Genomic DNA, 44,094 nt, shown 5'->3' on the forward strand with positions numbered 1-44,094 from the left:
AACCCCTGACTCCATCATATGACTCTATGGTATGACTCCATGATTCAGGCAATGCAAATGGTGTCAGTCACCATAAGCAGAATGCACAAAAAAAGCCGCTCTTATGTGTTCGCGGCGGCTCAGTCGTTATCACCGGGCATGACTGAATTATGGTTAATTGCCCGGTATCCCCTGGTGTTGTGCTGGTTCTGTCTGACCGCACAGATTAGTTATGCACTATATAGTGCCTATATGCAACCACTTTATTCTTGTTTGCAGCCGTTTACACTATCTGCCATCTCATACAAACTGACTGGCAGGTTTATGGCTGAGCCTTATCTGAAAAACCGGACCCGCTTCACCTCATCACTGGATAATCCCCTGGTGCCACGCTTCAGTGAGCTGGCACGGGTTACCCGCATTCCCAAAAGTCGTCTGCTGGATGAGGCGATTACGGACCTGCTCATCAAACACGGAATGACCGTCCCCGACGACAATAAACAAACTGAAACAGACTGACTTCTTCCTCAGTAATACCGCCACAATCATTTCTGCTCCCGTCGTCAGAATACGCTGACGACGGGTGTTTTATCTTTTTAAAACCGGCTGATACCGGTTAATCAGGCTCCACTTTTTATTCCTGCTGAAGTTAATTCCAGCCTTTTCCTTCCCCTGTTTCATTATTATCCTGACGGAGTGAATATAATGAACCCGCAACTCATGCATAAACTGAATGTCATCGCAGATGGCTTTTCATTATTCCTGCTATGGCTGCAAAACAACCCATTCATTCTTTCCCTTCTTGCCGGACTGACACTGCCGTTTATCTTTCATCTGCCACGAGAGGAAAGACAGAATGCCCCCTTCTGGCTTAAATTAACGGCAAGTCTGTCCATCTTTGTGTTTATCTTTGGTACACTGTCTCCACTCACATTGCAGGGACTGAGTTATTTTTTCAGCATACTGGATAACACGGTTATTTTTGATATACCGCTCTGGATACTGACCATACTATTTACGGCTGCGGGATTATGTTTTCACATCACCGCCCGCCGTATGGTTGCCGGAGAAATTGATACGCTGAAACACCGTCTGATAAAAAAGAGTAAACTGGAAAGAAATACCCGTACGGATGTGCGTGACGTAAGGGACATGTTGCCTGACAGCGTGGAATATGATCCGCTGGAATACATTGACCTCAGCCGTGGCGTGTTTATCGGTCTGGATAATGACGACCAGCCGCAATATATCTCCGTCAGGGAATTTCAGTCCCAGCACGCTGATATTATCGGCACCACTGGCTCCGGCAAAGGCATTGGAGCAACGATACTGTTGTATCAGGCCATTCTGCTAAATGAAGCCGTTTTTGTCGAAGATCCGAAAAATGATGAATGGGCACCACACGTATTAAGAAAAGCCTGCGAACAGGCCGGAAAGCCATTTTATATTGTTGACCTGAATAACCTCAGTTTTCAGCTCGACCTGCTGGCAGACATTTCACATGAACAGCTTGAAGAACTGTTCAATGCCGGATTCAGCCTGTCCAAAAAAGGCGAAGGAGCAGACTTCTACCGCATCGCTGACCGCCGGGCAGCCAGAAAAACCTCTGCCATTTATGAATCAGGAATGACACTTCGTGAGTTGTTTGACAGCGATTTTGTCAAATCCCTTCAGGAAACCACCCCCGCCTTTTACGGCGAACTGGAGGAAATTGCGCTGGTGAATGCCATCAATGCCCGCAATGGCCTCTCACTGAAGCGGATTTTCGATGAAGGCGGATGCTGCTACATCATCGGCTCCATGCGCAACCAGAAAATCATCTCCGCCCAGCGGATGATTTTAACCCGTCTCATCCAGATCGCCGAAACCCGTGACCGGATTGGCAGTAAACCGCGCCCGGTGGCAATACTGCTTGATGAACTCAAGTATCACCTTTCACGCCCGGCGCTGGAGGGGCTCGGGGCCGCCAGGGATAAACAGGTTCATATCATTATGGCGCATCAGTCCATCAAGGATTTATATGACTGCCCGGCTGACCTGGAAGGTGACGCCGTGGCCGGTTCAGTGATTGAAAACTGCAAGTTCATGCTGGTGTATTGTCTGCGTGACCCGGACACCGCTGAATGGGTGGCGCGAATGACCGGCTCCATTCTCGTCGATGACGAAATGCGCAAGGTCAGAACCGATATGTCACTGACTGAGACAGTGGAAACGGACCGGATGATCCGCCAGGCAGAACGTTACTTCATTGATAGTAATATGCTGCTGAACCTGCCGCCATTTGTGGGTTTTGTGTTCACACAAAACCAGCTCGCAAGAGCGACAAAGATGGCGCATATCCGTGTGCAAAAACAGTATCTCCGCCTGATGAATTTTGACACGCCACTCTCAGTCCAGCCCGAAAATGAGGATTCAGCCCCTTCAGCCAGCCTGTAAGCCAGACTTTATGGAGACGATATGCTGATACACAATCCATCCGAAAGAAAAAAGATCGCAGATGCCAGAATGCTGACGTTACTGAACTTTCTGAAAGACGAAACCTGGTCGGATTTCAGCACGTTGAGAAGAAAACTGGGATTCAGCGATTCTGCTCACAGCCCACTGTACAAATTACTTAACAAGGCAATTCAGGACGGACTCATCATCAAACATGTCATCCCTGAGACAACGAGAAAAACCGCACTATGGGGGATCACCATGCAGGGATTATCCCGAGTGGTGACACAGGATGACCCGGTATTCCCGGCATACTTTGAACCCAGTAAGCTCAGCTACCAGACGCTGCACCATCATCTCTTTAATCAACGGATACGTCTCGCGCTTGAGGATAAAGGTGGCAACAACTGGTGCAACGGTGACCGTAAAGCGTTTGCGGTACGTTTTCCCGGTGTCAGACATCGTCCCGATGGTGTCATCACACTCAGCAACGGAGCCATCGTCGCCGTGGAGGCTGAACGAACCCTGAAAACCCGCGCCCGTTATATCAACATCATCAGCAGCCATCTGTCCGCTATCGATGCGGGATACTGGCATTACGCCGTATACGCGACCCCGAACGAAACAACCAGGGAATCACTGAAGAGGCTGTTTGACGGTATCAGAACAGTAGAACGAAAGAACATCCCTGTACCATTTTCAGGACGGAACCGGGAACGTTTTTTGCTGCGAACTGTTGACGAACTGGAACGCAGTACACCAGAAAATAGCTAACCCCCGCCTTCATGTCCTCGTGCCCGCCAACTTCCTCCCCTGCGCTCTGCTGATTTCCTGCCTGCGAAGTCTGGCCTGGCAGCGCGTGGGGCATTGTCCCCCCCCTCTCCCTGATCAGTTCCCGGCTATACCGCAGTGTGTTTTTTTTAAGTCCGTGCCGTCGCCTCCATGCGCTCCGCGCATAAAACCAACAGAGTATAGTATCCTTTACGCAATCACAGGGGATTCTCATTGCCGTTTTCGTATTACGGTCTTATTCATACCAATTGAACATGTGATCAATTAAGATAATGCAGTGTAATATAAGCTGTAACCACTTCAGAACACAGTACAATTCGTGGTGCGATGCAATCTCACCATACATAAAGAGCACGAAAATCAGGAACCTCTGGTATCTGTGGCAGGCACTGACCTTCGAACCGTTCAGTGTTATGATTTGCCACTAAATTATCACCGCCCCTTGATGAGCCAGATAACAGGAAATTTGACCATGACAAGTACTCAGCAACGTGCCGCTCTACAACGCCAGATCTGGCAAATCGCCAATGAGGTGCGGGGAGCTGTGGATGGATGGGATTTTAAACAATACGTTCTGGGTTCCCTGTTTTACCGCTTTATCAGCGAAAACTTTGCCAGTTACATTGAAGCTGGCGATGACGATGTAAAATATGCAACGCTTCCCGATACGGTCATTACATCTGAACTCAGAGATGATGCGATCAGAACTAAAGGTTACTTCATTTACCCGAACGATCTGTTTGTAAATGTTGTGAATAATGCCGAAGAAAACGAGAACCTGAACACTGATTTAGCAGATATATTCGCCGCAATTGAAGCATCGGCCAGTGGATATCCTTCAGAGCAGGATATCAAGGGACTGTTTGCTGATTTTGATACAACCAGTAATCGCCTTGGTAATACGGTTAAGGAAAAAAATGCACGTTTAACCGCCGTACTAAAAGGCGTGGCAGCGCTTGACCTTGGCGATTTTGAAGGCAACCATATAGACCTGTTTGGTGATGCCTATGAATTTCTTATCTCCAACTATGCCGCCAATGCCGGTAAATCAGGTGGTGAGTTTTTCACTCCACAGTACGTGTCAAAACTGATTGCGCAACTGGCGATGCATAACCAGACCAGTGTCAATAAAATATATGATCCGGCCTGTGGTTCCGGCTCCTTGTTGTTGCAGGCCAAAAAGCATTTTGACGCCCATATCATCGAAGACGGTTTTTTTGGGCAGGAGATCAACCATACCACCTATAACCTTGCTCGTATGAACATGTTTTTACATAACATTAACTACGACAAGTTCAATATCCAGTTGGGTAATACCCTCACTGAGCCATATTTTATTGATGACAAACCCTTCGACGCTATCGTATCTAATCCACCTTATTCGGTGAAATGGAAAGGTTCAGATGATCCCACATTGATTAACGATGACCGTTTTGCTCCGGCAGGCGTTTTAGCACCGAAGTCCAAAGCCGATTTTGCTTTTGTGCTGCATGCGCTGAGTTATCTCTCAGGAAAGGGTCGCGCGGCTATCGTCTGTTTTCCAGGAATTTTTTACAGGAGTGGAGCAGAACAGAAGATTCGCCAGTATCTGGTAAAAAACAACTTTGTTGAAACTGTAATTTCACTGGCCCCGAATCTGTTTTATGGCACCACTATTGCTGTCAATATTCTGGTGCTCTCAAAACATAAAACCGATACCAGCATTCAGTTCATTGACGCCAGCGGATTGTTTAAAAAAGAAACCAATAACAACATTCTGACCGACAGGCATATTAAAGACATCATGCAAGTATTCGACAACAAAGCTGATGTTGAACACTTTGCGAAAAATGTTCCATTCGAACACATTGAAACCAATGACTACAACCTGTCTGTCAGCAGTTATATTGAAGCGAAAGATACCCGTGAAATTGTCAATATCGCTGAACTAAATGCTGAGCTTAAAATTACTGTCAGAAAAATTGACCAGTTGCGCAAAGATATTGATGCAATTGTCGCAGAAATTGAAGGAAATGAGGTTCAGTTATGAGTGTGGCAGGTTATCTGGAAAAGCTGTTGAATGGGGCTGAGATTGAATGGATGGCTCTTGAAAATGTTGTTGAGCTTAAACGAGGTAGAAGACTGGTCAAAAGCCAGCTTGAATCAGAGGGGAAGTTCGCTGTTTATCAAAACAGTATGACACCTTTGGGTTATTACCATCAGAGTAACACAAACCCTGATACGACTTTTATAATTTGCGCTGGTGCCGCAGGAGAAATTGGTTACAGTTCTAGTCCATTTTGGGCTGCTGATGACGTCTACTATGTCGCTTCAGTTGATCTATTAAACAATAAATTTTTATATCATTACTTACTATCACAAAAAAACAAAATTTTATCTCAGGTCCGTAGAGCCAGTATTCCACGCTTATCGAAAACAGCGCTGGATAAATTATATGTTCCTGTACCCTGCCCGAATAACTCAGAAAAATCCTTTGCCATCCAGTCTGAAATCGTACGTATTCTGGACGCATTTACCGCCCTTACAGCAGAGCTTACAGCAGAGCTTAATGCACGCCAAAAACAATACAACTATTATCGTGATTTATTGTTGACTTTTGACGGGCAGTCGGGCAGTCGGGCAGTCGGGCAGGTAGAGGTTAAATGGAAAATGCTGAGAGAAATAGGCGAATTTATCCGTGGAAAACGTTTTACCAAAGCGGACTATGCTGATAACGGCGTAAGTGTTATACATTATGGTGACATTTACACTAAATATGGTATTTCAACCACCCAAGCCCTCAACCGAGTCAGGGCTGATATGGCATCCTCACTACGTTATGCCCAACCTGGGGACATTATAATAACCGATGTGGGAGAAACAGTTGAAGATGTTGGTAAAGCTGTTGCGTGGCTTGGGAACAACAAAGTTGCGATCCACGATCACTGCTATGCATTCCGCCACACAATGAATCCAAAGTTTGTCTCTTATTACATGCAGACAACCTCATTCATTGCAGAGAAAGCAAAATATATAGCCCGAACCAAAGTCAAAACACTCTTGGTTAATAATTATTCAAAAATAGCCATCCCCGTCCCACCAGTCGAAGAACAAGACCGAATTGTCACTATACTGGACAAGTTCGATGCTCTGACGAACTCGATTACAGTAGGCTTACCACGCGAAATTGAGCTTCGGCAAAAACAGTATGAGTACTATCGCGATATGCTCCTGAGTTTCCCACAACCAGAGCAAGACGTAACCACTGGAGCATAAAATGGCAAGGACACTGGAAGATATCGCTCAGCAACTTAGTACGCCAGGAATAGTAAGAAAAACGGTTCCTGAGAGAACACGTGTGATTGAAGAAAACAGACCAGTACCAAAGGTACAACTTATCTATGCCTTTAACGGTACGGGGAAAACACGCCTGTCACGTGTTTTTAAGCAACTGATCGCACCCAAAAACGGTCATGATGGTGAGGACGAATTATTATCACGAAACAAAATTCTCTATTTCAGCGCATTTACTGAAGACCTTTTTTACTGGGATAACGACCTGGCCGGTGATGCTGAACCGAAACTAAAAATCCAGCCCAATTCATTTACAAACTGGTTACTGACATTTCTCAAAGACCAGGGACTTGATGGCAATATTGTAAGGCACTTCCAGCACTATGCAGGAGATAAGCTGACACCTCATTTCAGTCTGGACTTCAGTGAAGTCACTTTTTCTCTTGAGCGTGGAGATGATGAGCATTCAGGTAACCTGAAAATATCTCGTGGCGAAGAAAGTAACTTTATCTGGAGTATTTTTTACACATTACTGGATCTGGTCGTGACGGTTCTCAATACCGCAGATCCCGAAGAACGTGATGACCGCCAGTTTGATGGACTGGAATACATATTTATTGATGATCCCGTCAGTTCTCTGGATGAGAATCATTTGATTGAACTGGCTGTCAGTCTGGCCGGATTAATCAAGTCCAGTCAGTCCGCACTGAAATTTATCATTACCACCCACAGCCCGTTGTTCTATAATGTGCTCTACAATGAACTGAACAGCAAAACCTGTTATCTCCTTGAACGATTCGACGATGGTACCTTTTCCCTGACCGAAAAGAATGGAGACTCCAATAAAAGTTTTTCCTATCACCTGCACCTTAAAGACATTATTGAGCAGGCCATTGCCAGCAATCAGATCCAGAAATATCATTTTACCCTGTTACGTAATCTTTACGAGAAAACTGCAAGTTTTCTGGGGTATCCAAAATGGTCAGAGCTCCTTCCTGACGATAAGCAGGCATATTTAAACCGAATTATTCAGTTTACCAGTCATTCAACGCTGTCAAATGAAGCTGTTAACGTACCCAGCGAACCAGAAAAGAGAACCGTCGCACTGTTACTGAATCATCTGATCACGCATTACAGTTTCTGGCAACAGGAAGAACAGAATGGTTGATTATACAAACCCCATCGCAGAATCGAACCGCTTCATCGTACTCGACAGATACACAAGCGACTGGCAGCCTTCTGAACGCTACCAGAGCGAAAATGACCTTGAGAACGAATTTATTCAGGATTTAAAAGACCAGGGCTATGAATACCTGCCGGAGCTGAATAACCCACAGGCTTTGCTGGTCAATGTGCGTAATCAGTTACAGACCCTTAACAACATCACTTTTACAGACAGCGAATGGAAACGATTTGTTGACACCTGGCTGGATAAGGCTGGTGACAACATTACCGATAAAACCCGCAAGATTCACGATGACTGGATACATGATTTTGTCTTTGATGATGGCCGCATACAGAATATCTATCTGCTGGATAAGAAAAATATTATCCGCAATAAAGTACAGGTGATCAGGCAGTTCGAACAGACCGGAAACCATGCCAACCGTTATGATGTCACTATCCTGGTAAACGGGCTGCCATTAGTGCAGGTTGAACTGAAAAAACGCGGTGTGGCGATCCGGGAAGCCTTTAACCAGGTGCATCGCTACAGCAAAGAAAGTTTCAACAGTGAGCATTCCCTGTTCCGGTACCTGCAACTTTTTGTTATTTCCAATGGCACCGACACCCGTTATTTCGCTAACACAACGCGGCGCAATAAAAACAGTTTTGATTTCACCATGAACTGGGCGAAATCCGATAATGGGCTGATCAAAGATCTGAAAGACTTTACGGCAACCTTCTTCCAGAAGCATACCCTGCTAAGCGTACTGCTTCGGTATTCAGTATTCGATGTCAGTGACACTCTTCTGGTGATGCGTCCGTATCAGATTGCCGCTACCGAGCGCATTCTCTGGAAGATCAACTGTTCGTATGAGGCGAAAAACTGGAGCACCCCCGAAAGTGGCGGTTTTATCTGGCATACCACCGGCTCAGGCAAGACCCTGACCAGTTTTAAAGCAGCACGCCTTGCAACCGCGTTGCCGTTTATTGACAAGGTCTTTTTTGTTGTGGACAGAAAAGACCTCGACTACCAGACCATGAAGGAATACCAGCGTTTCTCCCCCGACAGCGTAAACGGCTCTGAAAGCACTGCCGGGCTCCGTCGGAATCTGGACAAGGATGACAATAAAATTATTGTCACCACGATCCAGAAACTGAACAATCTAATAAAAAACGACAATGACCTGCCGGTCTATCACCAGCAGGTGGTCTTTATTTTTGATGAATGCCACCGCAGCCAGTTTGGTGAAGCGCAAAAAAACCTGAAGAAAAAGTTTAAAAAATTCTATCAGTTTGGCTTTACAGGCACCCCCATCTTCGCACAGAACGCAAGCGGAGCAGAAACTACGGCCAGCGTGTTCGGACGTGAACTGCATTCCTATGTCATTACCGACGCCATCCGCGATGAAAAAGTACTCAAGTTCAGGGTGGATTACAATGACGTTCGCCCCCGCTTTAAAGCCATTGAAACGGAACAAAATGAGAACGTGCTTAACGCAGCAGAAAACCGGGAAGCCCTTCTTCACCCGGAGCGTATCCGGGAAATCTCACAATATATTCTGAACAGCTTCCGGCAAAAGACTCATCGACTTCAGGCTGGTGGCGAAGGTTTTAACGCCATGTTTGCAGTCAGCAGCGTGGAAGCCGCACGACTCTATTACGATACACTGAATAAATTACAGACTGACAGCGACAGACCGCTAAAAATCGCAACCATATTTTCCTTTGCAGCAAATGAAGAGCAGGACGCCGTAGGTGACATCCCGGATGAGAGTTTTGATGTCTCGTCCATGAATCACAGCGCCAAAGAGTTTTTAAATGCGGCGATTGCCCGTTACAACGCATTCTTTCAGACAAACTTCAGCGTGGAGGGTAACGGTTTTCAGAACTACTATCGTGACCTGGCAAAACGGGTTAAAGCTGGCGAAATTGATTTACTGATTGTGGTGGGAATGTTCCTTACAGGGTTTGATGCTCCCACGCTCAACACCCTGTATGTTGATAAAAACCTGCGCTACCACGGACTAATCCAGGCTTACTCGCGTACCAACCGTATTTATAACGCCACCAAAACATTCGGTAATATTGTTACGTTCCGGGATCTGGAACAAGCGACAGTTGACGCTATTACCCTGTTCGGGGATAAAAATACGAAAAATGTGGTTCTGGAAAAGAGTTACAGAGAGTACATGGAGGGCTTTACTGATGAAGAGACCGGGGAGGTAAGACGCGGTTTTATGGACGTTGTGACTGAACTGGAACAACGTTTTCCATCTCCTGATAGTATTGTCTCTGAAAAAGACAAAAAAGCGTTCGTGAAGTTATTTGGTGAATACCTGCGTGTGGAGAACATACTGCAAAACTACGATGAGTTTGCCGGGCTTAAAGCCCTTCAGAACGTGGATCTGAATGATCCTGTCGCAGTTGAAGTTTTCAAAGAGCGCTACTATCTCAACGATGCAGATCTGGCTGAACTGCAAAGTATCAGACTCATTCCCGAGCGGAAAATCCAGGATTACCGTTCAACTTATAACGATATCCGCGACTGGCTGCGCCGTGAAAGAAAGTCTGATGAAAAAGACAAATCCACTATTGACTGGAGTGATGTCGTATTTGAAGTCGATCTGCTTAAGTCTCAGGAAATTAATCTGGATTACATTCTCGAACTCATTTTTGAGCATAACAAAAAAAATAACGGTAAGGCAGAACTGATTGATGAGGTACGCAGGCTTATTCGCGCCAGTCTCGGCAACCGGGCCAAAGAAAGCCTGATCGTAGATTTTATAAACAAGACGGACCTTGACAAAATCAGCGATAAAACAGGCGTTATCGAGGCATTTTTTGAATTTGCACAGGTTGAGCAGCAGCGTGAAGCCCTTGAACTGATTCGTGACGAGAGTCTGAACGAGTCCGAGGCAAAACGTTATATAATAACATCACTAAAACGGGAATATGCCAGCAACAACGGGACAGAACTGAATGCCATTTTGCCCAGAATGAGTCCTTTGAACCCACAATACCTGACCAAAAAACAGAATGTTTTTCAGAAAATTGCTGCATTTGTTGAAAAGTTTAAAGGTGTTGGCGGACATATATAATTCTTAAATCTCACCGATGCTTCCATCCATTTTGCGCATAAAATGGACGGAAGCAGCATTTTCCTTGCGGCATCTGGCGCATCAAATCTGATGCGCCAGATGCCGGAGTTTTACTGCGGTAACTTATATGCCTGGCGGGCTAACAGTTTCCACGCCCCCGCACTGTCTTTTTTCATAACCAGCATCACACCAATTTTCACTTCACCCGGCTTACCGCTGTCGTTAGTTTTTGCCTCCAGAATATGGCGGACAATCGCAACATCCCCATCAACCTGAACAGTCTGATCGCTCAGGTTCAGCGTCTGAAATCTTGATTTGCCCGTCACAATCGCGTCAACAAATTCAGCGTTATTTTCAATTCGCCCGCTTGAATGCCCATAGCTCAGGGAAGGCAGACCGACTTTTTCCAGACTGGCCTTTTCACCACTTAGCATGGCAAGACGCATATTTTCCACAGCATCAGTCACCGCGTTGACATCCGTACTTTGCGCCAGGCAGGTGCTGCTTAACAGTAATAATGCCGTGCAGAATAATTTTTTCATGTTTATCTCCTGTTTACGTATTCCAGATCCCTAATGCAGTGGTAGCAACATCATCCCACCGGGATACGGTTACTGCCCACCACCATAAAACAAAACATGAGATTATTAAAAATAAAACATCATTTCATGCATTGATATCACATACCGAAAAGATTATTTAAGAAATAAAACACGGGGAGTAAATGTCCCCGTGTCATCGTTTTTTAGCCGGAAGATCCCCTGCAACATTGCAGAGGACAGGAATTCAGAGCGCCATCAGATAACGATGGGCTTTTGATGCTGTACTGGCCGCCTGAAAAATGTAGCGTTTGTCATCGCGCAGTTTTTTCAGCCATGATGCAATGTAGCTTTCGTGCTGTACGTCGCCAGTGATACCCATATCAGCCATCAGAAACGCGCTTCCTAACTCCGCCACTAATTCTTCCGCCGCGTATCCTTCAGAACCAAAGCGACCTGTCATATCACGATTGAGGCGGGTTTTGTGACCGCTCCAGTGGACCAGCTCATGCAGACCCGTCGCATAAAAGTCTTCCGCTCTGCTGAACAAATGACGTTCCGGCAGAAAAATCTCATCCGTGGCGGGTCTGAAAAATGCCTGCTGACCGCGTTCAGTGATTTTTGCGCCGCTGCGTTTAAAAAGTTCTTCTGCCTGCGGTAACGGGGCAAAGATGTTCCCTGCTGGCTGTACAGGCTGCACGTCGCTGCCATCCAGGGGTAAACCGTCAATCTGTTGTGCGTTAAAAACGATGAAATGTCTGAGCATCGGAATGCGATCAATTTCGCCGTCATCCCGTTCTTTCTCCAGCGTTTTATAACAGATTGCCATTGTACCGCGTTCACCTTTGCGGACCTGAGCACCAATTGACTTAGCCTGGTTATATGTCATCCAGCGCGAATCCTGAAAACCCTGCTGCGCCGCACTGCTCCAGAGTAACATGATGTTAATGCCGCTGTAGGCTTCATATGTAGTGTAATTTGAGGGGATACCGGACACCAGACCGTTACGCTTCCACGGGCATTTCCACGGCTTAACACCGGATTCCAGCGCTTTAATGATGCTGTCGGTGACCGTCTGGTAAATATCAGTTTTGTTTTGTGAAAATTTCGTTTTTGAGGAGCCTGACAGGTCCAGCGGGGATACGCTGGTCGCCGCTGCGGTGTCAGAAGTGCTTGTTTGGGTATACTGGTTCATCGTCATGGGATTTTCTCCGTCAGTTGAGAGTTTTCGTCTTCGTATCGCCTGACGGTTCGCTAAACCGGAGTCGTTCTGGTTTGCAGGGGCGCGGAACGCGTGCCATTTACCCTTGCAAACTAGGTTGTGACGGGGAACGATGACCGGAAGCTGATACGAAAGAGAAAACACACGGGGAGAAAATAACGACGGGGCATACCCGGACTTAGCACTTCGACAATAGCAGTGGTGAAACCGCCTTTATATATGTGGTAAAAGCGGCCTGTTAAAAAGAAGAAAACAAATGGTATGGGCTATTAACATTGTGCAATATGGACCAGGCACGCCCTTTTTATACTGGCGGCCACTCACGGTATGTGCTGACCAGCGCCAGTATCCATACAATATCCTCGACCTCATCAATTTCATAAACCATGCGATAATGATGATGCGGATACAGTTCACGAGTCCCCATAATCTGCCCCGCAACCCCCATTTCTGGCTGAGTTGTCAGACTGCGGGCCGCCTCACTAAAATGTAAATCCAGATCAACAGCAGCAACCGGATTATTCGCGACAATATAATCCCATATATCAATACGATCCTGCTCTGCCTCGGGTGTCCATTTGACAATCACGATCCTGAATGTCCTTTAGCGTACTGAGCACGGCGCAGGGCAAACGCGGCCTCAATCTCATGATTTGTACGCCCACGGCCAGCCTGAACTGACTGACGAGCCACTTCAACTTTACGCTGGAGATACGCATCATGATCGCGAAGTTTTTTGCGCTGCTCAATATAACCCCGCATCAGTTCACGAATAACCTGAGCGGCAGGTCGATCCTCAGCCGCCGCCTCTGCCATAAACGAATCCCGCAGTTCAGGCTCCAGCTTCATAGTGAAAACTGCTTTCGTTGCCATATACCCCTCCTGTAAAAAGCTATACAAAGTATATACCAAAGCATTACCTCAGTGATCATGATTTCTTGTAAACGATTCGATCCCCTGATAAAAATTAAGGGAATCGAATCCGGGAGAATAAGAGAGGACATATACGACAGGGTTTTGATTTACAAGATAAAATAGGGGTCAGACTACGGGTCTTGACAACTATATGCCGACGTGTTTACTATTAAAAACAGTACAATAGAAAACTGAACGTTCCCGAGTCCGGGCACCACTTCTTCAGAGCCTGTTCGTTAAGAGATGAGATCCTTAACGGGCAAGACAGTAGTCCCCAGACGGCATGATGATGGTACTTGTGTTACCGCATCAGTTGAACACGGGACTTAAATCCAGAGGATGTTGTCACCATCCTCTGGATTTCTCACGTCCACAATTTACTTCACGAACGTATTTACCCTCAGATCTTCCCTGTGTCAATCTTTTGTAAAGCAAACATCCCTTTTTTTTCCATTTTTAATTTCATCAACTTAGATTTAACTTAAGATTAGTCTTATGCCGCATCCAGCTCCTCCAGCATGTCCCTGACCTTATCCAGGTCACTTTCAACATACTCCAGCGTGACCGCCGGTGTTGAATGACCCAGCAGGTCCTGTGCCATCTTCAGGTTACGATCCGGCAAACGCATTAGGTTAGTCGCGATGGTGTGTCGGAACCTGTGCGGACTGACTGTAAAACCGCATTCTCGTGAAAGCCGTCTGAAAAATGCACGCAACGGCGGATAATCCATGTTGCTACTGATTTCATTCTTCCGGCCATCAAAGCGAGAAAGATTAAACAACTGGTCCTGCATCTTCGCGCCACGCTCAAGGGAAAGGTTATAGAGCCTTTCAAGTCTGGGTCGTAGGTTTTCAGTAATCGGAACCCGGTGTTCCTTATGGTTCTTGGAACCCTCAGGCCGGAGATTAATCCATCGGTGCTCAAAATTTACATCCTCCAGGCGAATGTGCAGCAGCTGGTTCTGGCGCATTCCTGTTCTCCGCAATGCATCCAGTACCGTTAACCAGAACCATGCTGGCCGTAAGGCGCTTTTTCTTAACTCCATCATACCAGTCCGTTCATCCTCTTCCCTCGCCTGCATGTGCAGATAAATTTTATTCATCTGTACATCAGTCAGTGTTTTTTTGCGTTTGACATCGGGTCGGGTAATTACCCCGTTGAAAGGATTTTCCCTCATCGTTACAAGCCCATTAACGATGGCGTGATTAAATATAGCGCGCATATGAGTCACTTTATTATTCCATGTCGTTCTGCTCAGTCCTTCCTCATGGATAATTTTTCGGCGCCACGTTAAAACCAGCGTTTTATCAACCTGCTCAGGTGAAATACCTTCACCGCTAAAGGAAATGAATGATCTGACTACCTTCCTGTAGCTCCACTCCGTTGCCGGGCGTAAAGATTTACTGAAAAAATAATCATCCAGCACTTCTTCAAATGCATTGTTCATACTCACCTCGTATATTGTTATTCTGACTTAAGCAATAGTATTAATTTCTTCGTACAAGCCATACACTGTCCGGTGGACAGGTTCCTTTTCTGTAAATAATGTCAGCGCTCAGCATATATCCTGACATTTTGGTGTAACGACCGCTTTTGTCCGGCGTATCGTATTTATGGTAATGCCAGAGGCCTTTACCATTTCGTGAATAATGAACATTCAGAGCTTCAAAGCTTTTTTGCAACTCCGATTTATCCAGTAACTCATTTGTATTCAGCAATAAATATTTAAAAAAACACTCAGGTGAAACAATGAATACAAACTGAGCCAGAATATGTGCAAAACTCTCACCCTCATTGACACTAACCGTACCGTCAAGGATTGAGGATTTCAGCCAGTCCAGAAACTTATCTCCTGGAGTGCCAGATTCCATCCCGACCCGCGAAGGCTCTTCAGAAGAAGTAGTTTCAACCTTCGCCTCAACATCAGGAGCACCAGAGCCCGACATCTGGTCAAGCACGCTCAGAAACTCTGCTGTTGATACCGACTCATCCGTGACTGTTTCATCACCTGTTCGGTCATCGGATGCCTGCGTATCATGATTATCAAATGCCGAAAACAACGTAACCTGACCGGTAACATCCTTAGCAACATAATCACCTGTCTGGTTAGCATCGTAACCTATTGATGCAATGTTAATTGGCACTGGAACCGGTGACATATTTTTGTGACTGGACGTTTGATGCATATCGTCGTCTATTAAATTTGGGATATTGTTTGTCCCGGACTCGCCTTCCTCTTTCGCCCCTGTGGTGATCACATTATCGCTTTTAGGGGGACTTGCTGTGCCAGAAACTGTTCCTAATTTAAAAGAAACGCTGGCAAGTGCATCGCTGATGATGCTGTTGAGAATTCCAGACTGAGCTTTTTGTCCGCTGAGGTATAAAAATAGTGCGCCGGAAATCGCCGGCCACCGTTGAAGCCAGATAGCCGCAGCATCCGGGATGAGTTTACTGGCAATGAACATTCCGTTCATTGAACCCGTTATCCCCTGCCGGGGACGAACCCGCCAGTTTGCACCTGGTATTTCCATCCCCGGACACCAGGCTTTTCCGTTCTCCAGGCTCCCCTCAATCTGCGACAACCAGTCAAGATGATGAAAAAGACCAGCCCAGAACACTACACATATCCAGGCAGGCCCTTGCTCTGCCTGCTCCTCAGGCGTCGCTCCCGGAGGTAACATCATACCGCGAACCAGCCTCACGGCACTTGCGGCCACGGATAAACTGAGGTCAGTAAAGCCCCCTGGAGTGGAGAACGGCCCCGCCCAGGCTGCCGGTACTTCCTGAACGCGAGCGGCCATTTGCTCCAATGGTTTTAGCCAGAATTCATCAAAGGCAGACTGTGACAGGGGGCAATTTTCCCGCAACATCCGGACGAACTTCTGTCGCTCCGCCGTTTCCAGTAACAACTGACCAGACCGTACGTTCCGGAACCCTCCCGCTTGTACCAACTGCACGGATGGCCTTACTGTGTGTTCCGTTGTTCTGACTGCCAGCCCAAGGCCTGTTAACCATTTCAGTCCACACATAAGCCCACCATAATCTGACTCTGAATTAACGCTACGCTATGGAGACTGTTGTATTTTGCAAGCCAAAAGCCTTAGTTCCTGATTAAACAAAACGAACTTGCATTAATCCTTAAATGCTGATTCACAGTTTTCAGGTGAAGAGAATTCGTCAGCATGATTCCTTAAATGCCATCTGAAATTTAAGGGAAGCGACAGGAATGCAAAGATTAGTGGTCTCAGGAATTATATTCTGCTGGGGTCTTGTGAGTTACGGGCTCATCGCTTTAATTACGGGATATCAGGAAGGGATGGTGTATATCTGGGGACTTGTTTTGATATCCCCTTTTTCTCTACGGGCAGTAAACTGGATGCAGCGCAGACTCATCAACCAGCCCTGCATCCTGAGCCACCATAAGCACAGATCAAGGATATTCGTGCATCTGTCGCCAGGCCAGCCAACCGTCAGTATTTCATCCGAACGTGTAACCTGGTTCTGGAATGGAGTGCTAACCAGTATAGAGGAAGCCCTCAGTAGTAGAGAAAACACCATCGTGATTGCCTCCCATCTCCTGACCTCTTATCGAATTAAACGTATCAGAAGACATCTTCAGATTCAGGCCGGACATTACCGAAGCCATGTCATACATGTCCCCTTCACACCCGCTGCGCGTGCAGTTATGCAACTGGAAATTCTCCTTGCGCAGTGGTGCTGGCGTGTACCGTCCAGAACGTTATGGTCCGTTCTTGTCATACGAAAAACTTTCAATCCGAAAAAATAATTTTCCCTGTTTTGAATTTTTACCTGTGTCACACTGGCTACATCAATGTAGTCGATCTGAACGATCGATTTTCATCGTAATACAGAGGAGATAAACGCTGTATCACTATCACTGCACAAACAAGCCCCCCCCGGGGCCATATAAAAAAATAATGGCATATAACCGGTTCCGGAGCACCCGCATCCCATTCAAACCATTATAACAAACCACTGTTTCAGTATAAAATATTTTCTGGCCCCCTATAATGGCAGGCAGACAGCCAACAGATGGAAAGTAAGTGTCACATACAGAATGTATTGCCACACCATCTGGCATGTGTGGTTTTATCCCTTGTTAAGGGTTGCCGATTCTGTTACCTCGATATTCAGAAAATTATCTATTATTGAAGGGATTTTATCCGTGAATGCCAGTCGATGCTTGTTTGCCATGTCGTATATTCATCCTCCAAATCAAAAAGATTTACTCCTGACGGCAGGATATATATATCGGACACTTTCTGGTAAAAGGGCCACTCCATCACCAGCACGATTTGAATATCATCAGATGCAGCCACTTCTTTTGGGGTTAAAGTATGCGACGTAAGGAGGAAGTATGTCTGTGTTGACAACATTTTTCCACGGTTTAGTGAAAGTTGAAGAAGCTGACTATTTTCAATTAGTTCCAGCGAATTTTTTAAACCGACAAAATAGTCTGGATACATTCACCAGACCCTTATTGTTATTGGCCGCGCTCCACGCACTGTATCCGCTGGCTCGCTACAAGTCCTGGCCTTCCTCGATTTTCTGATCAGTGAACTGGCGTATATCGTAGAATCCCCCCTTACTCTACCGAAGCCACCAGCCGGTTGCGGCCTGCCCGTTTGGCCTGATACATCAGTTCGTCGGCCCTTTTCATCACCTCAGCCACCAGCTCACCATCGTGTGGCCAGCTGGCTACTCCCAGCGAAATAGTGATATGCCCCACCGTTTCAATTTGGGTCTGCTCCACCAGCACACGTAGTCGTTCCCCCACCAACGCGGCATCGGCAGTAGCGATATCCGGCAACAGCAGAGTGAACTCTTCACCGCCCTCCCGACAGGCTAAATCCACGTCCCGGCAACACAGTTGCATCAGTTGAGCTAGGGTTCGCAACGTGATGTTCCCCACGTCGTGGCCGAAGGTGTCGTTCACCTGTTTGAAATGGTCGATATCCATCGAAATCACCGCGAACGGCCGCCGCGTTTCCACCATCTGCACCAACGCTGCATCCATCGCTCTGCGGTTCAGCAGCCCGGTCAGCGGGTCAGTATACGCCTGGCTGCTCAGCCAGTTCATCTTCTCCCGTATTAGGTTAATACCGTTCAGTAACGCCTGCTTGATATGCGCCGCTTCGATATACCAAGAGCGCACCGCCTGTACCCGCTCCACGCTGTCAGTACTGTCGATAACCGCCGCACTGTCCGCCAGTTGACGCAGTGGCCGCACAATCTCATTCGCCAGCCACCACAGGATCAGCAGCCCGATCAGCCCCAACGGCAACGCCCCCATCAACATCTGTCGCATCAACCCGCCCAGCGCAGCCAGCGTCTTCTCCTTCGGTTGCTGGGCCACTACACCCCAGCCCGATGACGGCACCCTGGCATAGCCGGCCAGCATACGCACATCGTGCGAGTTCACCACCTCCATCGCACCGCGGTTGCCCTGCACCACCGCTTTCACCACTGCACTTCTTTCTTTATTGCCGATCCGCGAGGTATCGGAATGGGACAGCATCTGACCGTCCCGATCCACCACGTAGACCTGGGTATCGTCCTGGTGGAAATGATTGCTGACCAGCGCCGACAGCATGTTCTTTTTCTGCAGGTAGTTCGCCCCACTGATAAACCCCAGATAGGTTCCCCGGTTGTCGGTAATCGGCTGGGAAACATACACCAGCAGACTGTCGGAACTCAGTTTATAGACGTTGCTCACCGCAGGTTTACGCTCCTGCACCCCTTGCTGGCTATCAGGGGCGATCAGCACCTGCCCCACCAAATCGTGCTCCGGCGGGAAGGATGACAGTATCCGGCCTTCGGCATCGACCACACTGATGGTGTCAAAGTCAGAATCCTGTTGTTGAAGGCGCTTCGACTCATCGTCTAGCACCTTCTGGTTATGGAAATCGTTGCCCAGAATCGACGCGCCGTAAGCCAGTCGTTCCTGCGCTACGTTCAGATACTGTTCGATAGAGGAGGCCACCCGCTCGGCATACGCCTGATTCTGCTCCAGCGCATGGTCGATCAACACCTGCCGCTGCACGCGGTAAGCGGAGTAGAAACTGTTGCACAGTGTGATGAGAGTGATCAGCAGTGCAAATGACACTATCAACAACCGCAGATTGAGTGTCGGTAACCACTTATTATTCATAGATTATTATCCTGAATGCGCCGGAACAGACACCTTATTCCATTAGTGAACTACCTGTGATGGCTGCGATTTAGCGAAGCAGTAACCTTGCAACACATGACAGTTCAGCTCGCGTAACCGTTGCCACTGAGCATCGTTTTCTCTACCTTCGGCCACCATCGTCATCACCAGGTTGCGCCCGATGCCGATCGCCACCGCCACCGCCACCGCCACCCGAGTCTCAAACTGCTTCTCCGCCGCGTTTTTATCAATAAAACTGTTGTCGATTTTCACCCCGGTGACCGGAAGGTTGGTGAGGTTAGACAGACCGGGAAAACCGGGGGCGAAGTCGTCCACCGTCAGTCTCTTCCATCATGCGAATTTCGTACACTCGCTCAATCATTTCGTCCGGCGGTTCCATCATGGCGCTTTCGATAATCTCAACGGTCAGACCGTGCCCCGGCAGTTGGTTCTCCCACAGCACATCGGCAACCAAGTCCGCCAGGTTACTCTGGCGGAAAAATTGAACGGCGACATATTAGACGACTGGCAGGTCAACCGCACTCGTGAACAGCCCATTGTCATGGCGTGTCATGCTGCCCGGGGAATAATATCCGGGTTATTCTGTCAATACAGCTCTCGCTGTACGTTTACAAAAAGCGGCAACACCGTACTAAAGAAGCAGTTTCTGTACATATAAAAATTAATGACACATATCGGCTCCGGAATGCCTGCATCCCGTTAAAAGAGTTATAGCAAACCACCGTTCAGTATAAAACATTTTCTGGTTCCCTATTAAAAGGGAGGCATACGAACAGCCAGCAATAATGCAGACAGATGGAGATTAAACCGCAGTATCGGCTGGAGAATTACAGGAACTATCCCGCCCCTCATCATCCGACTCTACGCGAAAAAACGAACAACTACACGCCCCGGCAGGATGTTCGGGTAATTTTTCGCAAAATATGTTGCACTGTAACGAATGTCAAAACGTAGTGATCGACTCAGCACATCTTTCCGTATACCAGAAACTATATGAAAACCTGAAAAATTACAGCGTAGTATTAAAAACCCTTCATCTCAGAAGCGAATAGCGCAGAATGGACTGACACTGCGTTATATGGGTAGGCCGCAAGAATTGTTGATGAAATTAATCGCTGGGTAATATCTGAGAAAGTAAATCCAGGAGAATTAGTGTCCCTTGGACCGGTTAACCTGACTAATTCTTCTATCGCCGTAGAATTTAACCCCAATCCCGTAAGTTTTGAATTCAACAAATAGTGTCGTTATTCATCATTTGGCCGGGAAAATGTTAAAACTTCAGCAGCACGACGCTGGACAGCCGGATCGAGTGCTTTCAACCAGTTAGTACACATAAGAACTGCCGCTGGTAGTTTCTGATTGGCGATCCGGTCTATTCCGCGAATAAATAAAAGCGGTTACACCAGCACGATCCTCATGATGCATCTGAGCATTTTCCCGGGATTGAGCCAATGCATCAACTTCATCAATCAACAGCAAAACCGCACCACGAGCTTTTCCATTCATTTTTTTAATTTATCTGCGGCCTAAATGGTATAATCAAATGCAGCTGAGCCATTTCGCCAACTCTACCCTGCTCACGGGTAGCAAGGTTCAAAGGATACAACGTAATATCTATATCTTCCTGCCAGGCAACAGCATCACCAATGGTTTCCACCAGCTCCGTTTTACCTGAGCCCACATCCCCAGCCAATACAACTAAAGGCGGTCGTCTGAGTAGTGTATCAACAGTTGAGCATCTGGATGATATTTGTTTTCCCATTCCTGAATCCCATAAGGATTTACAAGTAAGCCTAATATTTTTGATAATCAATTTTTGTGCTCATCAAGACCAACTAAACGAGCCAGACGCTCCTGAGGCTCAAAGTCAGAGAAGTTAATGCGTCGCTCAAACAACGCATCAAGTGATGGTTTTACGTTCATACAAAATTCCTTACTCTAGTGCGAGTGAGGAAGTAACCACTGGCCGAATAAGTCTTATCGTTTTCGAGGTAGCCATTAATCCCCAGAAACTGGGTACTAACCCATTTAAACGGTAGATATTTCAAGGTATTATCTTTTTCTGATTGGGTAGTATTCAGATATTTCGAGCTATAAGTCATAAAACTATAGAATGATGCACCCGATACATCTTTTCCTGGACGGATTTTTCCGGGGTCGTCATCTGTACCTGAACCAAGCAAGTCACCTGCGGTATATCGAAGAGTCGGCTCGATCCTGTTATTATTTTCTGAAAACCGCAAGACACCTCTCCCAAATATTTCTGCTCCCGCTTTTCGCAGAAGCTGAGGGCATTCTGAAGAGCAATAATGCTGCAACTGACAAAGTCTTCAAAAACCTGATGTCGATGGTGATAACGAGAAGTCTGGTTAAAAGCGAAATAAACGCCTTTTCATGGTTTATAAGATTTTTCATGCATGTCTCCTTTAGCGGGAAACACACCCCTGACGGGAAACACTGTTTCCCGTCAGGGTGAAAAAAAGCCACAACAAGTGTTGTGGCCAGTATGTTGAACCGGTTAGCCCGGGTTATCCTGGTTTAGTGTCAGGCCCGAATGCTCCCGTATTGTGCCGCTGGCACCACATATGGCGTTACCGCTGTGGTTTCCGTAGAGACAAGGTACATTCTTGCTGTTTCACCGTTGCTCAGTTGCTGCATTTCTTCCGGCCAGGGGCCACTGTCAACGTGATCACCGCGGTCAAAACAGTTATATCCGGAAAATCCTTCATCCTCTGATTTCCAGTAATGACGGATCTCACAGTCAAACAGCTCTGACATCTCACCCATAATCTCTCCAGATGGCGGGTACCAGGGGGTATCAAACGTCAGTAATATCGTGCCCAGTGATTCACGGCTCCAGTTGGCTTTATGACCAGCCGGGAATTCCACACCATACAGCTGCGTGTAAAGATCTGCAGTTGTGTTAAGCCCCCGGAACAAGCCACTGTTACCGTTCAACTCAGTTGCAAGACGTGACGGCATTATCATCAGCATATCGCAGGGACAACTCGCGGCCGGCATTATACTGAGCCACTCCCAACGCTCCTGCGGATCGAACTGTTCCCCGAAGCTGGCAACACCAAACCAGTCAGCATAGTGAACAGCCATCAACTGGGACATTATCTGGCGCGATGAAACTGGAATCCTCTCCCATTTAAGTGTCTCCAGGCCGGACTGAACCCAGATCTTCTCCATACGTGCAATAGTAGCGCTGTCGAGCCACGCATCCTTTTCCATTAATTCCATGAAATGCTGGAACGCCTGGTTTGCCGAAGTAGAAGCCCCCGTACCGGCAGCCGTAAGCATCGGATAAGCAGTAAACTCTGTCGCTTTTGTTGGCTTAAGTATCCCGGCACATCCAGCAAGAAACAGCTTTATGGCCTGCTGTATGGCATGTCGATAACGCGGAGTTTCTGTGCCGGCAATCCAGGACTGCATCACATCAATACAAACAGATTTCGCAGTGATTTCCAGACGGTTTTTGCACCATGAAAACATAGTTATTACTCCTCTTTAGGTTAGACAGAGGGCATCTCCCTGAGGAGATACCCTCAGGGGATGCTGATGACCAGGGCCATCAAGTTTCTTGTTAAGCAGCCTGGTCCTGTTCCGGTTGTCGGTTCAGTGACTGCAGTAAAAATTCCGATGCTTCCCGGGCAAACCGGCAGGCGCGGAAAATCGCTTTTTTGTCTTCACGAAGGGCTTTCAGCCAGCCGGCCAGGTAGCTTTCATGCTGTACGTCACCGGTGATACCCAGTTGCGCACAGAGAAATGCACTACCGGTTTCCGCTATCAGCTCTTCGAAACAGTACACAGGATCACCAAACTGCCGTGATGACGAAGTAATACCTTCCCGGTTCAGGCGGCTGCCGTGGCCAGTGGCATGCACCAGCTCGTGCAACAGCGTGGACCAGTAATCCGCCTCCGTCCGGAACTGTGAAGCCGTCGGCATCACGATGCGGTCGGCACCCGGCCGGTAAAAAGCGCGGTCCTGTCGGCGATGGTCACAGCCGACACCGGTGGCGCTTAGTATCTGCTGCACCTGTTGCAGTTGCGTCGTGCTGAGTCCAGTCGGCTGTTCTGCAGGAGATGAGTCAGCAGCTTCCTCTCTGACAGACTCAGGCAGCCCTTCACACTGGACAACGTTGAACAGCTGCAGTTGCTTCAGCATCGCCAGTTGCTCCATGACCGGTTCACCGTCCCGGAACAGCAGGTTATCGCTGCTGTCACGGGCCTGTTTCTCAAACGGTTTGTAGATGATAGCCATCGAACAGGTCTCGCCCTTACGGACCTGACCACCCACGGCCTTTGCCTGCTGATAGGTCAGCCAGCGATCGGACGGAAATCCCCGCTCTTCAGCAGACATCCACAGCAAGGGTATATTCACTCCGCTGTAATGGCGGCCGGTTGTGGCATTCACCGGTAACGCGCTGCCATGTACATTCTGTGCAGAACGCCACGGCCGACGCCACGGTGGAACCCCTTTTTCCAGGGCGGCAATGATTTTGTCGGTGACCTGCTGGTAAAGATCGGCTTTCTGAGCCGGCGCGGCCTTACGGCCGCGAATGGATTTGTTCATAAGGATGCAACCTGTAAAAAAGGGCGCATCCTCCCCGGGGCGGAAGAATGCGCCACCGGGAGTGGAAAAAAGTCAGAGATAGTCAGTAATACAACCTAGCGGCGGGTTCCCGCGTAACGGAAAGAGCCATCAGACATCACCTCGCTGACGCTGCTGCGTACGCTGCGAACCGCACTCTCAAACATCGTGCGATCAGCCGGTTTTGCCCGTTTACAGTCGAGACGGATTACCCTGTCAAGCACAGACAGCGCCTGCGAGCGCCAGCTCAGACGTTCCGCATTCCCTACACAGGCAGGTAAATGCCGGAGGGACTGATCGTAGAGCCAGCGAATATTGCTGCGATATTCCTCCACCAGGACATACACCTTTTCTGGCGGACGGGTCTCCTTACGAATTGTCATACCAGTCCCCAGTGGACCGGCCGATGGCATCATAAAAAGATCGTGGTGTTCGTTCAGAACGGCGTCGAATTTGCTCTGCTCCATAAAGGTCTGAAAAGCGTATTCCTTCTCGAGAATTAACAGGTCTGCATTTTCCGACCAGTTTGCATCTTTCGAGGGATTACAGCCTTCCGCCCATGCCCTGAGCCATTCGCCGGGGTTTCGGTCATCCGGAACCCGGATGTATATACCAAGGTTCTTTTCAAGCAGCAGTGGCCTTTGCATACCGCCCTGCTGTGATAAAAGAGGGCGTAATTCGGTTGAGGTAAAGCGAATCATCAGGACTCCTTAAATTAATAAGGAGGAGACCTCCCCTGAAGGGAAGCTCCCTCCGGGAAGTGTTAATCAGTCAGAACTGATTCAGTCGAAACGGTAACGCAGCCAGGCCATCTGCTGCGCCATCTGCCGTCCCGCCCGTAAAGCCTTACGTGCGGAGGCAAACTGACCGGCGCTGGCCAGTTGCTGATACTGCCAGTCACGCGAACTGTAGCCCGTTCTGCGTGAAATGATGGCGGTAAAACCCCCTTCAGACTGAACGACCTCGGCGCGGAAACTGCTGTGACCGCTACGGTTGGTGAACCATTCGGCCTGCTGCTGCCGCATTGCTTCTGAAATGCGGCTGAGGACGCGCGTGGTATGGGTGATAAACAACAGTATTATACTGCTCATGGTTTTCTCCTTAGTTAATGCGGAGAAAACCATCACCGCAGATGCAGGGAGGTTGTCCCCGCATGGGTTGGTACATCAGTTATAAGCTGGCTTCATTCAGAAAACACAACCACCTCCGTAGAGAAAGTCCCCATAGGGTTCAGTGCTTCACGTCAGAAATCAGCATCGCTGCGTTCCATAGACAGAAAGGCCTCTTCGTCTTTGACTGCGCTTTTGTAGAAATATGTCCAGGCTTCTTTATCAATACCTTCTGCCATGCGGCAGAGGTCGTTAAAGAATGCCTCCCATGATCCCGGTATAAGTTTTCGAACATACAGTTCAGCCAGTTCCCGGGCAACAGAAGCCATATCCCAGACGTAATACGGAAAGCCGTCTTCATCTGTCCCGGTATTTAGGTCAAGGCGGCGAAGCGCTGCGATACTCAGCAGCTCGCCTTCCGCTTTAGCCAGTGCAACTTTGTGAGCATTACGCTCGCTGGCACGGATGTGAAAATCTTCGGTGAGAATTAACTCGTTCATAAAGGATTCCTTAAAGAGTTGTGGAATCCTGTCCCTGACTGGGACAGAAGTCCCGTTAGGGTGAGAAAATCTTCGACTAATAAGGCCGTCAGGCGATGTCTGAGAAATGGGCGCTCTGATAAAACATTTCGCGCAATTGCTCTGTAGCTTCGTCCAGCTCTTTTTCCTCGCGAGACCTGGTAACGCCCTGAAGAAAAGCTGTACTCCAGTGAAAACTGTGAACATCTGTCCCCAGAAGCGTAAGCTCGCTCACTGCTTCTTCGACAAAGGTATGTTTGATGAAGCCATGCTCAGTTGCAAAACCAACTGTATGCGCGACATGTCTCAGAAAAGTCAGGTAATCAGGAAGGCCGTCAGCAGGAACCTGAGGATCTGCGTCGACCATGAGTTTGTTATCCAGACGAACGTTAAGCTGAGTTTTTACGTAATCCACAATGATTTTTGCAGAAGCGGGTGAGTCACAACTCAGTAACGCGAGCGGATTGATCATTCTGGTGTAATGCATGGGTACGATTCCTTATGAAAAAAGGGAACCGTCCCAAAGGGAAAGCATCCCTCAGGGTGAGAATCAGGCCAAAAATGCCGGATGAGTAAATCAGGTGTTTGGTAGTGTGAAGTGAAGTAGAAAAGGACCTTAACCTGTAATCAGGTTCCTGTTTGCAAAGGTTAAACAGGTTTGAACCGCCCGAAAGCGCCATCTCTCAGGTTATGATGGCATTGGCATGTGATTACCCGAAGGCGCCTGTCTCAAATCACTCAGGCATTGGCAGTTGTCAGAGACAACGTTAGCAAATTAAGCGTACACAATTCCCGCACCTCAGGCAATAGTGTCAACGCAAAGATCTTCCCACATTGTGGTTTGAACCAGGACGATGAAGCCCTTAACGGGAAAGTCACTACTGCTGAGAATATCCTGAGAAAATGTGTCATGTTTAAATTGACCAGAAAAAAGAATCATATTTTTACATTTCATGAGCGTTTTCTTTTTCTCTCAGTGATTTCCTGAAAGTTTCAAACAGTGCGCCACGGATGAAATACAGACAGGCATCAGTACGGGTAAATTTGTCGCCGTAATGCGCATGAACCTCCTGTGAACAGGCCACCTCGTAATGCCCCCTATCGATAATACGTGAAATCCTTTCCTTCCATCCCAAAAACACACGACCAATAACCAAATCCTCACCAGAAACAAAAATGCTTTTACTCATTACCCTCTACCTTATTATAAACACGAGCCACGTAATGTCCCCTGCCATCGCCATGTCCCAAATCCATTGATGCCAGAGCCTGTGCCTCTTCTTTAGTGAAACCTCTTTTCATATGATAATTTATGACATCAACAGAGTAGGCATAACGTAAACTATGAGGCGCATATTTTCCTGTTAATCCGGACTCACGGACAACATTGCGATAACGTTCAATAGCCGTATGTAATGATGGCTTATCAATCAACTTTCCATTATTTTCATTCAAGTATTTAAGGGACGCATTGATTGCAGCCAGGGTTGACTCACGATCTAATACCGTTGTATCTCGTGGTCGTCCTCCTTTTGTCCCAAATACAACACGTATTTTTTCGTCACCATTGAGTAAAGCTTTTTTCCAGGTACGCAACGATTTAGCAGACTGTACTGTTTCTTCTGTTCTTAACCCGAGTAATCTGGATAATCTCATTGCACATGCAACGCCATCATCCTTTTGTTCTACACTCGTCAATACCTGCCGAAAATAAGCATCGGGAATAGCAACCTTAGTTCCATCCCGGCTCGTTTCCGAAATACCCAGAGCCTGATTGCTCAGTTTTTCATGAGAAGGATTTGCCATGAATGTTTTCCCCGCAACACGTAACAAAGCCCGGATAGCTGCCATTTCGTTCTGAAGTGTGCGTCTGGAAATATCTTCAGAAAGGCGGCTCTTCATATACAACTCGATATGCCCCGTCTTGATATTTTTAATATCCCTGATTTGAACATTAAGTTTTAATAAACGTTCGGCAAACCTGTCCGCAATTTTCATTCGGTCAGAAACGGTTTTAAAACTTCCCCCTGCCTGCCTGGCAAGTGTTTTAAGATTTTTATTCAGTTTTGCCATAAACAACCCTCCATTTAAACAGGTGTCAGTGCTTTTCCGTCTGCGTGAACGGAAAAGCACTGACACCGGCTGCGCCACAGCTACAGACGATGAATTTCACCCCGACGGCACGGTTTATGGTTGCGCTTCCTGCGTCTCGACAGATATCTGTGCATCGGGGCGGCGAAATGTTGAGTTATTGCGAAGCTCCCCAGGTCTCTGACCTGTTCGCGGTTTACACCGGGCTGAAATTAATCAGTCTGCTTCCACACACCAGTAAGTTGACTGGTGTCGCCATCGATATCGTGTCGATTTTCTCCTTTCAAAATGAAGTCCTTACCCGTTTTTACGGAAAAGACGTTTGGTTGATAAATGAACAAGCAGTGAATGAAGTACGTTTTTAAGGCCCTTAAAACCTTTAAGTACGTGTTGGTCAGTTGGTAAAAAAGTTGTCGAAATGGCAGTGCGTCAGCTCTGCCAGTTATGCGCTGCGCGCGTCACTTGGTACTCGTTTCACTCGTGCACAAGTGACGCCGCGCTCATCTGCTCTCAATGCAGTCGTGGAAGATGCCCAAATGTTCCAGATGGTCATACCCACGCCGCAAAGTTCGCAACGGCCTGCAGCGTCATAAAGAGTGAAAACGATAAGAAAATTGCGCCCAGGCAGCGGCTGCAAGACGTATCTGAAAAACAGATACAGAAGTGAAAGGGACCTTCATCGCCAGGTTCAAACTGTATGCGATCTTCGTTTTCAAAGGGTAAACGAAGTTACCACCCGAAGGCGCCACCTCTCAGGTCACGGTGGCATTGGCATGGCGATCACCCGAAGGCGCCTTTCTCAGATCACCGAGGCATTGGCAAGTTGCATACAACGCAACGGTACAACGGGTAAGATATTAGATCGGAGCGTGATCCTTTATCAAGTTTTTATCTGTGATATGGAAAACGAGTCTGCAGGTAATCCTCCAAAAATTGAAGAGTGCCTTTAATGATTATATGTAATCAATAGTCACCTTTATGAAGAATTCTCGTTCGTGAATTATCATAAACCCCGTCAATACAAGGAACAGATACAAGGCCACCGAATCTGAGTAAACATATAAACCTGGCAAGCCAGTTTAAATACTTAATTGAACTTATCTCTATATTGTAATTATTTGCATATTACCTATCATCTCCTGACAGATTTTTTATCAGGAAGAAAATTATTTTTTTGTATTCCACTAAATAGTTACTTTATCTATAGCATTCAGTGCGGGCTTACATACCCGCTCCCGGGATTCGGTCGACAGAGCCTCTAATTGCACTCTGCTTTCTTTGTATTACATTTTCAGCACGTCCACCTGTTCTTTTACAGTCTTGCTCAACTCATTTGCATCAATAGATGAAACAACAGACATTAATAAAACCACTAATAATTTGTTTCATAGCTTCTTTTAAAATAGCGTGTTAAGTCAGAACACATTAATTCGACAAATAAAGTTATATTCCTTAGTTTGCCATTAAAAAAAGGCCCGACTGCTAAACGGGCCTTTGTATCGCACTCTACCTTTTGCATTGTGATGCCGGGTACTCCCGGTAGACTAATGACTGGTCAACATTAGCCTGCTGTGGTGGACACCTGAGTCCTTGACCAGTATACCCCGCTGCAAAGTGGGATTCATCACGCCCTTAACTCTACTCTGTATTCTGATCCAATGACAAGGTACTTCCGAACTTTTCAGACATTGATTAGAATTTTTCTTGCTGTTTTCACAATACGAGATCCGGCTATGGTTGATATACTGAACGACACCACAGTGCAGAAAAAGCCATACAGATATAAGACAATTATAGATATTTAGTCAGATAAATTCCATTGATGCCATGCCAGACTATATGTGATGACTATCCGTGATATCATAAAAACTATTGGCGTTTTAAGTAATAAAGTGAAAATAAAAACAGGTGATTAGTCTATCGGTCAATGGCACAAATACAACATGATATTGGTTATCGTCTTAAAGAAGAGCGTGAGCGTACTGGCCTTACCCAGGAAGAATTTGGCGAAATTGGTGGTGTAAAAAAACTGGCACAACACAGATACGAGAAAGGGAAAAGATCCCCTAATGCAATTTATCTTGCATATCTGGCAAGTGCCGGAGTCGATGTTCTATATATTCTAACTGGTCAGATAACATCGAACATGAGCGGGATTAGCGAAAAAACCATTGTAAATTATTTTGTTATAGATAATAACATCGACACACAGTAAAACTGTGTGGTGGCTCGATTATCAATAAGCAGACAATAATATTAGTTGGAAAGCCATATGGGCAAAAAAGAAAAAATATTACATTGCGGCGTTTGTGATAAATTCTTCCCGGACACTCAGCCTGAGTGTCCGACTTGTGGAAATAAAAATACCCATGGCAAAGCATTTGATTATTCTTTATCATTCTTCATTTCACTCCTGATTTTTATATTCGTCGGTTTTTTTAGTTATCGTTTAAGCATTATCATTTCTGCCGTCTGTTTTCTTTCTTTTATTTTGATATTTAAAAAACAGTATCACCTCGCAGAAGAAAATGGCGGTTATTACACAACAAATAAGACAAAAAAGTATGTATCAAAGCACGTGATAACGTCCGAAAATGCAGAGCATATAATGGTAGCAAAAAAGGATTACACACAAGGACTTAATACAATTGATGATTTTACATATAATCTATCCATCGCATGGTCAGATATTCCCCTGAATATCGTATTTTCTTATGTTGATTCAAGTAAGAATTTGTCAATACGCGATATTCAGCTGGAGGAAGTATCAATCAACGCCGATGGAGATATTTATTTTTATGGCTTCTGCATGGATAAGCTTGACAGGCGTTATTTTAGGGTTGACAGAATTTCATCAAGGATCCTATATAACGACAAGCGATATTTTACTGATGAGTTCTTTTCTAATGTTCTGTTTTTAGACTATTACAGCTTGTAATTCTTATGTCACTGTTATTTACTGCCTTCAGATCAGATACATCGAGCCTGATTAATTTGAACGCCTCATCTTGTTGGCTCCAGTAACTGGTCTTATGACCTGAATTTTTTACCTGTATAAATTGATATGCGAAAATACAGTCCACAGTTTTACTGAAATTAATGTATAACGACATATAAAAAAAGGCTGCCGGAAGGCAGCCTGAGCAATGGAATCAAATAGAACTGGCGGATATATAATAATTTCTCACGTGTGAAAGTAGCTATGACTGCACACTCCGTAAACGCCAAATATTTTACAATCTGAGTTGTGGTGCCGGGAACCTCCCGGTGAGTCCTTCGGCTATCCACCGTGACTTGCGTTTTTTACGCGTAGCATAATATCTTATGCCATCTACACTCTGTCGCTCAGGGAGTAAGCGACAGAATTATTCTAAGGCAACTCAAAAATGGCGTCAAATAAGAATATTATACTTTTAATTAATACTTTACCACATCCACCTAAGACCACTTAGATTGAGGTGAGTTTTATACCCTGGCGTCATTAAATAACAACTACTATCCAGTCAAAAGGAATGTCAACGGCTGTGATACAAACGCAGTAAAACCTGTGACACCAGTGTTCAGACGTTTGATAGTACATTCACAAGAAAACAGGAACACTCCTTCAGATAATCAGCAACAACATGTTTATAAACAATTAATCATTCCAGGAATTACCTGACAATAATGTTATCACTTGGTATAACAACCCTTAAAATGACATTATTATCAGGTATATCAAAACGATTAATATTTCCCAAAAATGCGGAAAAAATCTTAAGAAAATAAAAACAGCACAATTTGCCAACCTGGCTTTTAATGTTGCAATTGACAGTGAGCATTACATGGATTTAAGGTAAACATGTGGTGAATCCACCTGTGCGGATGGGCGTAAACAGTATCCATCATGTTGAAATTGTTGCTAAAAGACGCGAGTCATGGTGACTGACCAAAGGCTCACCGGGAGGCACCCGGCACCACAACAAATATTGCAGAACCCTAACATAGAGTGTGTTGTTACGACTTTCTTCAACCGTTGACAGGCTACATTTAAAGTTAATAGGAAGTTTCTTAAGATACTTCAGGCTACTATCTTCTGGTAGCCTTTTTTATTTGTCATCATCCCAAAACACTTCCCATTTGAACTAAAGTAATAGAGCCCAGAACCGTCTATACAACTATTGCACCTGACTAAACCGGGACAGTAAGCGCTTTCCTCGCATAATTATTGATTAGTCTCTAAACAAAATGGATTAATCTTACATAATGATGGAAGAATTATTATAAACATCAAGTTAGTTTATTAAAGCCACAAAGCGAAAGTCATTAACTTGTTGGTCTGACATCTGAACATAATTTATTTATTCCTGTGGCATAAACAATATCATCTGACACTCCGGAGGTTTCATGGCCTACTATCACGATTCTGAACTGACAATCCTTTTTGCCATGAGTACCAACACGGCTGGCACAATTTTCCAATCCTCGCTTGATGAGATCAGCCAGGAGTTACTCTCCCGTGGGCACAAGATTGTGCGCACATCATCTGCAACTGATGCAAAGGCACAGGTTTTCTCCAACGCAAGAATTGACACAGTGCTGCTTGAATGGGAGATGCCCCAATCGTCCGAGGTTCTAGATGTTATCCGCAGTCGCAGTGCAAGACTGCCTGTTTTGTTATTCCGCGATCGCAGGGAAGATACGTGCGTGCCAGTATTCGTCATGGAAAAAATTCAGGAAATGGTCTGGTCTGGTGAAGACAGTGCCATTTTTATAGCTGGTCGTATTGAAAAGCTCGCCAGCACATATCTTGGACAAATAGAACCACCGTTCTTCAGATCCCTGATGACATTTCGTGATGTCCACGAATATTCCTGGCACACACCCGGGCATACCGGGGGGACAGCCTTTCTGAAAACTGCATCAGGAAGGCGTTTCTACGATTATTTTGGCGAGAATCTGCTACGCAGCGATCTGTCTATATCCGTCGACTCACTTGGTAGTCTGCTTGATCACTCCGGACCAATTGGTGAGAGCGAAAAATATATCGCTGCCGTGTTTGGTGCCGACCGTTCTTATTCAGTTACCAACGGGACTTCAACTTCCAACCGGATAGTCTACGCTGCCTGCGTCGCAGAAGGTGATATAGTACTGTGTGATCGTAACGCCCACAAATCAATCGAACAGGCACTGACACAAACTGGAGCGAATCCAGTATATCTCATTCCACAGCGCAACTACCTTGGTATCATTGGACCGATCCCTCCTGATGGGTTACATCATGAATCACTCGCAGCACGTTGTGCGGCAGATGCCCGGGTTCGCGATGGTTTGTGTGAACAAAAGCCGGCACTCGCTACGATCACCAATTCTACCTATGATGGCATCTGTTATAACGCAGCAAAAGTTGTAGAACTGCTTGGTTCGACTGTTGATCGCATTCATTTTGATGAGGCCTGGTACGGCTACGCCCGTTTCAATCCGCTATATATGAACCATTTTGCCATGTATGGCTCGGCAGACAATTATCCGAAAGATGCCCCTGCATTGTTTGCCACTCAGTCGACACACAAGCTACTGGCAGCGATTTCTCAGGCATCTTATATCCACCACCGGGGGGGCCGTAACACGCTTCCACATGATCGTTTTAACGAAGCGTTTATGATGCATTCTTCGACTTCGCCGCTATATACAATCATTGCTTCCAATGAAATTGCAGCAGCGATGATGGATGAGGCCGGGGAACACCTCACTTCTGAGTCTATCAGAGAGGCTATTGAATTTCGGCAGAATGTGGCGAAATACGCACGTGAACTATCTGTAAATGGTGAGGGCTGGTTCTTTTCGACATGGAATCCTGTGACAGTGAAAGATCCTGTGACGGGCAAGGAATATGCCTTTGAGGACGCACCAGTCAACCTTTTGATGAAGACCCCATCCTGCTGGACACTCCACCCAGGTGAAGAGTGGCACGGTTACGGAAATATTGAAGACGACTATGCGATGCTTGACCCAATTAAGGTATCAGTGGTGACACCAGGTATAAATCCTGATGGAACATATCAGAAAACCGGCATCCCGGCAGTGCTACTGTCGTCTTACCTAGGAACTAAAGGCATTGTCAACGAGAAGACTAACGATTTCTCCGTGCTCTTCCTGTTCTCTATTGGGATCACTAACGGAAAGTGGGCGACACTACTCTCTGCACTCCTCGAATTCAAACGCGACTACGATGCAAACAGTCCCCTGCCAAAAGTCTTTCCTGAACTTTGTAAAGCACATCCTGAGCGCTACATTGACCTTGGATTACGTGATCTGGCCGGGCAAATTTTCTCACAGATGAAAAAGACCAGTCAGGTAGAACTTCAGGCTCTGGCCTTTTCGCAGCTTCCGGAAAAAGTCAGACTTCCACGAGATGCGTATCGTTCTCTGGTTCATGCAAAGGTTGAGCAGGTTCCACTCAACCAACTGTCAGGCAGGACCCTTGCAACAGGCATAGTCCCTTACCCGCCAGGTATTCCTCTACTCATGCCAGGAGAAAACGCAGGAAGTGCCGATCAACCATTTATTCGCTATCTCACTTCCCTGCAGGATTTTGATTCGAGTTTTCCTGGTTTCACACACGATATACATGGTGTTGAATCTATAAATGATATTTACCACATGTGGGTGGTTCTTGAATAAACGCCGGTCCATCGCTACTGAACACCAGGAGATTTACTTCCAGACCGTCACTGCGATGTACTTATTAAGTATATAAAAGAGATGAAAGGTACTTTCATGTCCAATGATAAAAAATCACTTTCTGCTTTCTCACTGATGATGATCAGTGTGGCAGCTGTACTTTCTGTACGGAACTTTCCCAGTATGGCCACCTATGGCTGGTCATCGATTGGCTGGTACGTGCTCGGTACAATTCTCTTCCTGCTACCGATGACCCTGGTTTCTGCTGAACTTGCTACAGGATGGAACAAGGGAGGCGGCGTATATTCCTGGGTCAGAGAAGCTTTCGGTGAGAAGGCTGGCTTCATCGCTGTCTTTTGTGAATGGAGTAACAATCTTGTCTGGTTTCCAACAGTCCTTTCGTTTATAGCCGGAACTATCGCTTATATTTTTTCACCTGACCTAGCAAATAACGGTCTATTCATGTTTATCACTATGATGGCAGTGTTCTGGCTTTCAACTATTGTCTCACTGCTTGGTAGTGACATAACGTCAAGAATCAATAATATTGGCGTCGTACTTGGCTCACTCGTTCCCTCTGTCCTCCTCGCTATTCTGGGTATAGCCTACGCACTTTCCGACAGGCATGTTGTCTTGCCTGTATTCTCACTGGATGCGACATTACCAGGCATCCATTTAACAACAGTCCCTTTTGTAGCCTCTGTTATTCTTATGTTTGCCGGTATGGAAATGAGTGGCTTCCATGCTATGGATGTGAAAAATCCTCACAGGGACTACCCACGGGCGATGTTCGGCGCGGCTGTGATCGTTTTTCTGATGAGCGTATTTGGTACACTGGCAATGTCCGCTGTGATTCCGGTGAAGGAACTCAACCTGACCGCAGGTCTGATGCAGGCTTTTGAATCATTCTTAAAGAGTTTTGGTATGTCCTGGGCAACGCCGCTTGTTGCGATCCTGGTCGCTCTTGGTGGTTTCGCCTTGCTCACCACATGGTTAATAGGCCCTATTCTTGGCCTTAATGTGACAGCTCATTCTGGAGACATGCCACCATTCACCCGCAAGTTAAACAAACGCGGCGTACCGGTTTTTATGCTGGTGTTCCAGGGTATAATAGCTACCATGCTGTCACTTCTATATGTAGTACTCCCAAGTGTAAATCAGGCATACTGGATCCTCTCGGCAATAACAGTACTGCTGCTGTCAATTACTTACATGTTACTGTTTGCTGCGGCAATCATACTACGCATCAGACAACCTGATGTACCACGCGCGTTCAGAATACCTGGAGGCATGGTCGGAATGTGGATCGTCGCTGGTCTTGGTTTTTTATCAACTGCCTTTGCGTTCATTGTCGGTCTCCTGCCTCCTGCCGGGATGGCGCTATTCCCCCCCTCAGCAGGGTTTCATTCGACAGTGGCAAGTTTCCTCTCTGGCTTCATGCACAAGAAAATCGTTTCCGAGGTTACTGCTGAGATGGTTGCTGCACTACCGACAGCCGCTTATATTGCCATCATGCTGTTCGGAACCGCGGTCCTGGCGTTACCGCCACTTCTCATCCTCAAATTCAGGAAACAAAGTTGGATCGAGAAATAAATTTGTGCAAAGCAGCCTCGTAATGGGGCTGCACCATGACATAATAGTTTCCTGAGTGGGTAATGGTGCAATAACATTGTCGAACATATATTACTGCCAAAACAAAATTTTGATTTAAATTTCCCCTTTAAAATAACAAAAGGAGAAATAACCGAAATTAATCAGATATCCTCCTTTCATTTAAAATGGTCAAATCATTTGTTCTTACAGATGTTTTTTAAGCTTATCCCACTCGCTAATCACTTTCTCTTTGAAATTTGACTGTTTGCTGTCGGTACAGGCCTGAACCACAACAGGAGTAACAGTAGCTATTCCATTTACATCCATGACAGCATCTTCAGGCTTGTCCTTATGATTAAGTGCTTCAGCAAATCCGACAGCAGTCGGTCTGAAGGACTCGTCCAGTGCAAGGAAATCTTCACAAGTCCAGTCATTGACTGGTTTACTTTTATCTGCTGCCATGGTTACAGTAGGTAAAAAAAACAGCAGACTTAACGCTAAGGTACAGACTTTGTTCACGTTGATATCTCCTTTTATCGCTTTCTGACATCTGTCCCATACAGAGACACTTTTGTGTATTAAAAAATTTTCACCCACAGTATATTCTGCCCATTCTCATCCAATGTGGACGTCGGGTAAGAATGTACAATTACCCAAATTTTATTCGAGTCATACGACTGAACTTATTTAATATATTACTAATGATGAAAATTTTGTTTACAATTCATTCAATACATTAATATAAATCTGATACAAAAAAACGCCTAATGCAACCACGGCCTCATAAGAACAATCAATAATTCAATAAGAATAGCCTAGCCAACATAGACATACCATGCAGGAATTAAGATAATATATATCATAATGTCATATGAGAGGATATGTTATGCTTCACCAGAATAAACTTATGAGATTTGACTCCTCATGTTCATTTACAGGCCTTGATTTTCTGGCCCGGAGCATTGTAAAGATTCAGCAAAACGGTACTCAATTACGAGCTGAAGATGTGGCCGGGAACATGTTTCCAGAGCAAAAAGAAATTTTCATGTCCAGGTTTGTATTCCATAAGGCACGTATCTGTAGTGTAAAATAAATATTACCATAACATCTGCCCTGGCTCATTGCAGAACAAACCATAACATTTATTTATCAGCTAATTTTGAATTGTAAATTATATTAACAGGAAAGTAAACAACTTATAAATGGCATATATATACAAGTTATTTCACTACTAATTTTTTCACTTCAGCAAACATCAAAAAACATCTTAGCCATCAGGCAAAGCTCTTCATTTTTTATAAATACCTGGCACCTTACTTATATCCACTATAACTAATATCTGAACAACGACCTGGTTTCATAAGGATAAAATCCTATGTTTCATATGAGGGAAGTGTACCTGTATGTTACTTTGGTATCTTTATCGAGTATCCATACAGGTAATGAATGCCAATATAACACATTGATATAAAAACAAAAAAATGTGAATAAACTTTTCAACAGCATGATTCACACCATATTACTAAGCATTCTTAATCAATTGCAGGATAATCCTACTCAAATGATGACTCATCTTTAGTGCGCCAAATTTACTGGTGCTGGTATAGTTTTCAGGCAATTGTACTTAAGGTATGTATATGCAAAAAAGTTTACTGAATCGCTCTGATGCTCCATTTGCTTCAGAATACAAGAAAACCGAAACCTCTCCCCCTTTGATGTATTGCTATGGATGCGATGAAAAATGCTCCATTGAATGTGCCAGACTGAGAAAATACAAGGACTGTAACGGGCTTGAGTTTTATATCTGGCCAGACAATAATTCGTTTCTCGTTGAGGGCATGCTGCCGTACTTTCTTGATATTAACGATAAGCTGATATCACAACCAGTTGTGATAATTGATTTTAATTACAAAAATATTGATTATTTTTTATCAAAAAACTGGCTCGATAACTTCAAGAGAATGAGACTTATACTTTTATCAGATAAAAAAACGGCTGCAATTGCCCACTACTGGTTTTATAATGATACGGTTGATACGATCATTAGCTCTGTCATTTTCCATGATGATACCAGTGATGAAATCGTGGCAAAGATAAGAAATACATTTTTAGCTAAAATCACCAAACCGTCGGAAAGCAGACCTAAATTGAGTACAAATGAATTTTCGCTTTTCTCGTCACTCTATAATGGTGAACTACCAAAGAAGATTGCGCTGAAAAATGAAACAAGCGTTAAAAACGTATATGCCATGAAAAAACGTATAGAGCAAAAACTTGGGGTGACAATCACGAGACTATCTAATTAGTTTTCTCATGTATTTATTCCCTCACATAACAACTCCAGACAATCAGGAATAGTTATTCATATTATAGACAAACTCATAGTGAACAGTATATTTACAACATCACTAATGGAACAAAAATAACTTGCTTAATTATAGTCATGTTTAATAGTAATGGTTACGCATTATCAATATTATAATGCGTAACCTTAATTGCTCACTATCCCCATGTTTAACATTTTTCGTAACCAATATAATCCTCACTAAAACACGACAATAACAAGCTTAATGACTCCCTCACCAATCAAACTCATTCAATATCATGGATGGGGAATCTATAGGCACACAAAAATGTGTGATTATAACTCTGGCATTTAATATATTCATATCACACCATAACTTAAACCATGCAATAATTCAGACCAACCTCATCCCATACGCCCCTGCTCCACACATGCGTATGCTTACTGAATATCGATAAGATATTAACCACTGCAAAATGGCACTTGTTTTGGTTATCCTACTACATCCAAGTATATGCCATCAGAGATACCAGTGTACAGATGAAGCCATCTGTATAATCTTAATACTTTCATAACCAAAAGCCATTTTAAAGACAATCAATATCAGTGCAATGTATTTTAACTCACCAATTAAAGATGGCCTGCAAAGCAGGCCATCTTTAATAATCAAAACATATACTTCAGACCAACCATTCCCTTCGTATCACTGTAACTATCTTCACCAGCCTGGGCTGCTACATTTCCCCATATATTCAGATGGTTACCAACTTTACCATCAACACCAATTTTCACTTCACCAGTATTCCGGGAGCCTGATATATAATCAGAGGTACTGTTCATCCTTACCCCGTAATCCCTGCTGTTATGTAACCAGTTGATTTCCATAAACGGTTCAAACTCTCTGTCCTTTCCGTTATCAAGTGAGCTGTGACTCATCATGCTTGCACGGAGGCCTATCCGTGTCTGGATATTTCCCGTACCCAGGCTCTCAACAGACGAACCATTTTTTTCGTTATGTTTATCTGCTTTGACATCAGACCAAATGATTTGTGCCTCAGGTTGCAACCAGAATGTTTCATCCACACCGGAAGCAGTTTTTCTTTCTCCGACCTGAAACCGGTATCCGCTCTCAACAGAGGCAGATAAACCTTTTGAATTATAGTGCTCAGTAGGGAGCCCCTGGCCGGAAACACTGTTTCTGAACCAGCTGTACTGCAACCAGCTGTCCAGATAAGGCCCGGACTTACTCTCATCATTTCCAAACCATGTCCCATACACACCGGTACTGTAACCACGAACCTCACCGTGTGAAGAATAACCGTTCAGCCCTGACCTTGAATTACTGTTTTGTTGTCCATATCCGGCCATTAATCCAAGGTGCCAACGATCGTTACCTGTAGATGTCCATTGTGCAATGTCACCACCTATCTGAACGACATAGTAATTCGCCTGAGTTTTCACCTGATCGTCAGACATTGTTGATGAGCGATTGTGCCCTCCTGCATGTCGTATCCACATACTTGTAACTTTCTTCTCACCCGTAAGGGCATCAGTGTACTGAGTTTCACCGAGCCGATCATAAAGACGGAGGTTAAACAGACTATTAGTAGCATGAATGTTCGATGCATAACTTGCTGCTTCCGGACGATATGCATGTACTGGTGGTTTCGGCTCTACTGGCGGTTTCGGCTCTACCGGTGGTTTCGGCTCTACCGGTGGTTTCGGCTCTACCGGTGGTTTCGGCTCTACCGGTGGTTTCGGCTCTACCGGTGGTTTCGGCTCTACCGGTGGTTTCGGCTCTACCGGTTGCTTTTCCTCATTTTTCAGACTGGTAAGATACCAGTTGTTGGTGTTCCTCCCACTCTTAGTACCCTGTTGCAGATGATAATCCCATGCACCGGCGACTATACGGGATTTCTGCACAAAGGTATCAGATGCATTTGGCGCTCCTACTTCGATAAGCTCGATTCCTTCAAGCGTTTCTGCTCCGACTCCTCCAACATTATTTACAACTACTGCTGTTGTACCTGTCGCATTCCCCGTGATAACCAGTTTGTCGGTTTGTGAACTGTCATCGCCAAGAACAGTACCGAATATAACAGATGCATCACCAGAACCAGCATAATCGCCGTTTATAGTTAATGTGTGAAATCCTTTCTTTTCCGGATCAAAAATCTGAATCACCGAGTTAGACTGGTTTTTTACATTTCCAATAAGGGTGAAATTATCAGAATTTGCTTTCAGAACAGACTGGTTTGTGAGGTTCAGGTCACTGAAAGAAGATGTCGTCCCGGAGCTATTTTTATTCAGACTCCACACTGAATTGTTGCCAAGATTAACTGTTAGCTTACTATTCCCCAGTAAGTTAGTTAATCCAGACATCCTGGCATTGTCTGCAAGGCCGAGGTTTACGTTATTATTATATAAAGGGTCCGCTGCATCATTATTATCTACTTCAATAATCCATGACTGATCATCCTGCATCGCCAAATTCGTCTGATCACCAGAAAAGGCGAAGTTCACACTCCCTTGATTTTTATAAACTTTCAGTAGGGCATCTTTCAAAGACGAAGTAACAAATACTGCATCTCTGAACATTGCTGAGATACCTGAAGACGAACGCTGTGTTCCCCAGTCAGACTGGCCAACATTTATCGCATTTCCATTCGTTTTAATACTTGTGGAACTGTTTGCATAATCTGCTTTCAGTGTACTTCCTGACACTGCCAGTTTTATTGCTGACCCAGGCGTATTGGTCATGTCTATAACCATCTTACCGTGAGATTCCAGATACCCCTCCCCGGTTCCTGTACTTCTTGATTTACCTATTTTAATGGCACTGTTATCCGTTCCCTTGCCGTTCTGAAGAGTAATAGATGAATTTCCGTTCAATATGACAGTACTTACTTTTGCATCATCTGAACTCCCTTTCCCTGAGACATAAATAGCCTCCTGACGGCCACCATTAAGTGACACAGACAAATCACCATTTACTCTTACAAGTCCTGCCGGGCCAGTACCAGAATCTCTGTATGCCCCCTGGATAGAACGAATGGCAGAGTTTAACGTTGTCCCAATAAGTCCGGTTGTATTTATGGTTTGTGATACGGAAAGATTATTCACTTCCGTTGTAGACGAATGTAAGGAAGTAAACTTATCGTTATCGACAGAAATTCCTGCATCTACTGATGAACCTGCAATAACACCATATACACTGCCACGCCCAAGAATATCACTGTTATTATAAACAGTATTGATATTAACATCAGTATCACTGGCAATGAGATTAGCTATTCCACCATTGAATGCGGACAAAGTCACATTGGGGGTATTACTGAGAATATTAATGTTTAATTTTTTTATCCCATCAAAAATAGCTGTTGACTGGTCAGTACTGGGATATCGCCAGCTGACTCCCCCACTCAGGTTAATTTCTTCTTTACCATCTTTACCAGTAACTATCACATCACCACGGTCAAACCACACACCAGTACCATCATCAAGAACAACCGGTGTCGCAGCACTTAAATTGCTGGATTGTGCAAGTGTAAAAAAAACACTTACTAAAATATAATTTTTCATATCAAGCTCCTGGCAATAACAAAAACAAAAGCATATCGTTGCATATTTCTAATTGTAAGTTTCACAAAAGATTACCATTACTGTTTATGGTAATAATCCTAATAAGAAATCTCCGATTCTCATTAAGCAATCTAACTTATATGAAGTGATAACCAATTCACTTTACAAAACACACAAATAACAAACTCCATTACTAAAGCTGGTTTACGTCACAGACTTTACCCACATGTATGCAGCATAAAAATCAGTCTGTTATTCTTAAGAAAACACAGCAATACCATTAAGTGGTTGTAATACTATCAATGCAGAAACGAACAATTTAATATTTAAATACTTCCCAGCACTTTATATTCATTATGATATCAGGCACCGTTATTCGCGGCATGATGTGTTTTTTGTTTTTATAATACCACTCTCTATCGAGTTTTGAATAATGCTCCTGTAATCATATACTTTGCTAGTAGACATAATCCCAAGTTTCTTTTTCAGGGTAGTACAGAATGTATATGTTGTTTTAATTTTTACATCTATTAATTTATTTATCTCCCGAACTGAAAGACCTTTCAGTATATATTTAAGAACAATGTACTCTTTGTTTGTCAGAACAATACAACCACCATCGCGGTCTTTTTTTTCCTGTTGACATGTGATATTTCATATAAAATTTCCTTACATGTCATTTTGTGTATATTAATAATACGCCAACCATAGAAAGATCCAATAGAACTAAATAATTGCGGTAATAATGCTGATTCATTCAGAATGACAACCTCATTGACACCGGTTTTCTCTAACAGATCTATTGATGATATGATACAACCAAGGCTATGAAGATTACCAAAATCGGGTGGGATAACTATATATAACTTCAGTAAAACCTCTTTGCTAACCATCTTGCGCCATTCATAGAAATCTTCTACTTCACAGAACGAAACAATATTCGCATTTCCGCACTGATATGATAAAATATGAGTCAACCCAACAGAACTGAAATGACATTTTGATAAAATGACAGTAAATTCATTCATATTGAAACCTTCGCATATTATAATTTATGCATTCGAATATCTATTCGACATGTATTCTCAATAGTTTAGTTTAAAATTATAAGCCACTTTTGATGCTTTCAACATTAGAATACAGTACATGCCAATAAGATAATTCAAGAATCATATGATTTTGATAATGTGTAACCGTACCTTGACATGGCAGACTCGGCTGTCATATTACTTAAACACAGCCCATCATCCACACCGTGAACAATCTTATATACATGGTAGTTTTTCTCACTCACTAGCGGCTTTAATAAATACCAAACATAGTATATATTAAACGCGTGAGTTGATTAGACGTGTTTCATACAATAGTGTTCTATTTCCTTATAACCGCACAGTGATTCGTGCGGTTTTTTTGTCTTCAAAATTTATCCATTAAACCAGCTGAACGCCGTACAACAACTATCTCAAAAGTCAGAACATCCATATCAGGACCTGACTTGTGTTTATAAAAAGACATGTTATCTGACAATTAAAATAACTGCCCTCTGTTAACCATATACGCTGAAAATTTCCTGTCATTTATATGGTCATGGCAGAACCAGCTTCATCTCCACTCCACATAGTCCAGGTACAGCCAGCGAAAAAAGGCAGGGAATGATCCATCATTCCCTGCCTTTGCTGCCACTACTTTCCCTGTAATCCTTCCTCATCCTGAACGCAGCTCATCTCCTGACCTGCAGATTACCAGCGGTATTTCACTCCCAGTTGCAGGGTTCCTGCGGCATATGAGCTACTGCCTGCTTCAACACCTGCCTGCAGTTTCACACTCAAATCCGGTGTTACTTCCGCATTCAGCCCCAGTTTCAGTTCTGCACGATTTACCGGACCACGCTCACGAACCGTAATATCATCCATCTGGACTTTACGTCCATCCGGTGCGTGCCACCAGTTCACTTCAGTGGACAGGTAAACCGGTACACCCAGATTTGACTCAGGATGATATGTATACCAGCGGGCGCCCACGCGG

General features: G+C 45.1%; 36 protein-coding genes and 2 pseudogenes. 13 read left to right on the forward strand and 25 right to left on the reverse strand.

Features of this window, described 5'->3' with window-relative positions; all coding sequences use genetic code 11:
• Positions 1-303 precede the first annotated feature (303 nt).
• The 7 genes from GTGU_RS26895 (at position 304) to GTGU_RS10370 (ending at position 10,742) form a co-directional block, all read left to right on the forward strand.
• Positions 304-498, forward strand: coding sequence for a ribbon-helix-helix domain-containing protein (locus GTGU_RS26895; protein ID WP_038156505.1), 195 nt, complete (start codon positions 304-306; stop codon positions 496-498).
• Positions 499-684: 186 nt separating this feature from the next.
• Positions 685-2,415 carry a type IV secretory system conjugative DNA transfer family protein gene (locus GTGU_RS10345; RefSeq protein ID WP_038156431.1) on the forward strand — a complete coding sequence of 577 codons (1,731 nt, stop codon included), beginning with the start codon at positions 685-687 and terminating at the stop codon, positions 2,413-2,415.
• A gap of 21 nt (positions 2,416-2,436) precedes the next feature.
• Positions 2,437-3,189, forward strand: coding sequence for a MobC family replication-relaxation protein (gene mobC, locus GTGU_RS10350; RefSeq protein ID WP_038156434.1), 753 nt, complete (start codon positions 2,437-2,439; stop codon positions 3,187-3,189).
• Between the two features lie 490 nt (positions 3,190-3,679).
• Positions 3,680-5,236 carry a type I restriction-modification system subunit M gene (locus GTGU_RS10355; protein WP_038156437.1) on the forward strand — a complete coding sequence of 519 codons (1,557 nt, stop codon included), beginning with the start codon at positions 3,680-3,682 and terminating at the stop codon, positions 5,234-5,236.
• Positions 5,233-6,462: a restriction endonuclease subunit S gene (locus GTGU_RS10360; RefSeq protein WP_038156439.1), complete on the forward strand. Its 1,230-nt coding sequence runs from the start codon at positions 5,233-5,235 to the stop codon at positions 6,460-6,462. The genes GTGU_RS10355 and GTGU_RS10360 overlap by 4 nt, the downstream gene beginning before the upstream one ends.
• A gap of 1 nt (position 6,463) precedes the next feature.
• Positions 6,464-7,648 (forward strand): ATP-binding protein, encoded by a 1,185-nt coding sequence (locus GTGU_RS10365; RefSeq protein ID WP_038156442.1) that lies wholly within the window; start codon positions 6,464-6,466, stop codon positions 7,646-7,648.
• Positions 7,641-10,742 (forward strand): type I restriction endonuclease subunit R, encoded by a 3,102-nt coding sequence (locus GTGU_RS10370; RefSeq protein ID WP_038156445.1) that lies wholly within the window; start codon positions 7,641-7,643, stop codon positions 10,740-10,742. Before GTGU_RS10365 ends, GTGU_RS10370 begins: the two co-directional genes overlap by 8 nt.
• A 110-nt stretch (positions 10,743-10,852) precedes the next feature.
• Here GTGU_RS10370 and GTGU_RS10375 read toward each other — a convergent pair whose 3' ends face one another.
• From GTGU_RS10375 to GTGU_RS10465, 20 genes and pseudogenes are all read right to left on the reverse strand, one after another.
• Positions 10,853-11,284, reverse strand: coding sequence for a nuclear transport factor 2 family protein (locus GTGU_RS10375; RefSeq protein ID WP_038156447.1), 432 nt, complete (start codon positions 11,282-11,284; stop codon positions 10,853-10,855).
• Between the two features lie 244 nt (positions 11,285-11,528).
• On the reverse strand, positions 11,529-12,482 hold the full coding sequence (locus GTGU_RS10380; RefSeq protein ID WP_038156449.1) for an ArdC family protein: 954 nt from the start codon (positions 12,480-12,482) through the stop codon (positions 11,529-11,531).
• Between the two features lie 325 nt (positions 12,483-12,807).
• Positions 12,808-13,092, reverse strand: a complete 285-nt coding sequence (locus GTGU_RS10385; RefSeq protein WP_038156451.1) for a type II toxin-antitoxin system RelE/ParE family toxin — start codon at positions 13,090-13,092, stop codon at positions 12,808-12,810.
• On the reverse strand, positions 13,089-13,376 hold the full coding sequence (locus GTGU_RS10390; RefSeq protein WP_038156454.1) for a hypothetical protein: 288 nt from the start codon (positions 13,374-13,376) through the stop codon (positions 13,089-13,091). The genes GTGU_RS10385 and GTGU_RS10390 overlap by 4 nt, the downstream gene beginning before the upstream one ends.
• A gap of 535 nt (positions 13,377-13,911) precedes the next feature.
• Complete coding sequence (locus tag GTGU_RS10395) at positions 13,912-14,865, reverse strand: tyrosine-type recombinase/integrase (protein WP_038156455.1); 954 nt, start codon at positions 14,863-14,865, stop codon at positions 13,912-13,914.
• A gap of 40 nt (positions 14,866-14,905) precedes the next feature.
• Positions 14,906-16,447: a TraI domain-containing protein gene (locus GTGU_RS10400; RefSeq protein WP_038156456.1), complete on the reverse strand. Its 1,542-nt coding sequence runs from the start codon at positions 16,445-16,447 to the stop codon at positions 14,906-14,908.
• A gap of 1,137 nt (positions 16,448-17,584) precedes the next feature.
• On the reverse strand, positions 17,585-17,905 hold the full coding sequence (locus GTGU_RS10405; protein ID WP_038156458.1) for a hypothetical protein: 321 nt from the start codon (positions 17,903-17,905) through the stop codon (positions 17,585-17,587).
• Positions 17,906-18,024: 119 nt separating this feature from the next.
• Positions 18,025-19,590 carry a sensor domain-containing diguanylate cyclase gene (locus GTGU_RS10410; RefSeq protein ID WP_038156461.1) on the reverse strand — a complete coding sequence of 522 codons (1,566 nt, stop codon included), beginning with the start codon at positions 19,588-19,590 and terminating at the stop codon, positions 18,025-18,027.
• A 42-nt stretch (positions 19,591-19,632) separates the two neighbouring features.
• Positions 19,633-19,926 (reverse strand): EAL domain-containing protein, encoded by a 294-nt coding sequence (locus tag GTGU_RS10415; protein ID WP_051857324.1) that lies wholly within the window; start codon positions 19,924-19,926, stop codon positions 19,633-19,635.
• Positions 19,889-20,065, reverse strand: a complete 177-nt coding sequence (locus tag GTGU_RS26100) for a hypothetical protein (protein WP_169741176.1) — start codon at positions 20,063-20,065, stop codon at positions 19,889-19,891. The genes GTGU_RS10415 and GTGU_RS26100 overlap by 38 nt, the downstream gene beginning before the upstream one ends.
• Positions 20,066-20,633: 568 nt before the next feature.
• Positions 20,634-21,534 (reverse strand): annotated as a pseudogene (locus tag GTGU_RS26840) (AAA family ATPase).
• Positions 21,531-21,871, reverse strand: a pseudogene (locus GTGU_RS26105) (HORMA-1 domain-containing protein); the annotation flags it as partial. The pseudogenes GTGU_RS26840 and GTGU_RS26105, both read right to left, overlap by 4 nt.
• A 284-nt stretch (positions 21,872-22,155) precedes the next feature.
• The gene (locus tag GTGU_RS10430; RefSeq protein WP_038156463.1) at positions 22,156-23,109 is read right to left on the reverse strand and encodes a DUF1281 domain-containing protein; all 954 of its coding nucleotides are present in this window, start codon (positions 23,107-23,109) and stop codon (positions 22,156-22,158) included.
• Positions 23,110-23,200: 91 nt separating this feature from the next.
• The gene (locus GTGU_RS10435) at positions 23,201-24,190 is read right to left on the reverse strand and encodes an ArdC family protein (protein ID WP_038156466.1); all 990 of its coding nucleotides are present in this window, start codon (positions 24,188-24,190) and stop codon (positions 23,201-23,203) included.
• Positions 24,191-24,285: 95 nt separating this feature from the next.
• A complete protein-coding gene (locus GTGU_RS10440; protein ID WP_038156468.1) occupies positions 24,286-24,909 on the reverse strand; it encodes a hypothetical protein in 624 nt (207 codons plus the stop codon).
• Between the two features lie 81 nt (positions 24,910-24,990).
• The gene (locus GTGU_RS10445) at positions 24,991-25,299 is read right to left on the reverse strand and encodes a hypothetical protein (protein WP_032676630.1); all 309 of its coding nucleotides are present in this window, start codon (positions 25,297-25,299) and stop codon (positions 24,991-24,993) included.
• 152 nt (positions 25,300-25,451) lie between these two features.
• The gene (locus tag GTGU_RS10450) at positions 25,452-25,817 is read right to left on the reverse strand and encodes a hypothetical protein (protein ID WP_001003975.1); all 366 of its coding nucleotides are present in this window, start codon (positions 25,815-25,817) and stop codon (positions 25,452-25,454) included.
• Positions 25,818-25,905: 88 nt separating this feature from the next.
• A complete protein-coding gene (locus GTGU_RS10455; protein ID WP_000559511.1) occupies positions 25,906-26,322 on the reverse strand; it encodes a hypothetical protein in 417 nt (138 codons plus the stop codon).
• A 457-nt stretch (positions 26,323-26,779) separates the two neighbouring features.
• The gene (locus tag GTGU_RS10460) at positions 26,780-27,025 is read right to left on the reverse strand and encodes a hypothetical protein (protein WP_038156481.1); all 246 of its coding nucleotides are present in this window, start codon (positions 27,023-27,025) and stop codon (positions 26,780-26,782) included.
• A complete protein-coding gene (locus GTGU_RS10465) occupies positions 27,018-27,908 on the reverse strand; it encodes an integrase domain-containing protein (RefSeq protein WP_038156484.1) in 891 nt (296 codons plus the stop codon). The genes GTGU_RS10460 and GTGU_RS10465 overlap by 8 nt, the downstream gene beginning before the upstream one ends.
• A gap of 89 nt (positions 27,909-27,997) precedes the next feature.
• Between GTGU_RS10465 and GTGU_RS10470 the strand changes: the two genes are divergently transcribed.
• The 5 genes from GTGU_RS10470 (at position 27,998) to GTGU_RS10490 (ending at position 36,182) form a co-directional block, all read left to right on the forward strand.
• Positions 27,998-28,291: a hypothetical protein gene (locus GTGU_RS10470; RefSeq protein WP_156964121.1), complete on the forward strand. Its 294-nt coding sequence runs from the start codon at positions 27,998-28,000 to the stop codon at positions 28,289-28,291.
• A 1,562-nt stretch (positions 28,292-29,853) separates the two neighbouring features.
• Positions 29,854-30,141, forward strand: coding sequence for a helix-turn-helix domain-containing protein (locus GTGU_RS10475; protein ID WP_072011956.1), 288 nt, complete (start codon positions 29,854-29,856; stop codon positions 30,139-30,141).
• 57 nt (positions 30,142-30,198) lie between these two features.
• Positions 30,199-30,864: a WYL domain-containing protein gene (locus GTGU_RS10480; protein ID WP_038156490.1), complete on the forward strand. Its 666-nt coding sequence runs from the start codon at positions 30,199-30,201 to the stop codon at positions 30,862-30,864.
• Between the two features lie 1,448 nt (positions 30,865-32,312).
• On the forward strand, positions 32,313-34,589 hold the full coding sequence (locus tag GTGU_RS10485; RefSeq protein WP_084222777.1) for an Orn/Lys/Arg family decarboxylase: 2,277 nt from the start codon (positions 32,313-32,315) through the stop codon (positions 34,587-34,589).
• Positions 34,590-34,685: 96 nt separating this feature from the next.
• Positions 34,686-36,182, forward strand: a complete 1,497-nt coding sequence (locus GTGU_RS10490; protein WP_038156492.1) for an APC family permease — start codon at positions 34,686-34,688, stop codon at positions 36,180-36,182.
• Positions 36,183-36,386: 204 nt separating this feature from the next.
• On the opposite strand, the gene hdeA is transcribed toward GTGU_RS10490, so the two are convergent.
• On the reverse strand, positions 36,387-36,701 hold the full coding sequence (gene hdeA, locus GTGU_RS10495) for an acid-activated periplasmic chaperone HdeA (RefSeq protein ID WP_051857325.1): 315 nt from the start codon (positions 36,699-36,701) through the stop codon (positions 36,387-36,389).
• Between the two features lie 1,118 nt (positions 36,702-37,819).
• On the opposite strand from hdeA, the gene GTGU_RS10505 reads away from it, so the two are divergent.
• A complete protein-coding gene (locus GTGU_RS10505; protein ID WP_245609606.1) occupies positions 37,820-38,488 on the forward strand; it encodes a hypothetical protein in 669 nt (222 codons plus the stop codon).
• Between the two features lie 665 nt (positions 38,489-39,153).
• Here the strand turns inward: GTGU_RS10505 and GTGU_RS10510 are convergent.
• The 4 genes from GTGU_RS10510 to GTGU_RS10520 form a co-directional block, all read right to left on the reverse strand.
• Positions 39,154-42,069 carry an autotransporter outer membrane beta-barrel domain-containing protein gene (locus tag GTGU_RS10510; protein ID WP_051857326.1) on the reverse strand — a complete coding sequence of 972 codons (2,916 nt, stop codon included), beginning with the start codon at positions 42,067-42,069 and terminating at the stop codon, positions 39,154-39,156.
• Between the two features lie 372 nt (positions 42,070-42,441).
• Positions 42,442-42,720 (reverse strand): LuxR C-terminal-related transcriptional regulator, encoded by a 279-nt coding sequence (locus tag GTGU_RS27030; protein WP_084222780.1) that lies wholly within the window; start codon positions 42,718-42,720, stop codon positions 42,442-42,444.
• Positions 42,669-43,097 (reverse strand): hypothetical protein, encoded by a 429-nt coding sequence (locus GTGU_RS10515; protein WP_038156498.1) that lies wholly within the window; start codon positions 43,095-43,097, stop codon positions 42,669-42,671. The genes GTGU_RS27030 and GTGU_RS10515 overlap by 52 nt, the downstream gene beginning before the upstream one ends.
• 711 nt (positions 43,098-43,808) lie before the next feature.
• The coding region (locus tag GTGU_RS10520; RefSeq protein ID WP_156964123.1) for an autotransporter outer membrane beta-barrel domain-containing protein at positions 43,809-44,094 on the reverse strand (286 nt) is incomplete at its 5' end.

Origin of the sequence: Trabulsiella guamensis ATCC 49490, assembly GCF_000734965.1 — a bacterium.
Taxonomy (GTDB): domain Bacteria; phylum Pseudomonadota; class Gammaproteobacteria; order Enterobacterales; family Enterobacteriaceae; genus Trabulsiella; species Trabulsiella guamensis.

What these genes read in the sequence shown, in the direction of transcription:
- GTGU_RS26895 (WP_038156505.1), top strand. Translation starts at nt 304, where the DNA reads ATGGCTGAGCCTTATCTGAAAAACCGGACCCGCTTCACCTCATCACTG.
- GTGU_RS10345 (WP_038156431.1), top strand. Translation starts at nt 685, where the DNA reads ATGAACCCGCAACTCATGCATAAACTGAATGTCATCGCAGATGGCTTT.
- mobC (WP_038156434.1), top strand. Translation starts at nt 2,437, where the DNA reads ATGCTGATACACAATCCATCCGAAAGAAAAAAGATCGCAGATGCCAGA.
- GTGU_RS10355 (WP_038156437.1), top strand. Translation starts at nt 3,680, where the DNA reads ATGACAAGTACTCAGCAACGTGCCGCTCTACAACGCCAGATCTGGCAA.
- GTGU_RS10360 (WP_038156439.1), top strand. Translation starts at nt 5,233, where the DNA reads ATGAGTGTGGCAGGTTATCTGGAAAAGCTGTTGAATGGGGCTGAGATT.
- GTGU_RS10365 (WP_038156442.1), top strand. Translation starts at nt 6,464, where the DNA reads ATGGCAAGGACACTGGAAGATATCGCTCAGCAACTTAGTACGCCAGGA.
- GTGU_RS10370 (WP_038156445.1), top strand. Translation starts at nt 7,641, where the DNA reads ATGGTTGATTATACAAACCCCATCGCAGAATCGAACCGCTTCATCGTA.
- GTGU_RS10375 (WP_038156447.1), bottom strand. Translation starts at nt 11,284, where the DNA reads ATGAAAAAATTATTCTGCACGGCATTATTACTGTTAAGCAGCACCTGC.
- GTGU_RS10380 (WP_038156449.1), bottom strand. Translation starts at nt 12,482, where the DNA reads ATGACGATGAACCAGTATACCCAAACAAGCACTTCTGACACCGCAGCG.
- GTGU_RS10390 (WP_038156454.1), bottom strand. Translation starts at nt 13,376, where the DNA reads ATGGCAACGAAAGCAGTTTTCACTATGAAGCTGGAGCCTGAACTGCGG.
- GTGU_RS10395 (WP_038156455.1), bottom strand. Translation starts at nt 14,865, where the DNA reads ATGAACAATGCATTTGAAGAAGTGCTGGATGATTATTTTTTCAGTAAA.
- GTGU_RS10400 (WP_038156456.1), bottom strand. Translation starts at nt 16,447, where the DNA reads ATGTGTGGACTGAAATGGTTAACAGGCCTTGGGCTGGCAGTCAGAACA.
- GTGU_RS10405 (WP_038156458.1), bottom strand. Translation starts at nt 17,905, where the DNA reads ATGTATCCAGACTATTTTGTCGGTTTAAAAAATTCGCTGGAACTAATT.
- GTGU_RS10410 (WP_038156461.1), bottom strand. Translation starts at nt 19,590, where the DNA reads ATGAATAATAAGTGGTTACCGACACTCAATCTGCGGTTGTTGATAGTG.
- GTGU_RS10430 (WP_038156463.1), bottom strand. Translation starts at nt 23,109, where the DNA reads ATGTTTTCATGGTGCAAAAACCGTCTGGAAATCACTGCGAAATCTGTT.
- GTGU_RS10435 (WP_038156466.1), bottom strand. Translation starts at nt 24,190, where the DNA reads ATGAACAAATCCATTCGCGGCCGTAAGGCCGCGCCGGCTCAGAAAGCC.
- GTGU_RS10440 (WP_038156468.1), bottom strand. Translation starts at nt 24,909, where the DNA reads ATGATTCGCTTTACCTCAACCGAATTACGCCCTCTTTTATCACAGCAG.
- GTGU_RS10445 (WP_032676630.1), bottom strand. Translation starts at nt 25,299, where the DNA reads ATGAGCAGTATAATACTGTTGTTTATCACCCATACCACGCGCGTCCTC.
- GTGU_RS10450 (WP_001003975.1), bottom strand. Translation starts at nt 25,817, where the DNA reads ATGAACGAGTTAATTCTCACCGAAGATTTTCACATCCGTGCCAGCGAG.
- GTGU_RS10455 (WP_000559511.1), bottom strand. Translation starts at nt 26,322, where the DNA reads ATGCATTACACCAGAATGATCAATCCGCTCGCGTTACTGAGTTGTGAC.
- GTGU_RS10460 (WP_038156481.1), bottom strand. Translation starts at nt 27,025, where the DNA reads ATGAGTAAAAGCATTTTTGTTTCTGGTGAGGATTTGGTTATTGGTCGT.
- GTGU_RS10465 (WP_038156484.1), bottom strand. Translation starts at nt 27,908, where the DNA reads ATGGCAAAACTGAATAAAAATCTTAAAACACTTGCCAGGCAGGCAGGG.
- GTGU_RS10470 (WP_156964121.1), top strand. Translation starts at nt 27,998, where the DNA reads ATGAATTTCACCCCGACGGCACGGTTTATGGTTGCGCTTCCTGCGTCT.
- GTGU_RS10475 (WP_072011956.1), top strand. Translation starts at nt 29,854, where the DNA reads ATGGCACAAATACAACATGATATTGGTTATCGTCTTAAAGAAGAGCGT.
- GTGU_RS10480 (WP_038156490.1), top strand. Translation starts at nt 30,199, where the DNA reads ATGGGCAAAAAAGAAAAAATATTACATTGCGGCGTTTGTGATAAATTC.
- GTGU_RS10485 (WP_084222777.1), top strand. Translation starts at nt 32,313, where the DNA reads ATGGCCTACTATCACGATTCTGAACTGACAATCCTTTTTGCCATGAGT.
- GTGU_RS10490 (WP_038156492.1), top strand. Translation starts at nt 34,686, where the DNA reads ATGTCCAATGATAAAAAATCACTTTCTGCTTTCTCACTGATGATGATC.
- GTGU_RS10505 (WP_245609606.1), top strand. Translation starts at nt 37,820, where the DNA reads ATGCAAAAAAGTTTACTGAATCGCTCTGATGCTCCATTTGCTTCAGAA.
- GTGU_RS10510 (WP_051857326.1), bottom strand. Translation starts at nt 42,069, where the DNA reads ATGAAAAATTATATTTTAGTAAGTGTTTTTTTTACACTTGCACAATCC.
- GTGU_RS10515 (WP_038156498.1), bottom strand. Translation starts at nt 43,097, where the DNA reads ATGAATGAATTTACTGTCATTTTATCAAAATGTCATTTCAGTTCTGTT.